The organism is Micromonospora jinlongensis (genome assembly GCF_013410645.1).
GTDB lineage: Bacteria > Actinomycetota > Actinomycetes > Mycobacteriales > Micromonosporaceae > Micromonospora > Micromonospora zamorensis.
This window is the reverse complement of sequence record NZ_JACCHK010000001.1, coordinates 749,729-803,930: the sequence shown is the minus strand read 5'-3', so window position 1 is coordinate 803,930 and position 54,202 is coordinate 749,729. Positions and strand designations below refer to the sequence as shown.

The following is a 54,202-nucleotide window of genomic DNA, read 5'->3' as shown; positions in this document are numbered from 1 at the left end:
ACCGTCTTCACCACGAACCCCGGAAGGACACGATCATGAACCTCAGCGACCAGCGTGTCGTCGTACTCGGCGGAACCTCGGGAATCGGGCTCGCCACCGCCACCCGGGCCGCCCGCGAGGGCGCCCAGGTCGTGGTCGCCTCCCGCAACCAGGGCAGCGTCCATCGCGCCCTGGCGACCCTGCCGACCGGCACCCAGGGGTACGTCGCCAACCTCACCGACCCCGGCGACGTGGCCCGGCTGTTCCAGGGCCTCGGGCCGTTCGACCACCTTGTCTACACCGCCGGTGAGCCGCTCGCGCTGATGTCCGTCGACGCCCTCGACCTCGGCGCCGCCCGTACCGCCTTCGACCTGCGCTACTTCGGGTCCCTGTCGGCGGTCAACGCGGCACTGCCGTACCTGCGCCCAGGCGGGTCGATCACCCTCACCACCGGCACCGCCAACCACCGGCCGAGCGCCGGCTGGTCGGTGGCGGCCAGCATCACCGGGGCGATCGACGCGCTGGTCCGCGCGCTCGCCGTCGAGCTCGCCCCGATCCGGGTCAACGCCGTCTCCGCCGGCGTGATCCGCTCGCCGCTCTGGGACCCACTCCCGGAGGAAACCCGAGAGCAGATGTACGCCCAGCTCAGTGAGTCGCTGCCGCTCGGTCGGGTGGGCGAGCCGGAGGAGGTCGCCGAGGCCTTCGTCTATCTGCTCCGGGCGACCTACGCCACCGGCACGGTGGTGACCGTCGACGGCGGCACCCTCGTCGCCTGAGCCGGGCCCGATTACGTCGATCATGGAGTTGTGGTGCCCGGAACACGGCAAAGGCTCGCCTTTGTCACCCACCACAACTCCATGATCGACAGAGGGCCTGGTCCTGTGGCAGGGTTTGGCGGTGAAGGACTTTGGTGTCCGCGCGGCCAGCTCAGCCGATCGCGCGTTCCTGGTCGACATGCTCGCGGCGGCCGTGAACTGGTTGCCGGAGCGCAACTGGCCTCGCGAGCAGATCCTGGCTGACCCGGCGCTGGCTCACTACGTCACCGGTTGGATGCGGCACGACGACTTCGGGATGGTCGCGACGGAGCCGGCGGGCCGGCCGGTCGGGGCGGCCTGGTTCCGGTACCTGACCGCCGCCGACCCGGGTTACGGGTACGTGAGCGACGACGTGCCGGAGCTGACCATCGGTGTGGTGGAGTCGTGGCGGGGCCGGGGCGTGGGCCGGGCCCTCCTGCGCGCCGTCCTGGACGCCGCGCGCGACCGTGGCATTCGCACGGTCTCGCTGAGCGTGGAGCGGGCGAACGTCGCCAGACGGCTGTATGTGGCTGAAGGGTTCCGCACTGTCGAGTCCTTCGAGAACGCGGACACGATGGTCGCCGAGATCCGGGCCTGATCACTCGGCGAGCACCCCGCCGGGCCCTCACCTGAGCTGTTCGGCCAGTCCGACGATGATGCCCTCGGGACCGCGCACGTAGCAGAGCCGAAAGATGTCCTCGTACCGCTCCAGCTCACCGACGAGGTCCGCGCCACGGGCACGCAGGCGGGCGACGACGTCCTCGATGTCGTCGACGGCGAACATGATGCGACGAAGACCGAGCGTGTTCGCCGGCGCGTCACTGGGCTCGGGGCTGATCGCCTTCGGGGTGTGGAACATCGCCAGCTCGACCTTGCTCTGACCGTCCGGGGTGCGCAGCATCGCGACCTCCTGTCGGACGTCGTCGACCCCGATGACACGCTCGACCCACCGTCCCTCGACCGGCCCTCTGCTCTCCAGCTCCATGCCCAGTTCGACGAAGAACGCAATAACAGCGTCGAGGTCTTCGACAACGATGAGGACGTTGTCCATCCGCTGGATCGCCATGCTGGATCTCCCTGGTCCGGTGCGGCCCCTGTGGCCGCATCCTCCCCCGGGACGGAGCCGCCCGACCGTTCTCGACACAGGTTTCGTCAGTCAGTTGCTGGCGCCGTGTCACCACGCCCGCTCCTCGGGTGTTCGCCCTGGTGGCGGCCCGCCCAGGGCGCTCGCTCAGTAGCCGGCGACGTGCGGGGCCAGCGCGATCGTCACGAAGCGAATCGTCCGGCCCAACAGGCAGGTCACCGCGAAGGCCGTGGAACGCATGGGTGTGCGGCCCAGGTAGACGCTGGCGGCCAGCAGCGGCGGGAATCCGGTGACGGCGCTGACCAGCAGCATCCCGGTGGCCTGGCGGGGGCGTTCCATCACCTCGACGAGTCGCGCGCCGGCCGCCTTCGGGCGGGCGAGCATGGTCGCCAGCCGGCCCGCGGGCTGGGGCGCGGCGGGTGTGCGCCTGGTGAGCCGGCGTTGCAGCCAGGACGAGTGGATCGCGCCGCGCGCGGCGAGGAAGATAAGGACCTTGCCGGCAGTCTGACCGGCCGCGGCAGCTACACCCAGCGCCACCGACGGCGCGCCGGTCGTCGTCACGGCCGCGATCAGGTACGGCTCGGCCGGGGTGAACGGCAGGAAGGCCGACAGGAGCCCGACGGCCGCAGCCACCAGGACGGCGATCATGGCCGGGTGTGCGGCGGGTCCACCGGCAATTTGGCGGCGCAGACCAACGAGACGACCTTCACCGCTGCGACTGCGAGGGCGAACGTGACGGCCACCGCCGTCGGGGCGACGATCGCCAGGATCACCACCGCGGCGGTGTTCAACGCCTTCGCCGGCGGCGACCAGTTCCACCGGTAGATGCGGCGGTCGACGCTGGCGAAGTAGTTCGGACTCAGCAGCGGCCAGCGCAGGAACATCAGGCTCAGCAGCTGGTCGATGACCATGAACTGGACGAGAAACACCGCGACCGGCAGGGCGGTGGCGGGCCGCAGCACGACCAGCGCGGCGGCACAGGCCGACGTGCAGGCACGGTCGGCGACGATGTCGAAGACCGCGCCGGTGCGCGTCTCCTGCCCCAGGGCCCGGGCGGCGGCGCCGTCCAGGATGTCGCCGATCCAGTAGATCAGGTACGCGGCGACGAGCAGGTGGACGCTGCGGTGGGTCAGCGCCGCCACGGCGAGCGCCACCGAGATGGCGGTCCGGACGGCGGTGATGGCGTTGGGGACGTTGACCAGCGTGACCGGCGGGCTGAGGCCGAGGGCTGTCATTCGGCGTCCTTGAGGATGCGGTGCATCTCCGCGGTGCGTCGGTTCAGATCGGCCAGCTGCGCGCCCATGTCGGCGAGCAGGCGTTGTGTTTCGGCGGCCTGCTCGGCGTACTGCCGCTGTAGTTCGCCGGAGACGGCGACCCGCTTGCGGACGCCGGCATACCAGATGGCCGCGATGACCACGGCGGCGATGACGATGAGGAAGACCGAGGCGGCGATGTCCATCTAACTGTTTCCTTTGGGTACGGCGTCGCCGTCTCCGGCGGTGCTCAGGGTCGTGGCGGCGACCGCCACCACGTCGGGCGTGAGGTGCAGCGAGAACGGGGTGGCCTCGTAGTACTTGAGTGCCTTGGCGTCCGGAGACAACTCCAGGTGCGCGGTGACCAGCCCGGCCTTTTCCAGCTTCTTGAGGTGCACCTGCAGCAGCGCGCGGCTGATGCCCAGGTCGCGGGCGAGTTGTGAGACGTAGGCGCGTTCACCGGCCAGCGCCGCGAGCACGCGCAATCGGTGCGGGCTGGCCAGCGTGGCGAGGACCTCGACCAGCCGGTCACCGCTCAGCTCCCATACCTCGCGTTGGCTCATGCCAACTATTTTTGGCATACGCAAGTCAGGGCGTCAACTCGGGGTGGGCGGGCTGCGTGGGAAGGGTATTTTTGACTCAAGCGTCCGAACCTAACGGGTACTTGCCCGGCGGCCACTCCCCGCAGGTGACGACAGGCGGCCTGGTTCGGCGATCGGAAGGCTGCATATGGCGAGTACGGAGCGCGCGGCGGTCGCCGCGGCCGCGTTAGATCGCATTGACGCGTGGCTTCAACAGCACGCACCCCGGGCCCGCGCGGCTCTACGACCGCCGGCGTCTGAGGCCGACCTCGTGGCGGCACAGGAGGCAGTCGGCCAGCCGCTGCCGCCGGACCTGCGCGCCTGGTGGTTGTACGCCGACGGGACGCATTCCGGCCTTCAGGCGGACGGCGGGTGGCTCATCCCGCCAGGCTTCGCGCCGTACCCCATCAATGAAGCGTTGGAGAGTCGGCGCTTGTGGATGGACGTCGCTCGGAAGGTCGCACCGCTCGACCGGTGGGACGACTTCGTGAATTCGGAGAACAGCCGCCTAGCCGCAACGGTTTGCGAGACCTGGCTGCCTGCCTGGTTGCCCGTCGCCACCAACCACGGCGGCGGGAATCTCTTCGTGGACCTGCGCGGCGGACCCAGGCACGGCTGCGTGATGGAATTCCATCGGGACACTGGCGCACTGGCCCAGCCACCATGGGCAGATGTGGCGGACATGCTTGACGACATTGCCGAGCGACTGGAGGAAGGCGAGGCGGAACTCGATGACTCAGGTCGGATCGACTGGCCGTGATGCCCGTCTCGGTCAGGGGTTGATCAGTCTCCAGTCGCCTTCGGAGATGACCTCAACCGTGCCATCGACCACCTTGATGGCGGTGTTGTCGTCGATGGCGTAAGTCGGGACCGGGATTCCGGACGCCCATTTCTGGATGTTGGACAGCTCGGTGTCCTCCATCTCCGGATGATTGAGGTGGGGGTACAGCGTGAAGTCCACCAGCCCCAGCGCCCGATCGGCGTCCTGCGCCATGTCACTGCCGTCAGGGACGAACTCAAGGTCGAATTCGGCGTCGCAGTTGTACGGGGTGACCGCGATGCTCCCGGCGCTGACCCCCACATAAACCGTGTCGTCCAACGACGGCAGGAGGTCGGCCAGGCCCGACTGGCGCAGCCAGTAGGTCAGGTACAGCACATCGCCGCCCCAGACGAGGAGGGCATCGGCCTCCCGGACCGCCGGGACCCAGTTCTCTTCTCGAATGGTCGGCAGCGCGGTGAGTTCCAACATCCCCAGGGACTTCCAGCCGAGCTGGGACAGCGGGATCGAAGCCTGACCGTGGACCGCCTTCCATGCCCTCTCAGCTCCACCGGGGAAGGGGTAGACCGCGGTGGGGATGAACAGGGCCGTGGATTCGGCGACCGGCTTGCCCAGCAGGTCGACGAGCGCGTCGGAGATGCTCGGGTTACAGATGCCCGACGACGTGAGAAGGAACTTCATGGAATCCGCTCTCCTGAAGCCACCACATGACGGCGATCATGTTGTCCATTAAGGCCAGCGTCCCGGCTCGCTGAGCCGAGCGACACACCGCTGGATCATCCGCTGACGGCCGTCCAACCGTCAACTGCCTACGCCCGCAGCACTCCGCGAGCTACACGGCACGAGAGCATGCCTCGGCGGCAACTCGGTCCTCGAGACACGGTCCGGGTCCGGCCAGGCGACGTCAGCGAAGTGGATGGGGAAAGGGGACTTCTCCCCTCAGCGCCTTCTCGGCCAACTCCGTCCGCTCCGCGTGAAGAATGTTGTCCTGCAGAGGGTGCCTGGGCGCGTTGACACATCGCTGGCCTGGCAAGACCTCACACACAGGGCATTCCAGGAAGAGCCCACTCGACGGCACCAGCTCGACGCCTTGGGCCAGCGCAGCCCTGCCGATCTTGACGATCGAGTGGTACAAGCCAGGATCCTGATGCCGGGCGGCGGCAGCAGCCACCTCCCGCATCCCTTCCCAGAACCGTTCGGCAGCCCTTGGCTCCTCCACGTTGATGCGCACGCCTGCGCCTGCCCGCAACCAGGCCGACGAAACCTCAGCATGGTCCCGGCTTGTTCACACCACAGCTCTCAGCCGCCCGTTACTTGGCGTTGAAGTAGCTGGCCTCCGGGTGGTGGACCACGATCGCGTCGGTGGCCTGCTCCGGCATCAGCTGGAACTCCTCGGACAGCTCGACCCCGATCCGCTCCGATCCGAGAAGGTCCACGATCTTCGCCCGGTCCTCCAGGTCAGGGCAGGCCGGGTAGCCGAACGCGTACCGGCAGCCCCGGTAGTCGTTTCGCAGCAGACCGGCCAGGTCCGTTGGGTCGTCGTGGCCCAGCGGACGGCCGTCGGGCAGGGTCATCTCGGCCCGGATGCGCCGGTGCCAGTACTCCGCGAGCGCCTCGGTGAGCTGCACGGACAGGCCGTGCACCTCCAGGTAGTCGCGGTACTCGTTGCGGGCGAACAGCTTCGCCGCGTACTCGCTGACCGGCTGGCCGACGGTGACCAGTTGCAACGCGACCACATCGAGCTGGTCGCCCTTGGGCTTGAAGAAGTCCGCTAGGCAGAGCCGCCGCTCCTGGCGCTGCCGGGGGAACGAGAACCGGGCGCGCTCCGCGTGCCCGTTCTCGTCGAGCACCACCAGGTCATTGCCTTCGGAGTACGCGGGGAAGTAGCCGTACACCACGGCTGCCTCCAGCACCTGGTCGGCGATCAACCGGTCCAGCCAGTAACGCAGACGCGGCCGGCCCTCGGTCTCCACCAGCTCGTCATAGGACGGACCGTTGCCGCCTCGGGCACCGTTCAGCCCCCACTGCCCACGGAAGGTGGCCCGCTCGTCGAGCAGCGCCGCGTAGTCGGCCATCGGCACGCCCTTGATCACCCGCGTGCCGAAGAACGGCGGGGTGGGCACGGCCACGTCCATGGCCACGTCGGAGCGGGTCGAGGAGTCGTGCAGCTCGGGCAGGGACTCGCTGACCATGGACCGTTGCCGTTCCCGGCGGGCCCGCCGCGCCGCGAGCGCCGCTTCCCGCTCCGGGTCGATCACCGGCGCGCCACCACGCTTGGCGGTCATCACCTTGTCCATCAGGGACAGCCCCTCGAAGGCGTCCCGGGCGTAGTGCACCTGCCCGGGGAACATCGACCGCAGGTCGTCCTCGACGTACGCGCGGGTCAGCGCCGCCCCACCCAGCAGGACGGGCCAGCGCTCCGCGACCCCGCGCGTGGCCATCTCGGCGAGATTTTCCTTCATGATGACAGTGCTCTTGACCAGCAGCCCGGACATGCCGATCGCGTCGGCGCGGTGCTGCTCGGCGGCGTCCAGGATGGCGCTGATCGGCTGCTTGATGCCGATGTTCACCACCTCGTAGCCGTTGTTGGACAGGATGATGTCGACCAGGTTCTTACCGATGTCGTGCACGTCGCCGCGCACGGTGGCGAGCACGATGCGGCCCTTGCCGCCGTCCTCCGCGGTCTCCATGTGTGGCTCCAGGTACGCCACGGCGGTCTTCATCACCTCGGCGGACTGGAGCACGAACGGCAGTTGCATCTGGCCGGAGCCGAACAGCTCCCCGACGACCTTCATGCCGTCCAGCAGGATGTCGTTGATGATCGACAGCGGGGTGCGGCCGCCGGCCATCGCCTCGTCCAGGTCGGCCTCCAGGCCGTTGCGCTCACCGTCGATGATCCGCCGCTTGAGCCGCTCGTCCAGCGGCAGCGCCGCCAACTCCTGCGCCCGGCTGGCCCGGGCGCTGGTCACGTCGACACCCTCGAAGAGCTCCAGGAACCGCTGCACCGGGTCGTACCCCTCGCGGCGCCGGTCGTACACCAGGTCCAGGGCGACCTCGCGCTGCTCGTCCGGGATCTTCGACATCGGCAGGATCTTGCTGGCGTGCACGATCGCCGACGTCAGGCCGGCCTGCACGCACTCGTGCAGGAACACCGAGTTGAGCACCTGCCGGGCCGCCGGGTTGAGGCCGAACGAGATGTTCGAGATGCCCAGCGTGAAGTTGACCCCCGGGTAGCGGCGGGCGATCTCCCGGATCGCCTCAATCGTCTCCAGGCCGTCGCGGCGGGTCTCCTCCTGGCCGGTGGCGATCGGGAAGGTCAGCGCGTCGATCAGGATGTCCGAGCGGTCCAGGCCCCACCGACCGGTCAGGTCGTCGATCAGCCGCGCCGCGACCCGGACCTTCCACTCCTGGGTACGCGCCTGCCCCTCCTCGTCGATGAGCAGCGCCACCACCGCGGCGCCGTGCTCGCGGACGATCGGCATCACCCGCGCGTACCGGGAGTCGGGGCCGTCGCCGTCCTCGAAGTTCACCGAGTTGACCACGCACCGGCCGCCGAGCATCTCCAGGCCGGCCTCGACGACTGCCGGCTCGGTGGAGTCCAGCATGATCGGCAGCGTCGACGCGGTGGCGAACCGACCAGCCAGCTCTCGCATGTCCTGGGTGCCGTCGCGGCCCACGTAGTCCACGCACAGGTCGAGCAGGTGCGAGCCGTCGCGGGCCTGACTGCGGGCGATCTCCACACAGGCCCGCCAGTCGCCGGCGAGCATCGCCTCCCGGAACGCCTTGGACCCGTTGGCGTTGGTCCGCTCCCCCACCATCAGCACCGACGCGTCCTGGGCGAACGGCACCGGGTGGTAGACCGAGGAGACACCCGCCTCGTGCCGGGGCTCGCGCGCCGGAGCGGTGGCGCCGTGCAGCCGCTCGGACAACACCCGGATGTGCTCCGGGGTGGTGCCGCAGCAGCCGCCGATCAGCCCTACCCCGTACTCGGTGATGAACCGCTCCAGGGCCTCGGCCAGCTCCACGGGAGTCAGCGGGAAGTACGCCCCATCGGCCGTCAGCACCGGCAGGCCGGCATTCGGCATCACCGACAACGGGACGCGGGAGTGCTGCGACAGGTAGCGCAGGTGCTCGCTCATCTCCGCCGGGCCGGTCGAGCAGTTGAGGCCGATGATGTCCACGCCGAGCGGCTCGATGGCCGCGAGGGCCGCGCCGATCTCGCTGCCCACCAGCATGGTGCCGGTGGTCTCCATCGCCACGTGACAGATGATCGGCACCTGCTGGCCCAGCTCGATCATCGCCCGCTTCGACCCGACCACCGCCGCCTTGACCTGGAGCAGATCCTGGGAGGTCTCGATGATCAGGGCGTCCGCGCCGCCGACGATCAGACCGGCGGCGTTCTCCTGGTACGCGTCGCGCAGGGTCGCGTAGTCGGCGTGCCCGAGGGTGGGCAGCTTCGTGCCCGGCCCGATCGAGCCCAGCACGAATCGGGGCCGCTGCGCGGTGCTCGCCGCGTCGGCGGCCTCCCGGGCGATGCGGGCGCCGGCCTCGGACAACTCCCGGATGCGATGCGGGATGTCGTACTCGCCGAGATTGGCCAGGTTGGCGCCGAAGGTGTTGGTCTCCACGCAGTCCGCGCCCGCGGCCAGGTAGGCGTCGTGCACCCCACGCACCACATCCGGCCGGGTGACGTTGAGGATCTCGTTGCACCCCTCGAGGCCGTCGAAGTCGTCGAGCGTGAGGTCAGCGGCATGCAACATCGTGCCCATCGCCCCGTCGGCGATGAGAATCCGGTCGGCCAGCACATCCATCAACGAAGTCCGCACCCGTTCAGGTTAGTGCCGTCCCTGCCACACCCAACGGCCCTCGGCACCCGATCCCATATTGTGTCAGCGGGATCACCCTGTCTGGTTCGTTCGTGTATGACCGGTCGTCGGTTCGGTGGACCGGCGCGGCCGACGGGCCGCATCCCTGCCCGGCACGTAGGCTGGCGGACGTGAAGGACAACAGGGACGCCGCTGTGCCACACGGTATGACGACCGGGCGCGATCCCGGCGCCGACCGCGACGAGCAGGGTGAGGTGACGGCGTGACCGAGTTCGACGGACTGCCGGTGCTGCGGTCCCCGGTGGCCATCGCCGCCTTCGAGGGCTGGAACGACGCCGCCGACGCGTCCACCGCGGCCGTCGAGCACCTGGAGCAGGTCTGGAACGCGCGGCAGATCGCCGAGCTGGACCCGGAGGACTTCTACGACTTCCAGGTCAGCCGGCCCACCATCACCATGGCCGACGGGGAGACCCGCCGGGTGGAGTGGCCGACGACCCGGTTCATGGTGGCCAGCCCGGAGGGCACCGACCGCGACGTGGTGCTGATCCGTGGTATCGAGCCGAGCATGCGCTGGCGGACCTTCTGCGAGCAGGTGCTGGAGATCTGCCACAGCCTCGAGGTGGAACGGGTGGTGCTGCTCGGCGCGCTGCTGGCCGATGTTCCCTACACTCGGCCGCTGCCGATCAGCGGCAGCGCCTCCGACGCGCAGGCCGCCGAGCGCTACCAGCTCACCCCCACCCGCTACGACGGGCCGACCGGCATCGTCGGTGTGCTGCACGACGCCTGCACCCGCGCCGAGGTGGACGCCGTGTCGTTCTGGGTGCACGTGCCGCACTACGCCAACAACCCGCCCTGCCCCAAGGCCACCCTCGCCCTGCTGCACCGGGTCGAGGAGGTCGTCGACCTGCCGGTGCCGATGGCCGACCTGGCCGAGGAGTCCGCCGAGTGGGAGCAGCGGGTGCGTAGCGCCGCCGAGCAGGACGCCGAGCTGGGCGAATACGTTCGTGAGCTGGAAGAACGGGTCGGCGACGAGGGCATCACCCCGTTGACCGGCGACGAGATCGCCCAGGAGTTCGAGAAGTACCTGCGCCGACGGGGCGGTTCAGCCGGCCCGACCGCCGGCTCCTGGTAGCACTGTTCGCTGCGGGCCCTCGGACCTCCTCTGGTCCGGGGGCCCGTTTTTGGCGTGTCCGGGGTGGCGCCGTCACACCCGCTAGGGCATCCTAGGAACCTAGATGTGATCAAGGAGGCGGGTGTGCAGATCAATCCCGGGGCCGCCGAGTTCCCGCACCGACAGATTGCCACGCAGCTCAAGGCCCAGGTCCGCCGCGGCGACTGGGGACCCGGCGAGCGACTGCCGTCCATCCCGGCCATCGCCGAGATGTTCGGCGTCGCCAAGCAGACCGTGCAACGCGCCGTCGACCAGCTGCGGGTCGAGGGCATCCTGATCACCAAACCCGGCTCCGGTACGTACGTCCGGGGCACCCGCCGCCGACTCAACCGACTCTCCCGAGGGCGGTACGGCGGCTTCCGCGGCTACCACACCGACCTGGCCGCCCGGTACCGCCAACAACTCGTCTCCGTCGGCCACTCCCCCGCCCCCGCTGAGGTCGCCGACGCGTTCGGGGTGCCCGACGGCACCAACCTGCTCTGCCGGCGACACCTCGTCCGCACCGACGACTCCCCCGTCGAGGTGGGCGCCTCCTGGTTCCTGCCCCGCGACACCGCCGGCACCTCGCTGGAGCGCACCGAGGCGTTCGGCCGCCCCCTCTACCAGGAGGCGGAGGAGGCCACCGGGCGGCGGTACGTCTCGGCCACCGACACGATCAGCGCCCGCCAGCCCAGCCGGGAGGAGGCCGAGACGCTCCAGATCCGGCCGGACACCCCGGTGCTGCACCTGCTGCACGTCGCGTACGACGCGCACCACAAGCCGATCGAGGTGGCCCAGGCCACCTGGCCCGGCCCGATGACCACCCTGACCGAGGAATACAAGATCCCCGCCCCGACCCCCGACCCGGAACCCGACCCCGGCCTGGTCCTGGGCTGACCCTGCCCTGCCCTGCCCTGCCCGCACCCATCCCGTCGATCATGAGGTTGACGGGTCCCGCAGAGATCGAACCGCCCGTCAACCTCATGATCGACGGGGGGTGTCGCGGTGATCGACTCGGGTTGCAGGAAATCGGCGCATCACACCGGCCCCGACACCGCGACTTCCTGAAAGCCGAGTCGATCACGCCCGCCACCGCACGGGCGGCACGGAGCGTCGCCGTCGAGGTGGTCGACGGGGGTGTCGCGGTGATCGACTCGGGTTGCAGGAAATCGGGGCATCACACCGGCCCGGACACCGCGACTTCCTGAAAGCCGAGTCGATCACGCCCGCCACCGCACGGGCGGCACGGAGCGTCGCCGCGGAAGTGGTCGACGGGGGTGTCGCGGTGATCGACTCGGGTTGCAGGAAATCGGGGCATCACACCAGCCCCGACACCGCGACTTCCTGAAAACCGAGTCGATCACGACCGCCACAGCGAGGCACGCGCGGCGCTACGGAGCGTGCCGTCCGCCGGGAGACGTGCTCAGAGGCGGATGCCCAGGAGGGCGTCCACCGTGTTCGCGAAGAGGGCGGGCGCTTCGGCGTCATCCGTGGCGCCGGCGAGGGTCGCCTCAGCCCAGCGGTCGGCGACCGCCAGGGCACCAGGGGTGTCGAGGTCGTCGGCCAGGCGCTCGCGTACGCCGGCCAGCAGCTCGGCCCCGGACGGCCCGGCCGGCGCGGCGGCGGCCCGCCGCCAGCGGTCCAGGCGCTCCTGGGCGGCCGTGAGCAGCTCGTCGGTCCAGGTGCGGTCGCTGCGGTAGTGCCCGGAGATCAACGCCAGCCGGATCGCCATCGGGTCGACCTTGTCGGCGCGCAGCCGGGACACGAAGACCAGGTTGCCGCGGGACTTGGACATCTTCTCGCCGTCCAGGCCGATCATCCCGGCGTGCACGTAGTGCTCGGCGAACGGCGCCTGGCCGGTGAGTCGCTCGGCGTGCGCGGCGGACGCCTCGTGGTGCGGGAACAGCAGGTCGTTGCCGCCACCCTGGACGTCGATCCGGTCACCGAGCAGGTTCAGCGCGATGACCGCGCACTCGATGTGCCATCCCGGCCGGCCCGGGCCCAGCTCCCCGCCCGGCCAGGACGGCTCCCCCTCGCGGGCGCCACGCCACAGCAGCGGGTCCAGTGGGTCGCGCTTGCCGGCGCGGTCGGGGTCACCACCGCGCTCCGGGAAGATCTCCAGCATCTGCTCCCGGGTCAGGTTCGACTCGTAGCCGAACCGACCTGTGGCGGAGATGTCGAAGTAGACGTCGCCGGTGCCGTCGTCGAGGCGGTACGCGGCGCCGTCCTTGACCAGCACCTCGACCTTGTCGGCGATGTCCGGGATGGACTCGACCGCCCCCACGTAGTGCTCCGGCGGGATGATCCGCAGAGCCTCCATGTCCTCGCGGAACAGCGCCGTCTCCCGCATCGCCAGGACCACCCAGTCCTCGCCGTCGCGGGTGGCCCGCTCCAGCAGCGGGTCGTCGATGTCGGTGACGTTCTGCACATAGCGCACCGGGCGGCCGGCGTCCCGCCACATCCGCTGCACCAGGTCGAACGTGATCATGGTGGCGGCGTGACCGAGGTGGGTGGCGTCGTACGGGGTGATGCCGCAGACGTACATGCTTCCCGCGTCGGCCGGTTCGCTGGGGTGGACACCCTGCCGCGCCGAGTCGTACAGCGCCAACGGCTCGCCCCTGCCCGGCAGCCGTGGCACCTCGTGTCCCGCCCAAGACTCCATGGGATCAGCCTAGCCAGCCCGACGACGAGGTCGGAGCGCCTCACGGGTGATCAAGATGACAACGCGTCACATGGGTGGCCAGGGGATCGCCGGCCAGTCCTCCGGTGGCTGTGGGAAGCGGCCGGTCTCGCGCAACCGGTCGATCCGGGAGGCCACCTCGGTCACCTCGCTGATGGTGAGGTGGTCGGCCAACTCCGCGCCGAGCGCGCCGGCGATCTGCCCGGCGAGCCCGTCGAGCATCTCCACGGCGTCCGTGGGCAGCTGCTTGCCGGCCCAACCCCAGAGCACCGTACGCAGCTTGTCCTCCACGTGGAAGCTCACCCCGTGGTCCACGCCGTAGATCCGGTCGTCGGCCCCGACCAGCACGTGAGCGCCCTTGCGGTCCGCGTTGTTGATCACCGCGTCGAGCACCGCGAGGCGGGCCAGCCGTGGGTCGTCGGCGTGCGCGAGGGCGTACGCGGCGCCGTCGTCGTCACGGGCCGCGGCGATCGGGAACCAGCGGGGTGGCAGCTCCCCGGCCGGCAGGAACCCGACCAGCGGCTCGGCGTCCTCCGGCTCGTCGATCCACAGCTGGCAGGAGCCGGGGCCGAACGGGCCGTCGCGCAGCACGGTGGGCGGCACCAGGTCCCAACCGGTCGCCCGAGAGACCAGGTACGCCGAGACCTCCCGGCCGGCCAGGGTGCCGTCGGGGAAGTCCCAGAGTGGGCGCTCGCCCCGGACCGGTTTGTAGACGCAGCGGGCGGTGACCCCCTCCAGGGTCAGGATGCCGCGCAGCGTCGTGTTGGACGCGTCGACCAGCCGACCTTCCAGGTCGAGCACGCCGTCACGCAGCAGCCGCAGCGCGGCGTCGCCGTCCTGGCGAGGCTGGAGGCCGGACGAGGTCACCGGTGGTAACCGTTGTGCCGCGGGCACAGGTGCCCGGCGGGGTCCAACGGTTGGCCGCAGAGCGGGCACGGCGGCCGGCCCGCGTTGACCACTCGCCGGGCCCGCTCGATGAACTGGCGGGTCGCCTGCGGGGTGAGCCGGACCCGGAGGCGGTCCAGATCCTCGTCCGGCTCGTCGTCCTCGTCGTCGTCTTCGTCCTCGTCGTCCTCGTCGCCCAGCTCGACCTCGGGCTCCACCTCGCCCGCGGCGATCGCCTCGATCACCACGGTCGCGGTGTCCACGTCGAAGGCCAGCCCGAGGGTCCCGACCCGGAACTCCTCGTCGACCGGAGTGTCCAGTGGCTCGTTGTCGCCGATCACCGGCGCCAGCTCGGGAAGGTCCACCCCGAAGCGACGCTGTGCCTCGGTGAGCAGCTCCTCCAGCTTCTCGGCGAGCAGGGACACCTGGACCTTCTCCAGCGCGACGCTGACCAGCCGGCCGCCGCCGCGAGCCTGCAGGAAGAACGTGCGCTCCCCCGGCGGCCCGACAGTCCCGGCGACGAACCGCTCCGGCGGTTCGAAGGCGTGCACCTGGTGGGTCATACCCACGACCCTATCCGGCCCGCCATGGCACCGCGCACCCCACCGACCCGAATCACCGTGCTCCCCGCCACGCCCGGCGCACCGGCCCGTGCACCCGGGCGTGGCGCACGCCGGCTCACCGGCCGGCCCCCGCGCCGCCGCCCACCGGGGCATCGGAGTCGGCAGCGCTCGTCGCGGCCCGCGCCGCCCGGCGGCGCTTGCGTGGTGGCGGCGCCAGTGCGGCCAGGTCGCCCCCGGTGTCGTTGAGTCGCAGCAGGAACGGCCGCAGCGGGGTGTACCGGATCGCCGTCACCGACGCCGGGTCGGCAACGATCCGCTGAAAAAGATCAAGGTGTACGCCGAGCGCGTCGGCCACGATCGCCTTGATCACGTCGCCGTGGCTGCACGCCAGCCAGACCGCCTCCGGGCCGTGCTCGGCCGTGATCCGCGCATCCCATTGGCGCACCGCCGCGACCGCCCGTGCGGCCATCGCCGCCATCGCCTCACCCTGCGGGAAGACCGCGGCGCTGGGGTGCTGCTGGACCACCGGCCAGAGCGACTCCTTCGCCAGCTTCTTGAGTGGCTGCCCCTCCCAGGCTCCGTAGCCGCACTCGATCAACCCCTCCTCCACGAGCGGGTCGGCGTCGGGCAGCGCGAGCTCCAGGGTCTGCCGGCACCGGATGAGCGGGCTGGTCACCACCGCGGCGAGCGGCACCGACCGCAGCCGCTCACCGACCGCGGCCGCCTGGGCCCGGCCCGTCTCGTCCAGCTCGACCGGCTGGCGGCCGGCCAGGCCGCCGTCGGCGTTCGCGGTCGTCCGGCCGTGTCGCAGAAGCAGAAGGGTCGCCACGGAGACCACCCTATGACCTGCGTCCGACCGGCAGCGTCGCCCTCCGGCCCGCCCGTGTCCGCGTCGCCCGGTGGGATCGGACGCGAAACGGATCGAGCCGCCGCTTTGGCGGTAAAATACCGGATGCCCGGGTTGTCCGGGCCCTCTGTCCGGAGGGTGTGAAACGCGATGGGCGACCCGACACCCGCGCGGCCCTCGACCACCTCGGACCCGCAGGACGTGTACGGGGAGTTCCGGCGCCCGCTCCTGGTCCTCGCCCTCACCACCGGCATCGCCGGCTTCGTGGACGCCTTCGCCTTCCTGCGCTACGGAGCGTTCGTGGCCAACCAGTCGGGCAACGCCGTTCTCCTGGGCATCGGCCTGGCCGGACGACATGCCGCCTGGCCCGAATCCGCGGCCTCACTGATCGCGTTCGCCGCCGGGACGGGCGTGGTCTCACAGGTACGCGCGGCACGGAGCCGGTGGTCGCCGTCCTTCCGGGGGCTCGCCTGCGCCGTGGTCACGCTGGCGCTCTGGGCGGTGCTCAACGTCCTGCTCCACCACGGCCGCCAGGGCGGGCTGCCGCGGATCGCGCTCGCGGCCGCGGGTGGCTTCGCCATGGGCGCGCTGGCGACCCTGTTCGTCCGCACGGCCGGGATCAGCACCGCCATCACCTACCAGTCGGGCACGGTGGCGAAGATCGGCGAACGCGTCGGGCGTTGGCTGGCCGGCCCGGACGTCCGCCGGAAACGGGCCCGGCAGGGCACCTTCCTCGGGCTCCTGGCACTGATCTGCTACGCCACGGGGGGCGGCCTCGGAACGGTGGCGCAGCAACAACCGCTCTGGGTGCCGGCCTGGGGAACGCTCGCCCTGTCCACAGTGTCGTTCCTTGTCCGTTCCCGCCGGTCGAAGAGGTGACCGGGGCCCGCCGACGTGCACCAGCTCAGCGGACGTCCGTCGCGAGCTGGACGTCCTGCACGAAGCACTCCGAGCGCTCGGCGCCGTAACGACCCAGCACGTCCAGCACGGCGGACACCGCCTCGCGTTCCACCACGACCTCGACCCGGGCGCGACCGACGAGGTCCTGGTCCTGCCAGTAGCCCCGGGGCAGCGAACGGGCGGTCGGTTCGGCGGTGGAGACCGTGGCGTCGAAGAGCACGATGGAGGTGGCTCCCGCACCGACCAGGGCGTCCCGTAGCTCCCGGGTGGTCGGCAGCAGCGTCGGGTTGACCGTCGCGGTGACCAGCCGGGCGTTCTGGACCGGCCGGGCGGGCCGTTCGGCGCCGCGTTCCCGTCCGGGTTCGCGCCGGCGCTGCGGTGCGCCCGTGCCGTTGAGGCCCGCCACGCCCCCCAGGTGGTACGCGTCGGCGTCCTGCTGGGCGTGGTCGAGGTTGTCCTGCTCGTCGGCGGGGGCACGGAGCCCGAGGACGGCCTGCACGGCGGCGGCGATCGCCCAACTGAGCACGAAGGAGAAGGCCACCACGGCGACCACGCCGACGATCTGGTGCCAGAGCAGGGATCCGCCGCCGCCGAAGAGGAGACCGTCCTTGCCGAGCGGGTTGACGCCGCTGTCGCCGAAGAAGCCGACCAGCAGCGAGCCGAGCATGCCGCCGACGAAGTGGACCGCGAGGACGTCCAGGGCGTCGTCGAGCCGGAGCAGATACTTCAACCGCAACGCGAAGTGGCAGACGATTCCGGCGATCGCTCCGATGGCGATGGCGGAGAGCGTGTTGACGTACCCGGCGGCGGGGGTGACCGTCGCGAGCCCCGCGACGGCGCCCGAGACGCCGCCCACGACGGTGCTGTGGCCGTCCTTCAGACGCTCCGCCACCAGCCAGACGAGCATGCCGGCGGCGGCCGCGAGATGGGTGTTGATCAGCGCCTGGGCGGCGAGCCCGTTGGCCTGGAGCCCGTCCCCGCCGTTGAAGCCGAACCATCCGAACCAGAGGATTCCCGCCCCGAGGATGCTCAGCGGGATGGAGTTGGGCGGGGAGGCGGTCTTCGGCCAGCCTCGGCGGCGTCCGACGACGAGCAGGGTGCCGAGCACCGCCGCTCCCGCGGAAGCGTGGACCACCATGCCACCGGCCCAGTCCTGGGTGCCGAACCGGGCCAGCCAGCCGTCGGGGTGCCAGAGCCAGTGCGCGATCGGCGCGTAGACCAATATGGACCAGATCGCCAGGAACGCCACCCAGCCGGCGAACCTCAGCCGGCCCGCGGTGGCGCCGGTGATGAGCGCGGGGGTGATCACCGCGAACATCATCTGGTACGCGACGAACGCCAGGGTCGGGATGGTCACCTGGCCGGTGACCACGTGCAGGTGGGGCGCGGGCGGGACCCGCAGATCGTTGAGCCCGAAGAGTTCGAGGTTGCCGAAGAGGCCGGTGCCGGCGTCGTCGCCGAAGGCGATGGTGTAGCCGACCAGCACCCAGGTCAGGCTGACGACCCCCAACGCGACCATGTTCTGCTGCAACATCGCGAGCACGTTGCGGGTGCGGACCATTCCACCGTAGAAGACGGCCAGGCCCGGGGTCATGAACAACACGAGGCCGGCGCAAACCAGCACCCAGGCGGTGTCGCCCGAGTTCACCGCGTCCTGAGCGAGCACGGAAGCTCACCTCTCCTCTCGGTACGGTCAGACGGAGTGCTTCACCGTCGAGACGACGGTCTCCTTGGCGCGTTCGTGGTTGGGCACCGGCGCGAAGTGCCGTTTGGGCAGCAGCAGCAACCAGGTGGCGATGTTGAAGGGGCCGGTGAGCACCGGGATGGCCAGCGGGGTGAGCACTGTCGCCAGGGCCATCTGGACGAAGAGCGTCAGGGCGATTCCGAAGAGGGTGTAGAGGGTCACCAGCGCTCCGGGACGGTGCAGCACCGCACCAACGGCGATCGCCGTCAACACCGCGTTGAAGCCGAACAGGCCCTTGTCCAGCGAGGCCGCGTCGGCGCCGAACCAGAGCGCCAGCACTGTCGCGCCGACCGCGCCGATCACCGCGAAGAGCGCCGACCAGCGGGAGTTGACCAGCAGCGCGACCAGGATGATCAGGCCGGTGACCCAACTGTTGATCAGATAGATCTGGGAGACCCCGCGCAGGAAGGTGGGGACCAGGTCCCAGTCGAAGCGGCCACCGGTCAACTGCCCCTCGCCGGGAAACATCGGCTTCAGGTTGGTCAGCACGGTGAACCGGTCGAACTGGTACGCGGCCAGCAGCAGCACCCAGGTGGTCAGCACGAACGGCATGGTGAACGCGGTCAGGCCCCAGGTCTTGAAAATCGCGTTCAGGGCCAGGGTGACAACCGTCGTGGCGATTGCTCCGAGCACCAGGTAGAGCCACATCAGCGGCCGGTCGTCGAGGAATGTCGGGACGGCGATCCCGGTCAGCAGCGGGCTGAAGCCGAACAGTCCCTTGCGCAACGAGGGCTCGTCCACCCGCAGGGCGACGGCCGTGGCGGTGCCGACGACGAGACCGAGGACCGCTCCCCCGAGGATCCGTGGTTGCCCGTTCTCGAATGCTCCCCAGGCGATCGCGACGAGGACGAGCAGCCCGGTGAGCGGGTTGTTCTGCAGGACGACCTGTGCCGGCCCGCGCAGGCAGGCGTCGACGAACCCGACCAGAGGGTTGTGGTCACTCAGCCTGTCCCAGCTGCGGGTCACGCTCGGCACGGCATTCTCCATGGGTGTGCGTCATCGCCAACTGAACGCCGGCGGGAAGGTCCGACCGGTCACCTCTTCGCGGGCGGCCACGCAGAAGGCACGGACCGCGGCACGGACCGGCTCCGTCTCCTGGCCGAGGACCTTGAAGATGAGGCCGGCGTCGTTCGGCAGTCGACTGACGGCGCTGGCCAGGGGCGTCTCCTCGTCCCAGACCGGCGTCGAGGTCCGTTCGTAGACGCGGGCGGCCCGCTCCGGGCTGGTGAGGAGCACGACGTTGCCGAAGATGTGGAAGCGATCCATGACGCCGAGCCGCGCCACCGGGAACTGCCCGGGAGTCACCACGAACTTCTCCACGAACAACTGCCGACCGTCGGGCCGCTCCGCGCGCAGGGAGGACGAGAAGAGGTCGTAGGCGAAGAGTTCCCCGTCGCGGTAGTACTTCCGGCCGGGCTGGAGGACCTCGCCGTAGAGCATGGTGGCGCTCTCCGGGAGCCGCACCTGGGTGTCGGTGACGAACCGGCTGCCCCGGTACGGGATCACGGGCTCCGGAAGGTATTCGAGGTAGGTGTCCTCGGCCAGGGTGAAACGCTGGATCTGCGAGCCGTAGTTCGCGTCCATCTCCTGGATCTTGGTGGCGGCCTGGGTGACCAGGTGCGCCTGGCTGCCCGGTGCCAGGTCGACGTCCATGTGCAGGCGGTCGCCCTGGAGCACACCGCCGGAGGTGGTGAGGATCATGACGCAGGGCAGCTGCGGCATCTCCTCGTCCCAGTAGAGCGCCCGCTGGACGAGCAGCGGTGACTGCCGGTAGAGGTCGTGCAGGATCGTCCGGTCACCACGGCGCTCGAACCCGAGCCGCAGGATGCCGACCTTGCCGTTGGACGCCGCGGGCAACTGCGCCGGTTGGTCCTGGTAGGCCTCCAGCTCCCGCGCGCTGTCCAGTGTGATCATGCGACCACTTCGGCGTCGAAGAGCGCGTTGCGGCGGATCAACGAGACGAGTTCGTCGATGCCCTCACCCGTCTTGCAGTTGGTGAACATGACCGGCTTGCCGTTGCGCGTCACGTCCGCGTCGCGGGCCATGAGCTCGAGGTCGGCATCCACGTAGGGGGCGAGGTCCGTCTTGTTGATCACGAGGATGTCGGACTTGGAGATCCCCGGGCCGTTCTTGCGCGGGATCTTGTCGCCGGCCGCCACGTCGATGACGTAGATGAAGTAGTCGACCAGGGCGGGGCTGAACGTCAGCGTAAGGTTATCGCCGCCGCTCTCGATCAGCACCACGTCGCTGTCCGGGAACCGGGACTCCATGTCCTCCACCGCGGCCAGGTTCATGCTCGGGTCCTCGCGCACGGCGGTGTGCGGGCAGGCCCCGGTCTCCACCCCGAGGATCCGTTCCTCGACGAGGACCCCGGTCAGGGCACGTCGGACGTGCTTCGCGTCCTCGGTGGTGACGACGTCGTTCGTGATCACCAGGACGCGCAGCCCGTTGTCCACGAAACGGGGCACGACAGCCTCGATGATCGCGGTCTTGCCGCTGCCCACCGGGCCGCCTACGCCGATACGACTTGCCGACTTCATGATGTGACCAGTCCTTCTGGGAGACGTGTTGAGGGTCAGAAACGTGTGGATCGCGGAGGTCAGCTCTCAGCTCATGAACATCCGCACGTGGATGTGCTGGTGCGCGCCGGCCAGGACGTCGATGTGCGGCCCGAAGGTCTGCATGTCGTCGAGGTCGGCGGTGCGCACGTCGCGGTAGTCGTCGGTGACCTTCTCGTTGACCGCGAACAGGATCGACTGCGCGTCGAGATGGTCGACGCGCATCAACCGGATGGCGGCGCTGAGCACCGTCGAGGCCGCGCCGTACTGGTGGGCCGCGAAGGCGTCCTCCTCGGGCACCCCGAGGTCGGCGAAGACCACCCCGAGCGCGACCGGGTAGGTGACCGGCGCGCCGGTCGCCGACTCGCCGAGCCGCTTCTTGAGCAGGGTCTCCCCGACGATCCGGGTCGCGGCCTCCGCCAGCTTGCGCCCCATGCGTACGGACATGGTCCGCATCTCTTCGTTGATCTTGCGCAGGTGCACGGCCTCGTCGGCGCGCCGGATCCGGTCGAGGTCGCCCCGGATGGCGGCACGGTGCCCGGCGAGCAGGGCGACACCGTCCCCGGTGGCGGCGAGCCGGGTGACCGTCCGGACGTAGTCCTGGAGGGTCTCCCGGTCGTGCACGACGCCGTGCTGGACGGCCATCTCCAGGCCGCTGGAGAAGGAGAAGGCGCCGACCGGGAAGACCGAGTCGCCGAACTGCAGCAGCTTCAGGGTTTCCGCCATGGTGCGCACCGTCCGGCCCCGCTCAGTTGAGGTCGGCGGGGAGATGGGAGTGCGGCGTCGAGTCCGCGCCGCCGAACAACCGCCGCGACTCGTGCGGCGCGAGGTACGCGATGACCTCGGTGCCGGGGACGAACTCGTGGGTGATCCCGGTGAAGGCGTGGGTGCGCATCACCGAGTCCATGACCTTGCGGTCCACCGTCAGTGGGACGTACATCTTCGTGCCCTTGACCACGGCCGGCCAGTGCTGGTTGCCGATGGCGTGACCGAGCTCGACGGCCGAGCGGATGAGCAGCTCAGCCGACTCGCCGCGCAGCTTGTCGAGGTGGACCACCATCACCTCGCCCAGCTGCACCCGGGCCACCACCGCCGTGGCGGTCAGGTCGTCCCAGGCCAGGACGTCGCCGTCGCGCAGCCGGACGCCACGCGCGAGCGCGACCGACAGCTCCGCCCCGGAGCTGGTCATCTTGCGGATGCGGCTCTTCTGGGCGTCCCACTGGTCGAGGACCAGGTCGTCGATGCGCGCTTCCTTCAGGCGGAGCGTCCAGTCGGGCTCGTTCATGTTGCCCAGCACCGTCTCGACGAGCACGGGCCTCTCCTTTCGGTCGGTGTGCCGGGACCAGGCACGTGCGAGGCGGTCCCGACGGGGTCAGCTGAAGAAGTAGAGCTGGCTCAGGGGCAGGTTCCGGGCCGGCGGCACCGTCGCGTGGACGCCGTCCATCTTCACGGCGAAGGTCTCCGGATCGACCTCGAGCTTGGGAAGCCGGTCGTTGCGGACCATGTCCCGCTTGGTGAGCCCTCGGGTCCGGTACACCGGCATGACCTGCCGTTGCAGGCCGAGCTGCTCGGCGATGCCGGCTTCGTGCGCGGCCCGGGACACGAAGGTCACGCAGGTCTGGGCGAGCTGGCTGCCGTACGCGGCGAACGAGGGCCGGTAGTAGACCGGCTGCGGTGTCGGCAGTGACGCGTTCGGGTCACCCATGATCGACCAGGCGATCATGCCGCCCTTGAGGACGAGCTTCGGCTTCGCGCCGAAGAACGCCGGCTCCCAGAGCACGAGGTCGGCCATCTTGCCGGGCGTCACCGAGCCCAGCACGTGCGAGATCCCCTGGGTGATGGCCGGGTTGATGGTCATCTTGGCGACGTACCGCAGCACCCGGAAGTTGTCGTTGGCGCTGGAGTCCTCGGCGAGCTTGCCGCGCGCGGTCTTCATCTGCCCGGCGAGCTGGATGGTCCGCAGCCAGGTCTCGCCCACCCGCCCCATGGCCTGCGAGTCGCTCTGCATCATCGAGATGACGCCCTCGTCGAGCAGGACGTCCTCGGCCGCGATCGTCTCGGTCCGGATCCGGCTCTCCACGAAGGCCACGTCCGAGGGGACCTGCGGGTTGAAGTTGTGACAGACCATGATCATGTCGTAGAGCTCGGACTGGCTGTTGATGCCGTACGGCACCGTCGGCGTGGTCGAGCTGGGCAGCACGTTCATCTGGCTGGCGACCTTGATGACGTCCGGCGCGTGCCCACCGCCGGCACCCTCGGTGTGGAAGGTGTGGATCGTCCGGCCCTCGAACGCCGCGATGCTGTCCTCGAGGTATCCGCTCTCGTTCAGGGTGTCGGTGTGGATGCTGACCTGCACGTCGAACTCGTCGGCAACGTCCAGACAGGCCCGGATCACCGCCGGCGGCGCACCCCAGTCCTCGTGGATCTTGAAGCTCGGCGCGCCGGCCATGATCTGTTCCACCAGCGGCGCACGTCCGGTGCTGTTGCCCTTCGCCATCAGACCGATGTTGATCGGGATGCTCTCGAAGGCCCGCATCATCGCGTGGATGTTCCACGGCCCCGGGGTGATGGTGACGCCGTTGGTGCTGTCGGTCGGGCCGGTGCCGCCGCCCCAGAGGGTGGTCACGCCGTTGCTCAGGGCGGCGTACGCCTGTAGCGGCGTCACCAGGTGCACGTGCGTGTCGATGCCCCCGGCGGTCAGGATGAGGTGTTCGCCGGAGATGGCCTCGGTGCCCGGACCGGTCACCAACTCGGGGGTGACCCCGTCCATGATGTTCGGGTTGCCGGCCTTGCCGATGCCAGCGATCTTGCCGTCCTTGACACCGACGTCGGCCTTGACCACGCCGAGGGTCGCGTCCACGATGGTCACGTTCGTGATGACCAGGTCAAGGCCACCCTGCGCGTTGGTGTACTGGTTGTTGACCCCCATGCCGTCGCGCAGGGTCTTGCCTCCGCCGTACATCACCTCGTCGCCGAGGACCCGGAGGTCCTTCTCGATCTCGATGTACAGGTCGGTGTCGCCGAGCCTGATCTGGTCGCCCGTCGTGGGGCCGTACATTCCGGAATATTCTTGCCGTGAAATCTGGCTCATCGAATCATCTCTCCTGCCCGAGGCTGGCAGCCCTGCGGGATAGCGGATCTACTTCTTCTTGTCCTTGGGGCTGTCCTGCTGCTCCGGGGCGAACTTGAACCCCCGGGTCCTGGCGTTGTGGATCGCCTCGGTGCGGTCCGGCCGGTAGCTGGGGGTCGACTCGCTGCCGCTCCACCCCTGCACCAGACCGTTGAATCCGTACACGCGCTGCTGCCCGCCGAAGGGGACGAGCTCGACCGTCTTCTTGTCGCCCGGCTCGAAGCGGATGGAGGTCGTCGCGGGGATGTTCAGCCGCCTGCCGAAGGCGGCCTCGCGATCGAAGGCGAGCATCCGGTTGGCCTCGAAGAAGTGGAAGTGTGAGCCGATCTGGATCGGTCGGTCGCCGGTGTTCTGGACGACGACCTCGGTGACGGGCCGCCCCGCGTTCAGCTCCAGCGGCTGGTCGCTCAGCACGTAGCCCCCGATGGGTCGCACGTGCTTCGAGTTGGGACCGGGATGTTGCTTGGCCATTTCCTGCTCCACCTTCCTGGAGATCGCCTCTGGGCTGGCTGCGCCTATCGGATTGGTGAGTGCACAGTGACCAGTCGCGAGCCGTCGGTGAAGACGGCCTCGACCTGGATCATGGGCAGCATGTCCGGCACGCCCGGCATGACGTCGTCGGCGCTGAGGGTGCTGCGGGCGTCGTTCATGACCTCTTCGACGGTCTTGCCCTCTCGGGCCCCTTCCAGAGCGGCGGCGCAGATCACCGCGACGGCCTCGGGGTGGTTGAGCTTGATCCCCCTGGCCTTGCGAGCGTTGGCGACGATGGCCATCGAGAGGATCGTCAGCTTGTCGAATTCCCTTGGTGTCAGATGCACGTCCTGCGTCCTTCGCGACTGTCGGTCGGGAGCCGCCACCCCGCCGAGCGGACTCGCCACAGGTGAGCACTCGCGCTCGACCCGAATGAACTTATTTGTCCAGTAGATCCGTTTTGGGCGGCTTCGGATCGACCGTACGCCCTGCCCCTGCGCCACGGGTCAGAAACCGGCAATCACGCCGTACCGGCCGACCGGTCATCGGCACGGTGGGGACGCCGAGCACGCGCGTCGGTCTGCCACATCTGCTGAATCTGTTCGAGGGTCCTGCCCTTGGTCTCCGGCAGGTACCGCCAGACGAACAGGAAGCCGAGCACACAGGTGCCGGCGAAGAGGGCGAACACCCCCGATCTCCCCAGGGCGTCGAGCATGCTCAGGAAGAACTGCGTGATCAGGTACTCGGTGCCCCAGTGGGTGGCGGAGGCGATCGCCACGCACCGTCCCCGGATGCGGCCCGGGAAGATCTCGTTGATGACCGTCCAGGCGGTCGGCCCGATCGACATCGCGTAGAACGCCACGAACATGACCACACCGATCAGCAGGAAGATGCCCGCGTCGGTGGGGTGGTGCCCGGTCGCTCCGGCCGTCCGCGCCGCCGGGGCCATCCTGGCGAAACTGATGCTGACCACCACGAGCGAGACCGCCATGCCGAGCAGCCCGACCAGCAGCAGCGGCCGGCGACCGAGCCGGTCCAGGAAGGCGACCGCGACCAGCGTGAAGAGTGAGTCGACCCCGCCGATCGCCCAGGTGGTCGCGGCCAGTTGCGCCTGCGGGGTGTGGAACCCGGCGGACGAGAAGATCTCGTCCGCGTAGTAGATGATCCCGTTGATCCCGGTCAGTTGCTGGAACAGCGCCATCCCGACGCCGAGCGCCAACGGGCGCCGCCACTGCGGCGACAGCACCTCCCGCCAACCCGCCTTGCCGGCCGAGAGGCTCTCCTCGATGGCGTGCAGCCGCTGGGGCACCTTCCGCTCCGGCACGGTCGCCCGCAGGGACGCCTCCGCCCGGCGCCTGTCCCCCCGTCCGAAGTACCAGACGGCCGAGTCGGGGATCACGGTGGTGACCAGGGCGAGGGCCACCCCCAGCAGCGCCGCCGCCACCAGCAGGTAACGCCAGGAGTTGCCGGCCTCGAACAGCTCGTCGGCCAGATAACCGATGAAGATGGCGAACGTGGTGGAGAACTGGTAGACCGCCAGGAGACTGCCGCGGATCCGTTCCGGCGCGGCCTCCGCCGCGTACATCGGCCCGGCGACCGAGGCCACCCCGATGCCCAGCCCCAGGATCAACCGCGCACCGAACATGACCCCGATCACCGGCGCGACCGCCTGCAGGATCGTTCCCACCGCGAACGTGGCTGCGGCGACCCACAGCGCCTTCCGGCGACCGATCCGGTCCGCGAGGTGACCGCCGAGCAACGCACCCACCAACGCTCCGGGGGTCACCCAGCTCGCCGCCACCTCGACGGCGAAGGTGTCCGCGTGGAAGGTCTGGCGAATGTCACGCAGCGCACCGCTGATGACGCCCTGGTCGTAGCCGAAGAACGCACCGGAGAGCACGACGATCGAGACGACCGCGACGAGGTTGCGTCTCGGTGGCCGCCCCCGGCCACGCTTCGGGTCAGCGCTGGCAGTCACGGTCGTCCCCTCCGACGCGAGCCACCGACAGATCCCACCCGGAAGACAGCCCGATATCAGGAGAATAGAAGCGCTAAGTCCTCATTGTGCGGAACAACGGAAACGGCCAACTCGTCCCGCCCCGGACACGAAACGGCCCCCGCCCCCTCGGCGAGGGGCGGGGGCCGGTGCGGGCGGATCAGGTGGCGCTGATCGTGCCGGTCATCAGCAGAGCCAGGACGAGGGTGCCCAGCGCGACCCGGTAGAGCACGAAGACATACAGGGTGTGGTGGGCGACGTAGCGCAACAGCCACGCGATGGCCGCGTAGCCGATAGCGAAGGCGATGACCGTCGCCACGATCATCTGAGCCACCGACGGCGTGGACGTGCCCGGGGCGGACGGCTCGAAGACGTCCCCGAGGCTGAACACACCGGACATCACCACCGCCGGGATGGCCAACAGGAACGAGTACCGTGCCGCAGCCTCCCGGGTCAGGTTGAGCAGCAGGCCGGCGGTGAGCGTGCCGCCGGAGCGGGACACCCCGGGCACCAGCGCCATGGCCTGGGCGAAGCCCATCACCACGCCGTCCTTCATCCGGAAGTTCTGCAGGGTACGGGTCTGCCGCCCCCAGTACTCGGCGAATGCCAACACAAAGGCGAACACGATCAGCGTGGTCGCCACCACCCACAGGTTGCGCCCAGCGGTCTTGATCTGGTCCTTGAACAGGAAGCCGAACAGCCCGATGGGGATCGAGCCGACGATCACGTACCAGCCCATCCGGTAGTCGAGGCTGGAACGCACCGACTTGTCCCTGATGCCGACCAGCCACGTCCGGGTGATCCGCCAGATGTCCTTGGCGAAGTAGATCAGCACGGCCGCCTCGGTGCCGAGCTGGGTGACCGCTGTGAACGACGCGCCGGCGTCACGGTCGAAGAAGATCGCCGAGGTGATCCGCAGATGCCCCGACGAGCTGACCGGAAGGAACTCGGTCAGTCCCTGGACGATGCCCAGGACGATGGCCTCGACCCAGGTCACTCGCCAACTCCGGAGAGGTCGAGTGCCTCGGCGACGGTCCGCAGGGTCTGCACACCGCTGTCCCGGTCGGCCACGAACAGGGACACCGACAGCGTGGTGACGCCGGCGGCGGCGTACTCCCGCATCCGCTCGGCGATGCGCTCCTTCGGGCCGAGCAGCGAGGTGCGGTCGATGAACTCCATCGGTACGGCGGCGGCGGCGTCGCGCTGCCGCTTGGCCAGGTACAGGTCCTGCACCTCGCGGGCGGCGTCGCCGTAACCCATCCGGGTGGCGAGCTGGTTGTAGAAGTTCTGCTGGCGGCTGCCCATGCCACCCACGTACAGCGCGGCGTACCAGCGCACCAGCTCGGCGCAGGAGGCCACGTCGTCACCGATCACCACGGGCACCGACGGCACCACGTCGAAACCGGCCAGCTCCTTGCCGACCTTGGCCCGCCCGGCGCGGACCGAGGCGAGCTGCTCCTCGGCGAACTCCGGGGCGTAGAACACGGCCAGCCAGCCGTCGGCGATCTCGCCGGCCAGCTCCAGGTTCTTCGGGCCGACCGCCGCCAGGTAGATCGGAATGTGCTCGCGGGGCGGGTGGAAGCCCAGCCGCAGGGCCTTTCCGGGGCCGTCCGGCAGCGGCAGCGTGTAGTGCTCGCCGTCGTACGCCACCTCCTTGCGGGCGATGGCCAGCTTGACGATGTCGACGAACTCGCGGGTCCGGGCGAGTGGCTTGGCGAACCGCACACCGTGCCAGCCCTCGGAGACCTGCGGGCCGGAGACGCCCAGGCCGAGGCGGAACCGACCGCCGGAGAGCGCGTCGATGGTGGCGGCGGTCATGGCGGTGGCCGCCGGCGTACGCGCGGGGATCTGCATCACCGCGGCGCCGACGTCGATCCGTTCGGTCTGGCCGGCCATCCAGGCGAGCATGCTGGGCGAGTCGGAGCCGTAGGCCTCCGCCGCCCACACCACCGAGTAACCCAGCCGGTCGGCCTCCTGGGCCAACGCCAGGTGGTCGGCCGGTGTGCTCCACGCCGTCTGGTATCCGAGACTGAGCCCGAGTCGCACTGGTCCTCCCCCATCCGTGGCACAGGTCGCACCAGGTTACGCAATGCCGATAACGGACTCGATCACCGGCTCGACACCTTTGGCCCCCCTCCGTCGGGGCAGCCCATGGCGGCGGAACCGGCAGAACCGGCAGAGATACGGGAGCGAGGATATCTCTGGCGGCAGGTTCGAAATAAGGTTCACCCATGCAACAGCGACCGCTCGGCCGAAGCGGGCTGGCGGTTTCCCGGCTCGCGCTCGGCACCATGACCTGGGGCCGGGACACCGACGCCGACGATGCGGCCGCCCAGCTGAAGAGTTACCTGGACGCGGGCGGCAACCTGATCGACACCGCCGACGTGTACGGCGACGGCGACGCCGAGTCGGTGATCGGCTCACTGCTGGGCTCCCTCGTGCCCCGCGAGGAGCTGCTGATCGCCACCAAGGCCGGGTTGCGCCCGGGCAGCGGCCGGCGCCGTGACGGCTCCCGGGGGCACCTGCTGCGGACGTTGGACGCGTCACTGCGGCGGCTGGGCACCGACCACGTCGACCTGTTCCAGGTGCACGGGTACGACCCGGACACCCCGCTGGAGGAGACCCTGGCCGCCCTGGACCACGCGGTGGCCAGCGGCAAGGTCCGCTACGTCGGGGTGTCGAACTTCTCCGGGTGGCAGACCGCGCGGGCCGCCGCATGGCAGACCGCCTGGCCGGGGCGGGCACCGGTGGTCGCGTCCCAGGTCGAATACTCGCTGCTGGAGCGGGGTGTGGAGCGGGAGGTGCTGCCCGCCTGCGACGCGCTCGGTCTCGGCGTGCTGCCCTGGTCGCCGCTGGGCCGGGGAGTGCTCACCGGTAAGTACCGGCACGGCCGTCCGGCGGATTCGCGGGCCGCGTCGCCGCACTTCGAGCGGTTCGTCGCCACGTACCTGGACCCCCGTTGCTCCAGCATCGTGGAGGCGGTGGCGACCGCGGCCGGCGGGCTGGGTGTGTCGCCGCTGGAGGTGGCGTTGGCCTGGATCCGGGACCGGCCCGGGGTGACCGCACCGATCCTCGGTGCCCGCACGGTGGGGCAGCTGCTCGGCGCGCTCCAGGTGGAACGGATCACCCTGCCCGAGGAGATCACCACAGCGCTGGACGACGTCTCGGCGGTGCCGGTGGGCTACCCCGAGCGCGACGGCTGACCCGCCAGCAGGGCCTGCCCGGGGCGACCCAGGCCACCAGATTGGCCCTGATCCACTCGGCTTCCTGAGAATCGGGGTGTCCGGAACGGCTCGATACCCCGATTTCAAAGAACGCGAGTCGATCACGAATTCGCCGTGAAGGCGACGCGTACCCGTTCGGCGCGGGCGCGCACAGGGCGGCACGAACCGCCCACGGCAGCGTCGTTGGTCACCCCGGAGGGGGTGGCGAATGGCCGCTGGGCTGGGCAGCATGGATGGCATGGACTACGAATACGCGCCGCTGCGGCTGCCGCCGAACGTCGACCGGTTGACCGCCGCGGCGCAGCTGGCGATCCAGGCGGAGTTCTCCGGGTGGGAGTTGGCCCGGGTGCGGCTGTACCGCGACGGCACGCGGCAGGTGGTGCTGCGTCGTCGGCGCGTCAACCAGCCGCAGCCGGGTCTGTCGTACTGAAGAGTCGGGCGGGAACGCCCGGGGCCCGAACGGGGCCCCGGGCGTGATCCGACCTAGTGCTGGTGCCCGGCGTGGTCGTGGTCGTCGTCGAGCTCCAGGAACGGGTGCTCGTCGAGCCGACCGACCAGCCGGTCGTCGGCCGCCGGCTGGAACGGGCCGACCGCGTCGTCGTCGTCGAACGACTCCAGGTCGACCGGGGTGCCCACCTCGCTGACCATGACCACCCCGTCGAGCGGTTCCAGCTCGGGGACGTCCAGCGCGCCGAGCGAGCCGTCGCCGCTCTGCAGCAGCTCCAGCACCGCCTCGCCGACGCCCTCCACCGGTGCCGGCTCGTCGTCCTCGGGAGTGCCCTCGCGCCGGGCCGCCTCGGCCACCCGCAACAGCGCGGCCACGCTCGGCACCCGGTAGTCGCGACGCTGGCGCACCGAGATCACCCGCGGGTGCGGGTCGCTGGCCTCGGCCCCGTCGACGCCGCCGAAACGCTCGTCGGCCTCGTCCGGGTCGATCGAGTCGACATCCCACGGCGTCACCTCACCGAAGGCGTCGAGCAACCGCTCGTCGTACGCGAAGGAGGCGTTGTTCAACGCCACGTACGCCTGCCAGACGTCGTCGTCGTCGACGCGGCCCTGAGCGGCGCGTACGGCGGCCAGGTGGTGGCGGGCCGCTTCGATCACGCGCTCGAGAGCGGCGTCCAGCTCACCGTGCTGGTCGGTCATGTGGGGCAGTCCCTTCACGATGGGGAGATTGCGCGCCGGCGGCAACTGCCGGACACGGCTAGCAGGTGCGGAGGAACCGGTCGAGCACCCGCACGCCGAACTGTAGTCCGTCCACCGGAACCCGCTCGTCGATGCCGTGGAACAACGCCGAGAAGTTCAGGTCGGCGGGCAGCCGGAGCGGGGCGAACCCGAAGCAGCGGATGCCGAGCTGCGAGAACGCCTTGGCGTCGGTGCCCCCGGAGAGCATGTACGGAACCGGCCGTGCTCCCGGGTCCTCCGCGCGCAGGGCCGCCGACATGGCCTCGACCAGGTCACCGTCGAAGGTGGTCTCCAGGGCCGGCTGCCGCTGGACGTACTCGATCGCGATGTCCGGGCCGACCAGCTCGCGCAGCTGCCGCTCCAGCAGCTCGGACTGGCCGGGCAGGCTGCGGCAGTCGATGGTGGCGGTGGCCCGGCCGGGGATGACGTTGTCCTTGTAGCCGGCGCTCAACCGGGTCGGGTTGGCGGTGTTGCGGATCGTCGCGCCGATGATGTTGGCGATCGGGCCGAGCTTGGCGATGGCCGTCTCCGGGTCGTCCGGATCCAGCTCGATGCCGAGCAGGTCGGAGACCTCGGTCAGGAACGCCCGTACGGTGTCGGTGACGACCACCGGGAAGCGGTGCCGCCCGATCCGGGCGACCGCCTCGGCGAGCGCGGTGACCGCGTTGTCGTCGTGCATCATCGAGCCGTGCCCGGGGCGGCCCTTGGCGTGCAGCCGCAGCCAGTCGATGCCCTTCTCGGCGGTCTCGATGAGATAGAGCCGCTGGTTGTCGTTGACCGAGTAGGAGAAGCCGCCGACCTCGCCGATCGCCTCGGTGCACCCGTCGAAGAGGCCACGGTGGTTGTCCACCAGGAAACGCGCGCCGTAGTCGCTGCCCGCCTCCTCGTCGGCGGTGTACGCGAGCACGATGTCGCGCGGGGGTCGTACGCCGGTGCGCTGCCAGTGCCGCACCACGGCGAGCACCATCGCGTCGAAGTCCTTCATGTCGATGGCGCCCCGGCCCCACAGGTAGCCGTCGCGCTGCTCGCCGGAGAAGGGGTGCACCGACCACTCGTCGGCGTCGGCGGGCACCACGTCCAGGTGGCCGTGCACCAGCAGCGCGCCCCGGCTCGGGTCGGCGCCCGGGATGCGGGCCACCACGTTCGCCCGGCCCGGCGCGGACTCGTGCAGGACGGACTCCACGCCCACCTCGGCGAGCTTCTCCGCCACGTACTCGGCCGCGCGGCGCTCACCGACGCTGGTGTCGTTGTCCCCGGTGTTGGTGGTGTCGATGCGCAGCAGGTCGCGGCAGAGGTCCACGACCTCTGCGGTGGGGTCGGGTCGGGCGGAGGCGGCATCGCTCGTCATCGCCTCTTCATACCAGCCCGGGCCGGTCGACAGGCCGGCGCACCGGCGCGGACCGGCCGGCGCGGCGGCGAAGCCGGGGCACACACCCGTCGCGCGCGGGCCGACACATCGACGGGTCGGTTTCGCCGTGAGCGCGTTCGGGTACCGCCGCCTGCGACCGTACGTCCCTGCCGGAGCTTCCGCCCGCCAGTCGAGGAGGGCACCATGTCCACCGTTCCCCTGCCGCCGTTGCCGCCCGCACCCGAGGGCGGCTTCCGGCCCGGTGGTCGCAGCATCGCCGACATCGTGGACCGGGAGCACCGGCAACTGCTCGCGCTGCTGGACCAGCTGACCGGCCCGGACGCCACGCCGCAGGAAGGGCTGCCGGTGCTCAGCGCCGCGCTGTCGCGGCACCTGTCCGCCGAGGAGCAGTACCTGCTGCCGGCGGTGCGTGCCGCGCTGCCGACCGCGACCGAGCGCGTGGACGCCGAGATCGCGGCCGACGCCGGTCTGTTGAACGCCCTGAAGGGGCTGACGGACGAGGCGTTGACCGAGGTCGCCGAGCGGGTCCGTCAGCACGTCGAGGGGGTGGGCGGGCTCGTCACGGAGCTGCGCGCGGTCGCGACGGACGAGGAGCTGATCCGCCTGGGCAACCGGCTGGAGATCGCCGAGGAGGCCGCACCGACCCGGCCGCACCCGGGCACTCCGGCCACCCCTCCGTGGAACCGGATCGTGGAGCCGGCGGTCGGCGTGGTGGACAAGGTGCTCGACGTGGTGACGCGGCGGCCGACGTACCTGGCGGACCTGCCGGAGCCACCCCGCGACTGAGGCAAGGCCACGCTCGCCAATGCATTCATTATCACCGATCCGCTCGGGCTATTCCGCCAGCTGACCCGTGGTCCTACCGTCACCCTATGAACCTGGAGCTGCGTCACCTGCGGGTGGTCTGCGCGATCGCTGAGACGGGGAGTGTGACGAAGGCGGCGTCGGCGCTCGGCCTGGCCCAGCCGGCGCTCACCGCCCAGCTCCAGCGCATCGAACGGACCCTGGGCGGCCCGCTGTTCGACCGGGACCGGCGCGGTGCCCGGCCCACCGCGCTGGGCGAGCTGGTGCTGGCCCGGGCTCGGGTCCTGCTGCCGGCGATGAAGGGGCTTCAGGACGAGGCGGCCCGGCTGGCCGGCGCTGGCGGGGCGCCGCCGTGCTACCGGTTCGGCGGGGTCAACAGCCCGATCCTGGGCCGGCTGGTGCACCGGTTGGCCGCCGAGCACCCGCCCGCCCAGATCACCACGTTCGCCTCCTGGTCGGTGGACGAGTTGGCGCAGTTGGTGGCCGGCGGCCGACTGGACTTCGCGCTCACCGGTGTGTGCGGCGACGCCATCCCGTCGGCCGGGTTCGGGTTGAGCTGGCAGGAGGTGGCCATCGACCCGGTGCTGGTGCTGCTGCCGGAGTCGCACCCTCTCGCCGAACGCGACGAGGTGTGCCTGGCCGACCTGCGCCACGAGCAGTGGGTGGCCGCGCCGGGCGACGGCTGCTTCGGCGACTGCTTCGCCGCCGCCTGCGCCCGCGCCGGCTTCACCCCCCGCAAGGTGTACGAGACCGACATCCGCGGCTGCGTCGACCTGGTGGACGCCGGTGTGGCGGTGGCGTTGTGCCAGGCGACGTTCCGCCCGGTGGCCGGGCTGGTGACCCGCCGGATCGCCGGCACACCGCTGCGCTGGCGGCTCCTGCTCGGCTGGCACCCGGACTCCCCCGCCGCCCAGGGCGCGGACCTGGTGTTGGAGACGGCCAAGGCGGCGTACGTCGACTCGCTGGCCCCGCATCCGGAATACCTGTCCTGGCTGCTGAGCAATCCCGGGTTCGGGGTGCGGCAACCCAGCGGGATCCGACCGGTCTGAGCCGGTATTCCCGGCCGGTGGCGGTGCGAACCGCCGTTGGCCGGGTATCTGGCGGACATGACCGACCTCTACCCGCCCGCCGACGACCGCGAACTGCTGCGCCAGGCGGCCGCCGCGCACACCGCCGCCACCCGCGAGGTGGAGGCGTTCCTGCGCCGCCTACCGGCGGTGCCCGACCCGGCCGACGTCACCGAGTACGCCAACCTGCTCACCCGGGAGGACCAGACCCGCGGTGACCGGGACGCCGCCGCCGACGCGGCCGGCCTGACCATCGCCAGCCTGGAATCCGACAAGGGCCAGTAGCAGGACGCCGAACGGTGCCGTCCCCGCCCGGGACGGCACCGTCGTGCGTTCGCTCAGCGTTCGACGAGCGGGTCGTGACCCAGGTCGAGCAACGAGTGCCGCCAGTTGTCGTCGGCGTTGCCACGCGACGGCTTGGCGTCCATCAGCTCACGGATGCGCTCGACCGCCTCCCGCATCACCTCGATGTCCTCCGGGGTGAGGTCCACCTTGCGCTTGTTCAGCACCTTGAGGATCTCCCGGCCCGGCTGGGGCAGGTCGAGGTTCGGGTTCGGGCTGAACGACTCCTCCCCGGAACCCCGGGTCAGCAGCCAGGTGCGCAGCTGCTCCGACGGGACGTTGACCTCGGCGTGGAAGTCCTCCCAGAGCACTTCCACCTCGGGGTCGAGCCGCGCTTCGCGTACCATCAGGTCTCCTCTCGCCGCGGCGGCCCGGACGTCTCCGGGTCGTCCTGGTCGGTTTTCGGATGCAGGCCCTCGGCGGCCAGCCGCGTTCGGCGGGGGTTCGCGGTGGGCGGCGCCAGGATCGGGTCGGGATGGTCCTCCTCGTCCCGGGGCTTCGCAGGCTCGTGCGGGTCCTCGTGCTCGTCTCGTCGCGCCGGCCCGCTCATCGCGGGTGGGTGGTCGTGGCGGGTGTGTACCCCCGCTCGCCTGCGGTCACGTCGAAGGTGAGCGCGCCGTCGCGGACGTCCACCGTCACCTTCTGCCCCGGTGAGATCGCCGACTCCAGCAGCATCCGGGACAGGTGGTTGTCCACCTCCCGCTGGATCACCCGGCGCAGCGGTCGGGCGCCGAACTCCGGCTGGTAGCCGTGCTCGGCGAGCCAGTCGATGCCGGCGGTGGTGAACTCCACCTGGAGGTCCTGGGCGTGCATGCGGCGGCGGGTCTCCTCCAGCAACAGCGCGGTGATGTCGCGCAGCTGCTCGGCCTCCAGCCGGCGGAAGATGATGACCTCGTCGATGCGGTTGAGGAACTCCGGGCGGAAGTTCTCCTGCAGGCGGCGCATCAGCCGCTCCCGCAGTTCGTTGCTCTCCTGCTCGCTGCCCACGTCCCCGCTGCCGAAGCCGACCGAGCGCTGCGCGCCGGTGATCAGCTCCGAGCCGAGGTTGCTCGTCATGATCAGTACGGTGTTCTTGAAGTTCACCGTGCGACCCTGGCTGTCGGTCAACCGCCCGTCGTCGAGCACCTGGAGCAGGATGTTGAACACGTCCGGGTGGGCCTTCTCGATCTCGTCGAGCAGCACCACCGCGTACGGGCGGCGACGCACCGCCTCGGTGAGCTGACCGGCCTCCTCGTAGCCGACGTATCCGGGTGGCGCGCCGACCAGCCGGCTGACCGTGTGTCGTTCCTGGAACTCGCTCATGTCCACCCGGACCATCCGGTCGGCCTCGCCGAACAGCGCCTCGGCCAGGGCGCGGGCCAGCTCGGTCTTGCCGACGCCGGTCGGGCCGAGGAACAGGAAGCTGCCCATCGGCCGCTCCGGGTCGGCCAGCCCGGCCCGGGAACGACGGACGGCCTCGGCGACCGCGGTGACCGCGTCGTCCTGACCGACCACCTTCTGGTGCAGAAACCCCTCCAGTCGCAGCAACCGGTCCCGTTCCTCCTCGGTGAGCTGGCTGACCGGGATGCCGGTGGCCCGGGAGACCACCTCGGCGATCTCCTTTGGACTCACCTCGGGCACCTGCGAGGACGACCCGTCGTCGCCGTTCGCCCGACGGATCCCCTCCTCCAGCTCGGAGATCCGGTCGCGCAACGCGGAGGCCCGCTCGTACTGCTCGTCGGTGACGGCCTGCTCCTTGTCCCGGCGTACCTCGTCGAGCTCCTGCTCCAGTTCCCGCACGTCGGAGGCGGGCGTGCGGGTGCGCAGCCGCACCCGCGCGCCGGCCTGGTCGATGAGGTCGATCGCCTTGTCCGGCAGGAACCGGTCGGTGACGTACCGGTCGGACAGCTCGGCGGCCGCGACCAGCGCCTCGTCGGTGAAGCGCACCTGGTGGTGCGCCTCGTACCGGTCGCGCAGACCACGCAGGATGGCGATGGTGTCGTCGACGCTGGGCTCGGGCACCAGCACGGGCTGGAAGCGCCGGGCCAGCGCCGCGTCCTTCTCGATGCTCTTGCGGTACTCGTCCAGCGTCGTCGCGCCGATCACCCGCAGCTCGCCGCGGGCCAGCGCGGGTTTGAGCATGTTGGACGCGTCCATCCCACCCTCGCTGCCGGCGCCACCCGCCCCGACCAGGGTGTGGATCTCGTCCATGAAGATGATCAGCTCGTCCCGGTGCGCCCGGATCTCGTCGATCACCTTCTTCAGCCGCTCCTCGAAGTCGCCCCGGTAGCGGGTGCCGGCGACCAGACCGGCCAGGTCGAGTTGGACGACCCGCTTGCCGAGCAGGGTCTGCGGGACGTCACCGTCGCAGATCCGCTCGGCCAGCCCCTCGACGATGGCGGTCTTTCCCACACCGGCCTCGCCGATCAGCACCGGGTTGTTCTTGGTACGCCGGGACAGGATCTCCACAGCCTGCTCGATCTCGTCGGCCCGTCCGATCACCGGGTCGATCTGATCGTTGCGGGCCAGGTCGGTGAGGTCCTGCCCGTACTGGTCCAGGGTGGGGGTGCCGCGATCCGGCTTCGGGCCGTTCATCGGCCCGCGCTCGGCGTTGGCCGCCTGCAACGACTCGGGTTGGATCCGGCCGGCGGCCAGCATCCGCCCGGCCGGCGACTCCGGGTTGAGCGGCAACGCCATCAGGATGTGCTCAGGGCCGATGTAGTTGGCGCCCATCGCCCGGGACAGCTGATGGGCGTCGAGCAACGCCCGCTTGGCGGCGGGGGTCAACGACAGGTTCGGCGGCACCTCCCCGCGCGGCGCGCCGTCGCCCTTCCCACCGAGCGCGTTGAGCAGGGTGTCCGGGTCGGCGCCGGCCCGGCGTACGAGGTCCCGCAGGGGTTCGCGTTGCAGCGCCGCCCAGAGCAGGTGGTCGGTGTCCAGGTCGCTGCTCTGGCGCTGGGCGGCCCGCCGGGCGGCGTCGGCCAGCATCTCCCGGGCGTCGGCCGTCATCAGTCGGGTGATGTCGACCCGGTGCGGTGGCCGGCGTCCTCCCTCGCCCCGGCCGAAGTACCTGGCCAGGAATTCGTCCCACGGGTCGGAGCCGATGTCACCGGGTCCCATCATGTCTGTCCTCCGCAGTCGGGCGCGGCACGGTCGGCAGGGGCTACCCGGCGCGCGCCCCGACAAACGCCGCAGGTGGTGGAGCACCGGCATTCCGGGAGTGGCGTCCGGCCGGGGCCGGCCGTTGGTGGCAGGCTGACGGGATGACTGAGACCCCGCTGCTGATCGTGGACGGCGCCAACGTTGTCGGCTCCCGCCCGAACGGGTGGTGGCGTGACCGTGCCGGCGCCGCGGCCCGGCTACGCGACTCGCTCGCCCCGGTGGCGACCGTCGGGCTGCCGGCCCGGCTGCCAGCCCCGGTCGAGGTGGTGCTGGTGGTCGAGGGGGCGGCGCGGGACGTGCCGGGCACCGAGGGCGTGCGGGTGGTCTCCGCCGCCGGCTCCGGCGACGACACAGTGGTCGAGCTGGTGGCCGACGCGCCCGAGCGTCGCCGGCTGGTGGTCACCGCGGACCGTGAGCTGCGCGGGCGGGTGACGGCGCTGGGCGCCGAGGTGTACGGCCCGCGTTGGCTCCGCGAGACCCCGACCAGCAACTGAAAAATTCTCGCACTGGGACTCCCACAGAACGGACTCCCGGCACTTCCGGGCGTGTTCCGGACAGGCGGGCAGGAACACCGACAGGGCGGATGTTCTTTCGTGGCCCCCGATAGGCTCTAATGGAGATCTCCCCGCCCCCAGGAGGTTCCGCCGTGGCGAGCGTCGCCGAGTTGAAGGCTGCCATTGATGTCGCCCTCCAACAGATCGGGGACGGGCAGACAGCCGTGCAGGCGGCCGGCGAGAAACTGTCCGAGGCGCAGCAGACCCTCGCCGGCGCGCTGGAGGGCAGCGGGCACGAGACGGTGGAGGCGGCCCAGTCGTCGCTGACACAGGCCAGCCAGGAGCTGGAGGAGTGTCTCGCCGCGACACTGGTCGCGGTGGAGCAGGCGCAGCTCTACGTCGCCACCCTGTAGGCCACCATGTCCATCATCGAGGACGTCGGTGGGCAGGTCCGTGCCGCCAGCGAGGAGTTCCCGGTGGCCCTGCTCGGGCAGGCGCTGGAGAAGTTCGGCCTGGCCGCGGAGCGACTGCGCTGGGTACGACAGGAGTCGGCCAACCCGATGGGGGTGCCGGAGCTGTCCGCCGCGACCGAGCACGCCGAGAGCGCCGGCTACGCGTTGCGGGTGGCACAGGAGCAGCTCTCGGCGTACCTGACCGCGATCGGGTTGGGCGCGGACGGAGCCCCGGCGCCCCGCCCTGAGCAACGTGCCCCCCGACACGACACGCCACCGGCCGCCGGGCCCACCGCTGTCGCGCCGGAGCCGACCGAGCAGGTGCGAATGAGCCGCTGGTGGTCAGTGCGGGTGGCCGAGCTGACCGGCGGGCGCGAGGGCACCGACGACGAACCCGACGAGCGGGTGGACGACTCCCAGGAGTTGCTGCGCCGAGTGGTGGGCGGCGTCCGCTCCGGCGACCGGGACCGGCTCCGCAAGGAGCTGCGCCGGGCCCCCGCCGACGTGGGGCTGGGCATGGCGGCGCTGGCGCCGCCCCTGCTGCGCGAGCTGGCCGGTGAGCTGCTGGGGCACCCGCCCCGCGCCACCGACCTCGGGCGGCTGCGCGGTGAGCTGGACGGGCGGGTACGCGACCTGCTGCCCGGGCTGCCGCCGCCGGTGCTGGAGACACTGCTGACCCGGGTGTGCCGGATGCCGCCACCGCGCGCCTCCGGGGAGCCGCCGCACGCGGCCGACTCCGCGGTCACCGCCGGGGTGGCGACCGGGCTGCTGCTCGCCAGACTCGGCCGGGACCTCCCCGCAGGCGGCGCGAAAGAGCCGGTGGGCGCGGGCCAGCCGAACGGCGCGGAGCAACGAGGCGGTGCGGGGCAACCGGCACGGGTCGGGCGGCCGGCGGGCGCGGGGCCGTCAGCCGGGGTCGGCGGGCGGCCGGCGGGCTCTGGTGCGCGCGTCGGCGGTGCTGTTCAGCGGCCGGGTGCGCAGCGCTCCGGTGGCCTGCCGCCGCGCACGGATGGTCTGCCGCCGCGCACGGATGGTCTGCCGCCGCGCACGGATGGTCTGCCGCCGCGCACGGATGGCCTGCCGACGCGCTCCGGTGGTGTGCCGCCGCGCTCCGGTAGCCCGTGGCGGGACGCACCGGCTCGACGGAGCTTCGATGGCTGACCGGCGCGGCCAGTTGGCCAGCCGGGTCCGGGACACCCTCGCCGAGGCGTTGGGTGCGACCCGTACCCGCCTGTCCGCCGCCCAGGCCGAGCTGACCGCCGGGCGCGAACGGCTGGCCCGGGTCCAGCGGGCGGCTGCGGCCGTACCGGCCCGGGTGGGTGCCCAACGGGACCGCCGCGTCGCCGAGATCGACGCCCGCTACTCGGCCCGGATCGCCGAGCTGGCCCGGCGCGCCGCCGACGCGGCCCGGCAGGAGGCGCCAGGCTGCGCGGGGGCCGACTGGACGGGATGGGCACCGACGCCCGCCCGCCGTGCCGAGCCACCCGGCGCGCTGCGGGTCGGCACGGTCCGGATCGACGGCGTCGACCCGGTGCCCGCGCTGGTGCCGCTGCTCGACGCCGGGCACGTACACCTCTCCGGGGACGATCGCGCCGGCTGCGACGCCGTGGTGTCCGCGTTGCTGCTGCGGGCCGCCGGCCGCGCCGACCCGGGCGCGGTACGCCTGGTCGGGTACGACCCGGAACAGCTCGGCGGTGGCCTGGCCGGGTTCGCGCCGCTGGGCACGGCGGGGCTGCTCACCTTCGTCGGCCCCGGCGGGCTGGGCCCCCTGCTGGACGACCTGGTGGAGCAGATCCGCCGGATCAACGAGACGGTGCTCGCCGGCGAGTACGCGTCGTTGCGCGAGCTGGCCGCGGCGACCGGCCGACGACCCGAGCCGTGGCGGGTGGCGGTGCTGCTCGGTGGCGACGAGCTCAACCGACACGAGCGCGGGCAACTGGACCGGGTGGTACGCGCCGGCGCGGCCTGCGGGGTGCACCTGGTGGTCCACGGTGTGCCGTTGCCGGAGGACCCGACGGTGACCCGGGTGGTGGCCGGGGTGTCCGGCGCACGCATCGGCGGGTCGGCCGGGCTGCCCGTCCGCCTCGATCCACCGCCACCGGCGACGCTGGTCACCGAAACGTGCCGGGAGATCGCCGCCCGGGTGAACGCGGGCCCACCGCCGACCCCGTTCGCGGACCTGCTGCCCCCGCCGGAGCTGATGTGGCGGGAGGACTCCGCCGACGGGCTGACCGCGCCGATCGGCGAGGGGCCGCAGGGCCGACCGGTGCGGCTGACGCTGGGCGACTATCCACCGCACGCGCTGATCGGCGGACCGTCCGGCACCGGCAAGACCAACCTGATCTTCGCGTGGATCGGCGCCCTCGCCGCCCGCTACTCCCCCGCCGAGCTGGAGTTCTATCTGCTGGACTTCAAGGAGGGCGTGTCCTTCGCGCGGTTCGCGCAGGGCCGGCGCGACCCGAGCTGGCTGCCGCACATGCGCCTGGTCGGGATCAACGTCAACACCGACCGGGAGTTCGGCCTGGCGCTGCTGCGGTTCCTCGCCGAGGAGCTGCGCCGACGTGCCGACGCGGCCAAGAAGCACGAGGTGACCAAGCTGGCCGAGCTGCGGGCCGTCGACCCGACCGGGCACTGGCCACGGATCGTCGCGGTGGTCGACGAGTTCCAGATGCTGCTCGCCGGTCGGGACGTGGTCGCCCGGGAGTCGGCCGACCTTCTGGAGGACCTGGCCCGACGCGGCCGGTCCCAGGGCATCCACCTGGTGCTCGCCTCGCAGGACGTGCGGGGCATCGAGGCCCTGTGGGGCCGCCCCGCGCTGGTCGCCCAGTTCACCCTGCGCATCGCGTTGCCCAAGGCGCTGCGGATCCTCGCCGAACGCAACGACGCGGCACAGTCGCTGCCTCGCTGGCACGCGGTCGTCAACGCCGAGTCGGGCATGGTGGAGGGCAACGAGGTCGCCCGGATCCCGTCGGCCAGCGACTGGGAGACGTGGAGTGGGTTGCAGCACCGGCTGTGGCGGATGCGCCCGGCCGACGCGGCACCGGCCCGGCTCTTCGACGGCGACGCGATTCCGCGGCTGGCGGACGCCCCGGACTTCCGTACGCTCGCCGCGCCCGCGGACGGGAGCGTGCCGCGCAGCCCGGTCGCCCTGCTCGGCGAGATCATCGACGTGCAGTCCCGCTCGGCGGCGCTGCGACTGCCGCGCGCCCCCGGGCGCAACCTCGCCGTGCTCGGCACCCGGGTGGACGAGGCGTGCGCGGTGCTGGACGCGGCGGCCCGCTCACTGGCCCGCCAGCACCCGCCGGGCACCGCCCGGTTCTCCATCGCCTGCCTCGACCCCGACGCTGACCCGATCGCCCGTGCGCTCTACGACGACCTGGCCGACGACGCCGCCTGGTACGACGAGGAGACCGTCGGTGAGCTGATGGCCGAGACAGCCGACGGGCTGACCGGCCCGGGGAGCCCGCACTACCTGCTGCTGTTCGCGGTCGACGCGGCAGCCGGCGCGCTGGCCGCCCGAGCCGGCCGGCGCACCGGGCTGGAGCAACTGCGCCGGATCCTGCACGACGGACCGGAACGACGGACGCACGTGCTGGCCTGGTGGCGGGGGGTGGCACGGATGCGCGCCGACCTCGGCGGGCCGGCCGCGCGTACCGACCAGATCGGCGCGTGGGTGGCGCTGGACACCCACGGCGGCGAGCTGGGCTCCTCGCTCTACCCGGGCACCGGCGGCCCGGACTGGTATCCCCGCCCCTGGCGAGGCCTCTTCTTCGACCGGGCGGTGCACCGCACCGGACAGGTGATCATCCCTTATGGTCCGTCGCGATGAACGAACCGGTGACCAGCGAGACGTACACGGCGCAGCTCCGACGGCTGGCCGACCTGACCGCGCGAGTGGGTGAGCAGCGCGCCGAGGCGCACACCTGGTACGAGCGGCAGTGCGCCGCTGCCGAGCGGGCCGTCGCCGACGCCGCCGAGCAACTCCAGTACGCCGAGGAGGAGCTGGTCGCCGCCCGCGAGCAGCAGGAACGCGTCGACGCGGAGGTGGCCCACCTGTGGCAGCAGGTCCGCTCGCGCCTCGGCGCCCGCCGCCTCGGTGGCCCGCCCGCACCCGCGAACGGCACCACGGCCACCGATCCGGTACTGCTGCTCGGCAAGGCCCGTGACCTGCTCGACCGCGCCGGGCAGCCGGGTGAGCTGCCGGGCTCGGTCAACCCGCTGCTGGCGCTCTGCGGGGTGGCCGGCGCCGTGCTGGCGTACGCGCTGGGGGTTGGGGCGCGGGCGTTGGGCGTCGGGTACGGCGGCGATCTCGCGGTCGGGATGCCGGTGCTGGCGCTGGTGGTGACCCTGTTCGGGCCGTTGATCGGCCTGGTGCCGGCGCGGGTGCTGGCCGACCGCCGGCACGCGATGCTCGGTCCTCGGCCGATCACCGTGGTCCTCGGCGCCGGGGTGGTCACCACGGTGCTGCTGCTGGTCCTCGGCCGCTGACTGGCCGGCCGGTGGCCGGTGGCCGCCGTCGTTCCCCATGCCGTGGGGGACGAGTGATCGACTCGACTTTCTGAAAACCGGGCCATCCCCCGCGGTGATCAACTCGGTTTTCCGGAAACCGGGCCATCCTCGCGGCCCGGACACCCCGACTTCACGAAAACCGAGTCGATCACCCGCTGGCACCGACCGGCAGGGCCGACAGCGCAAGACCGGCAGGCCACGCCGGCCGGCGGGACACGCGGGCCGGCGGGACACGCGGGCCGGCGGGACACGCGGGCCGGCGGGACACGCGGGGAGGTCAGGCCGGGACCAGGACCGCCTCGCGCAGCAGTCGACGGGTCAGCGTGACCCGGTCGGCGTCGTCGGGCAACCCGGGCAGGTCACCAACTCGGGTCACTGCGCCGCTGAGCAGGACACGAGCCGCCGCCTCGCAGTCACCAGGCAGGGTGATCGTCCGGTCGAACAGCCGCAACGCCACCGTGTCCGACCCGTGCGGCACCAACTGCCAGCGCAGCCCCGGTCGCACTGTGACCCGGGAGTCGGCGTCCAGAGCGGCCACCGCGTCGGCCTGGGCCAGCGGCCGGATCGGCGCCGGGCGGGCGGCCGGCCAGGCGCGTTGGCGCAGTCGTGCGGCGACCGCACCGGGGTCGGCGCGCAGGAGCCAGTCCCGCAGTGCCTCCACCGTCTCGGTCAGCTCCGGCTCGATGGCGTCCGGGTCGGCGACGTCGGTGCCGAACGGCAGGCTGGCCCGCAGCCGTTGGTCCTCGGCGGCCAGCGCCAACAGCTCCTCGACCAGGGCGTAGCGGGTGAGCGCGCGGATGCCCACGGTCAGGTGCAGCGAGCTGGCGTCCTGCGCCTGCGCGCTGTGCAGCCAGCCTCGGGGCAGGTAGAGGGCGTCGCCGGGGGCGAGCACCACGTCCAGCGCGGCGGGGCCCTGCGCGGTGGCGCCGACCTCGTCGGCGCGGCCACCCCACGGCTGCTTCTCCAGAGGGTCGGGCAGCACCGGCGGGTGGATCCGCCAGTGTTTGCGGCCGTCGACCTGGAGGACGAACACGTCGTGGGTGTCGTAGTGGGTGGCGAACCCCTGGCTGCCCGCCGGGGTGAGGTAGGCGTTGATCTGTAACGGTTGGTTGAGCGCGAGGCCCAGGTCACGGGCGAAGTCGACCAGTGGTGGCCAGATCCGGTGCAGACCCTGCAACACCAGGGTGGCGCCGGAGGCGTACTGCTCCAGGACCCGCTCGTCGAGCACCTGGTCGCCGATCTCGGCGCCCGCGCCGCCACCGCCGGTCCAGCGCGCCGCCGGCACCAACTGGCCGTCCTTGGCGACGCGCAGAAAGGGGGTACGCAGACCGCGTCGGCTGAGCAGCTCGTCGGCGTCGGCGGGGCTGAGCAGGTCGGTGAAGCCGGTCGCGTTGGGTAGCTCGGCGGCGCGGGACAGCAGTGGGGTGTGTCCCCAGTGCGCGGCGGCGAACTTGGCCGGCTCGACCGAGACGCAGCGGGCCAGCGCCTCGGCGGCGTTCGCGGACGGAACCGCCGGGCGGCCGTGGCCGCCCGGCGGGTCGAGGTGCGTCATGATGTGCTGCCGCTACCGGGCGCTGCCGTCAGCGCCACCGTCCTGCTGACCCGGGGTGGCACCGCCATCGGCGGGACCCTCCGCGCTGCCATCGGCGCCACCGTCGTGCTGACCCGGGGTGGCACCGCCATCGGCGGGACCCTCCGCGCTGCCATCGGCGCCACCGTCGTGCTGACCCGGGGTGGCACCACCGTCGGCGGGACCCTCCGCGCCACCGTCGGCGCCACCGTCGTGCTGACCGGGGGTCGCGCCACCGTCGGCCGGGCCCTCCGCGCCGCCGCCGCCCATGGTCTGCATGTCGTCATCGTTGAGTGCCATCGGTACTCCCTTGGGTGTGCCGCCCCGCCGTGCGCCGGGGTCCGTCGTGCTGCGGGTGGTACCCCACGCGCGATCTTCTCTAACCCTCACCGTAGACGCCTAACCGGGGCGACACGGGCAGTTCGCGAGCGGCGGCGGAGAGTGCCAGGATGGGGTGGTGATCCTGGTGGGCACGTCCGGCTGGCAGTACCGGGACTGGCGGGGCCGCTTCTACCCGCAACAGCTGCCGCAGCGGCTCTGGCTGGAGCACTTCGCGGCCGGGTTCGCCACGGTCGAGGTCAACAACGCCTTCTACCGGCTGCCGGAGCGGGAGACCTTCGCCGCCTGGCGGGCGCGCACACCGGCGGACTTCTGCGTGGCGGTGAAGATGAGCCGCTACCTCACCCACATCAAGCGGCTGCGCGATCCGGCCGAGCCGGTGGCCCGGTTTCTCGGTCGCGCCACCGCGCTCGGTGACCGTCTCGGCCCGGTGCTGCTGCAACTTCCGCCGAACCTCCGGGCGGACGTCGACGCGCTCGACGCGACCCTGCGGCTGTTCCCGGCGGAGGTGCGGGTGGCCGTCGAGCCCCGGCACCCCTCCTGGTGGACCGACGCCACCCGGGCGGTGCTGGAACGGCGTCGGGCGGCGCTGGTCTGGGCCGACCGGCTGGGACGCCCGGTCGCTCCGCGCTGGCGCACCACGGACTTCGGCTATCTGCGGCTGCACGAGGGGCGGGCACGGCCCTGGCCCCGCTACGGCCGCGCCGCGCTCACCTCGTGGGTGCGGCGGCTGACCGACGCCTTCGGCGAGGACGAGCCAGCGTACGTCTATTTCAACAACGACCCGGGCGGCGCCGCCGTCGTGGACGCTGTCGCGTTCGCCGCGCTGGCCCGTGCGACCGGGCACCCGGTGTCGCGGGTGCCGACGCCGGCCGAGGCGGACACCTCCGGCGGCTGAGCCCGCCCGAGAAGTTCGTCGGGCGGGCTCACTAGCGTCAGGCCGTCACGGCATCATCATCGCGAGGTCCTTGGGCATGGTGTCCTTCACGTCCTGCCACTCGCCCTGGGTGACGTGTCGGCGCAGGGTGTCCAGCACCACCTGCGTCACCCGTTCCGGGCCGCCCTCCGCGTCGTACGGGAAGCCCTGACGGACCTCGTAGAGGAAGTCGTCCCGGTTGAGCTTGATCGGCACGTCGGACGGCACCCAGCCGTCGAAGTAGATCCCCCGCACCAGCACCGGCAACTGCTGGGCGAACTCGACGCTCTCGTCCACCGGCAGCCGGTCGCGCAGCAGGTGCAGCACCGTGCGCAGAGCCGCGTACGACTGGTTGCGCCGCTCCTTCGGCCAGCCGTAGGCGTTCTCGATGTCCTTGAGAATCAGGTTCGTCTTGTCCAGCGAGGACTCGAACGCTGAGATCATCGAGTCAGCCATCGGTCGACCCCCGTTCCGTGCTGTCCCACCGTCGGTCGTCGGCGCGGCGCGGCGGCCCCGATGGGCCGCGGCGGGCCCGCACCGGGCTGCCCTGCGGCGCGCGGCGGGCGTTGTCCGCCGTACCGACCACGTGCAGGACGGCACCGCGCCGTCGATCCGTCACCACTCGAACCGTCATCCCCGTCACCTCCGTGTCGTCTGCGGCGTCGACCACCCTCGGGCGGTCGTGCCCACCATCCCCACCCTGCCGGCGGTGCGGGTGACCCGGCCCCACCCGGATCGGGTGAGATCGGGTGAGGTCAGGTGGCGTCGAGGAGGCCCGCGAGGGTCTTCGCGTTGGTCTGCGCGTAGTCGCGGTAGCAGTTGTTCATCAACACGTGCGTCTGGCCGGCCTCGTCGGCGAGCTCGCGCAGCTTTGGCGCCCAGTCGGCCAGTTCCCGCTTGGAGTAGTGGTAGCCGAACTTCTCGTGGATGTCCTTGCTGGTCCACTTGTCGCTGTGGCCGTGGAAGCGCACCACCGCGAGGTCCGCGGTGGCGGCCAGGATCGGGGGCAGCGACGAGCGGTGGCCCTGCGGCATGTCCACGCCGACGTACGGCAGTTTGTGCTCGCGCAGGAAGGCCAGGGTCTCGTCGGCGTTGTCGCCGTCGAACCAGGACGCGTGCCGGAACTCGTAGACCGGGCGCAGTGGCGCGCAGCGCTTCGCCACCTCCAGCAGGTACTGCTTGTTGGCCCGCTTGATGGTGAACCAGGGCGGGAACTGGAACAGCAGCGCACCCAGCTTGCCCGCCTCGACCAGCGGGTCCAGGGCGGACAGGAAGCGCGTCCAGACCTCCTCGTACGACTGCGCGGGCAGGTCGTCGGGGTAGACGTTCTTCTTGTCGGTCTCCGGACGCAGGTCCTTGTAGAGGGCGCTCACCCGGGTGGGATGCCCGGTCAGCAGACTGAACGCCTTGATGTTGAAGGTGAAGCCGGCCGGCGTGCGCTCGGCCCACAGCTTCGCGGTCGCCTCGGCGGGCGGCGAGTAATAGGTGGCATCCACCTCGACCAGCGGGAACTGCCGCGCGTAGTAGGCCAGCCGCTTCTCCGGGGTGTCCGCCGTCTGCGGGTACCAACCCGAGTCCAGCAAGGTGCGGTCGGTCCAGGACGCGGTGCCCACGAGGATGTCACCCATGGTTCAAGTCCATCGCGTCACGGACCGACCGGCAACCGCTGACGTCGCTCAGGCCGCCCGCCGTTCGCGGGTCTGCTTGCAGGTGACACAGGTGGTGGCGGACGGGAAGATCTCCAGTCGCTCCACCGGGATCGCCGCCGAGCAGCCCTCGCACCACCCGTAGGTGCCCTCGGCGAGCCGGCCGAGCGCGTGCTCGTACTGGGCACGGCGGTCGAGGATGGTGCGCAACAGGGACTGCGCGGTGTCCCGCTCGGCGGTCTTGGTGCCGCTGTCGGCCTGGTCGTCGCCGGCGGTGTCGCCGACCTCCACCAGCCGCAGCACCTGGCTCTGGAGCACGGCCTGGTCGTACTCGGCGGTCAGCTCGTCGTAGCGCGCCTGCAGGGAGAGCCGGATCTGGTCGATCTCCGTCTGGGAACGGGCCGTACCGACCGTGTCGTGGACGAGCATCGCTGCCTGCCTTTCCTGGGCCTGTGGCTCACGGTGAACCGGGTGCCGGCGGCGTGAAGCCCCGGTCACGGTCGCATTCGGTGCGCAGGCGATCACCTGCGCTCTGTGAGCCGGGCGATTACCCACGGGATCGGCCGGGCAAACCGGCGAATTCCCGGGGCTTGTCAGCCGTCTCCGGCGGGCTCCACGAGCGCGGGGTGGCGGGGGTCGTCGGCTCGTACCACCACGTCGGCGAAGCTCGTCGGGACGACCTCCTCGGCGTACCGGTCGAAGGCGGGCAGCGCCCACTCCTGGGCCGGTTCGGTGCGTCGACGCAACGCCGCCGGGGACAGCTCCAGGTGGACAGTGACGTCGAAGGGCAGGCCGCCGCCGAGCAGCAGCGGGCCGCTGACGAGGACGACGCCTCCGGGTGGCAGGTCGACGTAGTGGGCACGGCTGGCCCGGTCGGCGTCGGCGTCCCAGAGTGACGGGAGCACCCGCCCGGTGCCGCCCGGGCCGGCCGGGTCGAGCACCTCCCGGCGCAGGCCGGCCTCGTCGACCCAGTTCTCGTAGAAGGAGTCCGGGTTGGTGCGGCCCAGCTCGTAGCGCAGGGACGCGGGGCGGAGGAAGTCGGTGGCGCGTACGTGCAGCACCGGACGGCCCCGGGCGCGCAGCGGGTCGACGAGCGCGGCGGCCAGCTCGTCCGGGCCGGCGGCGGGAGCACCGTCCACCGCCACCCGCAGCCGGGCGGGCCCGGTGGTCGCGGCGTCGGCCAGCCGGCCGGTCAGCTCGGTGACGAGCAGGTCGGGCGAGATGGGACGGATGCGCACCGGACCATCCTGCCCCGCGTCGGGTGGGCGGGTGACGCCGGTCAGCCGCTGCGGTCGATGGTGACCCGGGCGTCGTCGGCCAGCCGGTAGCCCACGCCGTAGACGGTGGTGACCAGGGGTACGTCCACGCCGACCTTGCCGCGCAGCCGACGCACGTGCACGTCGACGGTGCGTACGCCCGCGTGCTCGTAGCCCCAGACGGCGTTGAGCAGTTGCAGCCGGGTGAACACCCGGCGCGGGTGGGCGACCAGGTGCAGCAGCAGGTCGAACTCCAGCCGGGTCAGCGGCAGCGGCTCGTCGTCGCGCAGCACCGAGCGGGACGAGGCGAGGATGTGCAGGGCGGGGATGGTCGGGCTGAGCGCCCGGGTCGGCGACCGGTTGGCGGGCGCCTGGTCGGGGCGGCGTTCGGTCGGCACGGACCCGATGATCACGCCCTCGCCGCGCTCCAGCATCTCTCGGGCGGCTTCGAGCAGCCGGCGCGCCGCTGGGGTCAGCGACTCCTCACAGGCCAGCGGGATGGACAGCGTCACGGTGAGCACGGGCGTCGCGGTGTTCGCCGGGCGACGCTGACCGCCGGGCGGTCGACCGGGCACCGCGGGTTGCGACGTATGCCATCCGGCGCGCGACGAGGCAGGGCTGACCGACATGGTCCTCCTTGGGCTGATCCGGGTATCTCCCCACGGCCCGGGACGCCGCTTCATCGATGCTTCCCGGCACCCGGGCGAGAATCAAGAGGCGGCTGCGTTGCATGAATGTGACAATTGACGAACACATCGGAGCCAGACGCTCGCTCTGCGTACGAAGCCTGATGATTACAGCAGAGTCGCCGAGATGCCCCGATACGGGGGTCCCCGCCCGGTTCGCCGAGGTGGTCGCAGGCCACCGGACCAGGGCCTATCGGCTGTGGTCCACGCTGATCCGCGCCTCGTCGGCCAGCCGGTAACCGACCCCGTAGACGGTCGTCACCACCTCCGAGCCATCCAGCTTGGCGCGCAGCCGTCGAACGTGCACGTCCACGGTCCGGGCCACCGCGTGCTCGTACCCCCACACGCTGGACAGCAGTTGGAGGCGGGTGAAGACCCGGCGTGGCCGCTCGGCCAGGAACAGCAGCAGCTCGTACTCGATGCGGGTCAGCGGGACGACCTGGTCGCCCTGGCGGACCATCCGCGAGCCGGCCAGGATGCGGACGTGGGCGGCGTCGGCGGACGGTGCGCCGGCGGCGGGGCTCGGGGCCGGTCGCGGCGCGGGCACCACGTCCTCGACGGTACGCAGCTGACCCTCCCCCGACTCGGCCAGCTCGCCGAGCAGCTGCACCAACCGGGCCAGCCGAGGGCTCAGCGGCCCCGGGACGAGGTCGAGGGTGATGGTGAGGGTCGGACCGGTGCGCGGGCGGGCCGGGCGGGTGCCCGGGTGGCGGCGCGTGGGGATGGCGACGACGGACATGGTGCCTCCTGAGTGGCGGTACGCCCGCCACGCCGGGTGCGGCGTGACGGTCAGCGGCGCGCCCAACCGGTCTTGACGGGGGACGCGAGTGGGGAGGTGTGCAGGGGGGTCGGGCCGAGGGCTGGCAGGCCGGCGATCCGCCAGGCCGCGAAGCCGCCGACCACGTCGGTGGCCCGGTGCAGGCCGACATCCTGCAGGGCGGCGGCGGCCAGCGACGAGGTGTAGCCCTCCTGGCAGAGGATCATCACCGGTACGTCGTAGTCGACCGCCTGCGGCAGTCGGGCCGGGCAGCGAGGGTCGAAGCGCCACTCCAGCACGTTGCGCTCGACAGTGAGCGAGCCCGGCACCACGCCGTGCGCGGCCCGCTGCGCGGCCGGTCGGATGTCGACCAGCAGCGCTCCGGCCCGGTACGCCAGGTGCGCCCGCTCCGGGTCCAACCGGTGGAGCCGGGCACGCGCGGCGGCCAGTATCTCGTCGATGCCCCGGGAGCCCGGCGGCGGCACGGGGGCCGGACAGTGCTCGGCGGTTACCTGCATTATCGGTTCCTTCCGGTGACAGGGGGTGGATCGTGGCTGGCCGCGGTCACCAGGACCGGCCGGCTTCGGCGACCTCGGCGACCCGCAGCCGCCCGTCCACGAGGTGGTAGCGGGTCATCCGCAGCAACGCCGGCCGGTAGACGTGCACGCTGACCGCCGGCGCTGGACCCTGGTTGGTCACCTGGTGCACGTGTCGGGGGCCGAAGCGGCGACCGGCGCCGGCGGGCAGCAGTCGTGGGCGCAACCGGCCGGCGGCGACCGTCTCCTCGGTGAGCGTGCCGCTGACGACCCGGAACGCTCCGGCCGAACCACCGTGGTCGTGCAGGTCGGTGCCCTGCCCGGGCAGCCAGCTCAGTGCCCACACCTCGTGGTCGTCGCCGATGTCGAGGCGCGCGTACCAGCGTTCGGCCGGGTCGAAACGCAGCGCGACCGGCCAACCGGCCGGGTCGGCCCACCGGGCGGCGACGGTGAGCAGATCGGGCTCCGGGCGGCGGTGCGTCATGGCGGTTCCTCGCGGGTCGTTCGGCGGGGTGCCCTCGTACTCTAGACTGCAAAGCCTATAGGTTTAGTAGGTAATTTCACTTGCTGGGACGCAGGTCGGACCTGGTGTCGATCAGCGCAGCACCGGAGGGTCCACCCGGTAGCCGGGCAGCGAGGGCCACCGCACGGTCAGCACCACCGACGCGCGCTCCGCGAACCAGGAGTGGTCCAGCCCCCGACCCCACACCACGTAGTCGCCCGGCACGGCCAGCCGTACCGTCCGGTCCGGCAGCTCCACCCGGAAGCACCCCTCAACGAGTACGAGCAGAGTGGTGCGCCGCTCCCCGGTCGCCCACTGGGACCGGGCCTGCCCGGGCGGGTGCACTCCCCACTTCACCTCGACGTCGGCGCTGTGCCGGATCTCCCCCGGTGGCGCGAAGTGCCCGAGCAGCCAACCGGCGTTGGTGGCACCGTCGACACCCGCGTTGCCCACGTACACCGTCTCCGCCATCGGACCCCTCCCCAGCACACCGGCCGAGCAACGTATCAGGACCGCTGCGACTAACCTGGACCGGTGACCGACCACCTCGACGCCGAAACGCTGGCGTTCGCGCACCGGATGTTCGACCTGGCCCGGGCCGGCTCCACCGAGGAGCTGGCCGCACAGCTCGACGCCGGCCTGCCCGCCAACCTCACCAACGACAAGGGCGACACGCTGCTGATCCTGGCCGCGTACCACGCCCACCCGGACACGGTGGCCGCCCTGCTCAGTCGCGGCGCCGACCACTCCCGGGCCAACGACCGGGGTCAGACCGCGCTGGCCGCCGCGGTGTTCCGCAGCAGCACCGAAGCGGTCCGCGCGCTCCTCGCCGCCGGCGCCGACCCGGCACACGGCAACCCCTCGGCACTGGAGACCGCGCAGTTCTTCGACCTGCCGGAGATGACGGAGCTGCTGCGCGCCGGCTGACACTGGCGCCGACGTGCCGGTATACAGGGTCGGTGGAAGATCCCCTGCCCGAGCAGATGCGGGCCGCCAGCACCACGCTGCTGGCCGCGCTCGACCCCGCCGCCCGCGACAGCGCCGTGCACCCGTTCGACGACGAGTCGACCCGACGCTGGCTGGAGTACCGGCCTCGACCCCGACCCGGCGTCTGCCTCGCCGAGCTCGACGTCGCCGGCCGCAAGGCCGCGCACCGGCTGCTGGCCACCGCGCTCAGCCCTTCGGCGTACGCGCAGGCGATGGCGATCATCGCGCTGGAGGAGGTGCTGGACCGGGCCGAGGGCTGGCATCGAGGGCGGCACAGCGGTGACTACTGGGTGGCCGTGTTCGGTGACCCGGAGCGCGACGACCGCTGGGCGTGGCGGCTCGAAGGGCACCACCTGTCGGTGAACATGACAGTGGTGGACGGTCAGGTCTCCCCCGCGCCGATCTTCTTCGGCGCCAACCCGGCGGCGGTCCGCTACGCCGGCCGCCCGGTCTCCCGCCCACTGGGCATCGAGGAGGACCTGGGCCGGGCACTGCTCGACGCGATCGGGCCGGCCGAGCGGGCCGCAGCGATCATCGCCGACGAGGCGCCCGGGGACATCATCAGCGCCACCCGCGGGCGGGTCGACGCCCCGCTGGAGCCGCTCGGCGTGCCGTCCGACCGGCTGGGGCCGACCGGCCGCGCACTGCTCGACCAGGTGGTCGCGCTCTACCTGGACCGACTGCCTCCCGAGCTGGCCATCCGCGAGGCGCGCCGACTGGACGCCGGCCGGCTGCACTTCGCCTGGGCCGGCCCGACCCAGCCCGGGCAGCGGCACTACTACCGGGTGCAGGGCGACGACCTGCTGATCGAGTACGACAACACCAGCGCCGACGGCAACCACGCCCACACCGTGCTGCGCCGCCCCGCCAGCGACTTCGGCGCCGACGTCCTGGCGACCCACCACGAGACCCACCACTAGTCCGCCCTGCCCTGCCCTGCCCTGCCCTGCCCTGCCCTGCCCTGCCCTGCCCCCGCCCCCGCCCCCGCCCCCGCCCGGTCGATCATGGAGTTGTGGTGGGCGGCTTGGGCCGGTGCGCCAGTTGTGCGGGGCACCCACAAGTGCATGATCGCCGTGGTCAGGGCCGGGTCGCCTCGATGAGGAAGCGTTGGGCGTGGGCGGTGAAGGGGCCCTCGGCGGTGATGCGCTCGTGCAGGGCCAGAAGTTGTCCGCGGTAGCGGTCCACGGTGAACCCGGGCACCGTCCAGATCACCTTGCGCAGGAACCAGACCACCGCACCGATGTCGGAGAAGGTCGCCCGCAGGGTGGCCCGACGCAGGTCGACCACCCGCAGACCAGCGTCTTCGGCGGCGGCCGCCGCGTGTTCGGGATGCCGGTGGGCCGGCGGCGGCAGCGGACCGAGGATCGCCTCACTCAGCTCCCGCATGGTGCCCGCCCCGATCTGCTGGGACAGGAACGTCCCACCCGGCCGCAGCACCCGAGCCGTCTGCGCCCAGTCGGTCCGTACCGGATGCCGGCTGACCACCAGGTCGAACGAGGCGTCGCGGAAGGGCAGCGGCCCGTCCGGGTCAACCGCCACCACCGTCGCGCCCACCCGACGCAGGGTGCGCCGGGCGACCTCCACGTTGGGCGGCCAGCCCTCGGTGGCCGCCAGCAGCTTCGGCGGATGCGGCACCTCGGCGAGCACCTCACCGCCACCGGTGTCCACGTCCAGAGCGGCGGTGGCGCGCGCCATCCGATCGGCGACCAGCCGGGCGTACGCCCAGGGCGGACGCTCCTCGGTGGCCCGGCCGGCCAGCCAGTCGAAGCCCCAACCGTCGATCGGCGCGGCGGCTGCCTCCGCGATCAAGTCCTCGGCGTTCCGCAGATCGGTCATGGCGGTCAGCCTCACCGGCCGGTCACCCGACCGGCAACTCATTTGCGCCTGCCACCGCCACGACCCGCCGGACCGGTCGGGTCAGGCCGACCGTCCGGCCGGACCGGCCACCGCCTGTCCAATCGGGTCACGGGTCGCACGAACCAGGCGGGGTCGGGGTCATGGACCGGCCGCGTGGAGCCCGCCGCGTGGAGCCCGCCGCGTGGGGCCCGCAGTGCCGTGCCGGCAGTGCGCGTCAGGGGCGCGGGCGGACGATCTCGACGGTGCCATTGGCGAGAGCGTCGAGGCCGCCGGTTTCGGTGCGGCCGCTGTCGAACTGGCGTATCAGCCGGGCGCCCAGGTGCACGCCGATGCCACCGGCGGCC

62 protein-coding genes (1 of these 62 only partly in view) are annotated in these 54,202 nt (G+C 71.5%); 19 read left to right on the top strand and 43 right to left on the bottom strand.

Annotated features, from left to right (window positions below; translation table 11 throughout):
- Nucleotides 1–35 precede the first annotated feature (35 nt).
- Nucleotides 36–755 (top strand): SDR family oxidoreductase, encoded by a 720-nt coding sequence (locus HNR22_RS03105; RefSeq protein ID WP_179778983.1) that lies wholly within the window; start codon nt 36–38, stop codon nt 753–755.
- A gap of 121 nt (nt 756–876) precedes the next feature.
- Nucleotides 877–1,371 (top strand): GNAT family N-acetyltransferase, encoded by a 495-nt coding sequence (locus tag HNR22_RS03100; RefSeq protein ID WP_343059657.1) that lies wholly within the window; start codon nt 877–879, stop codon nt 1,369–1,371.
- 27 nt (nt 1,372–1,398) lie between these two features.
- Here the strand turns inward: HNR22_RS03100 and HNR22_RS03095 are convergent, their stop codons facing one another.
- From HNR22_RS03095 to HNR22_RS03075, 5 genes are all read right to left on the bottom strand, one after another.
- Nucleotides 1,399–1,839 carry a VOC family protein gene (locus HNR22_RS03095; RefSeq protein ID WP_179778982.1) on the bottom strand — a complete coding sequence of 147 codons (441 nt, stop codon included), beginning with the start codon at nt 1,837–1,839 and terminating at the stop codon, nt 1,399–1,401.
- 165 nt (nt 1,840–2,004) lie between these two features.
- A complete protein-coding gene (locus tag HNR22_RS03090; RefSeq protein WP_179778981.1) occupies nt 2,005–2,505 on the bottom strand; it encodes a hypothetical protein in 501 nt (166 codons plus the stop codon).
- On the bottom strand, nt 2,502–3,092 hold the full coding sequence (locus tag HNR22_RS03085) for a CDP-alcohol phosphatidyltransferase family protein (protein WP_179778980.1): 591 nt from the start codon (nt 3,090–3,092) through the stop codon (nt 2,502–2,504). Before HNR22_RS03085 ends, HNR22_RS03090 begins: the two co-directional genes overlap by 4 nt.
- On the bottom strand, nt 3,089–3,316 hold the full coding sequence (locus HNR22_RS03080; protein ID WP_088948075.1) for a hypothetical protein: 228 nt from the start codon (nt 3,314–3,316) through the stop codon (nt 3,089–3,091). Before HNR22_RS03080 ends, HNR22_RS03085 begins: the two co-directional genes overlap by 4 nt.
- The gene (locus HNR22_RS03075) at nt 3,317–3,673 is read right to left on the bottom strand and encodes an ArsR/SmtB family transcription factor (RefSeq protein WP_179778979.1); all 357 of its coding nucleotides are present in this window, start codon (nt 3,671–3,673) and stop codon (nt 3,317–3,319) included.
- Nucleotides 3,674–3,839: 166 nt separating this feature from the next.
- On the opposite strand from HNR22_RS03075, the gene HNR22_RS03070 reads away from it, so the two are divergent.
- Nucleotides 3,840–4,451, top strand: a complete 612-nt coding sequence (locus HNR22_RS03070) for an SMI1/KNR4 family protein (RefSeq protein WP_246380644.1) — start codon at nt 3,840–3,842, stop codon at nt 4,449–4,451.
- A 12-nt stretch (nt 4,452–4,463) separates the two neighbouring features.
- On the opposite strand, the gene HNR22_RS03065 is transcribed toward HNR22_RS03070, so the two are convergent.
- The 3 genes from HNR22_RS03065 to metH form a co-directional block, all read right to left on the bottom strand.
- Complete coding sequence (locus HNR22_RS03065; protein WP_179778977.1) at nt 4,464–5,150, bottom strand: Type 1 glutamine amidotransferase-like domain-containing protein; 687 nt, start codon at nt 5,148–5,150, stop codon at nt 4,464–4,466.
- Nucleotides 5,151–5,373: 223 nt separating this feature from the next.
- Nucleotides 5,374–5,700, bottom strand: coding sequence for a zinc finger domain-containing protein (locus HNR22_RS03060; protein WP_179778976.1), 327 nt, complete (start codon nt 5,698–5,700; stop codon nt 5,374–5,376).
- 79 nt (nt 5,701–5,779) lie between these two features.
- The gene (gene metH / locus HNR22_RS03055; RefSeq protein ID WP_218907027.1) at nt 5,780–9,280 is read right to left on the bottom strand and encodes a methionine synthase; all 3,501 of its coding nucleotides are present in this window, start codon (nt 9,278–9,280) and stop codon (nt 5,780–5,782) included.
- Between the two features lie 277 nt (nt 9,281–9,557).
- On the opposite strand from metH, the gene HNR22_RS03050 reads away from it, so the two are divergent.
- Nucleotides 9,558–10,427, top strand: coding sequence for a PAC2 family protein (locus HNR22_RS03050; protein ID WP_030332815.1), 870 nt, complete (start codon nt 9,558–9,560; stop codon nt 10,425–10,427).
- Between the two features lie 123 nt (nt 10,428–10,550).
- On the top strand, nt 10,551–11,342 hold the full coding sequence (locus tag HNR22_RS03045) for a UTRA domain-containing protein (RefSeq protein ID WP_179778974.1): 792 nt from the start codon (nt 10,551–10,553) through the stop codon (nt 11,340–11,342).
- 526 nt (nt 11,343–11,868) lie between these two features.
- Here the strand turns inward: HNR22_RS03045 and mshC are convergent.
- From mshC to HNR22_RS03025, 4 genes are all read right to left on the bottom strand, one after another.
- Complete coding sequence (gene mshC, locus HNR22_RS03040) at nt 11,869–13,107, bottom strand: cysteine--1-D-myo-inosityl 2-amino-2-deoxy-alpha-D-glucopyranoside ligase (RefSeq protein ID WP_179778973.1); 1,239 nt, start codon at nt 13,105–13,107, stop codon at nt 11,869–11,871.
- Between the two features lie 66 nt (nt 13,108–13,173).
- Nucleotides 13,174–13,992 carry an SCO1664 family protein gene (locus HNR22_RS03035; protein WP_179778972.1) on the bottom strand — a complete coding sequence of 273 codons (819 nt, stop codon included), beginning with the start codon at nt 13,990–13,992 and terminating at the stop codon, nt 13,174–13,176.
- Nucleotides 13,989–14,573: a DUF3090 domain-containing protein gene (locus HNR22_RS03030; protein ID WP_179778971.1), complete on the bottom strand. Its 585-nt coding sequence runs from the start codon at nt 14,571–14,573 to the stop codon at nt 13,989–13,991. Before HNR22_RS03030 ends, HNR22_RS03035 begins: the two co-directional genes overlap by 4 nt.
- A gap of 115 nt (nt 14,574–14,688) precedes the next feature.
- The gene (locus HNR22_RS03025) at nt 14,689–15,411 is read right to left on the bottom strand and encodes an MSMEG_4193 family putative phosphomutase (RefSeq protein WP_179778970.1); all 723 of its coding nucleotides are present in this window, start codon (nt 15,409–15,411) and stop codon (nt 14,689–14,691) included.
- Nucleotides 15,412–15,570: 159 nt separating this feature from the next.
- Here HNR22_RS03025 and HNR22_RS03020 point away from each other — a divergent pair, with 159 nt between their 5' ends.
- Nucleotides 15,571–16,299, top strand: coding sequence for a YoaK family protein (locus HNR22_RS03020; protein ID WP_179778969.1), 729 nt, complete (start codon nt 15,571–15,573; stop codon nt 16,297–16,299).
- Between the two features lie 25 nt (nt 16,300–16,324).
- Here HNR22_RS03020 and HNR22_RS03015 read toward each other — a convergent pair whose 3' ends face one another.
- From HNR22_RS03015 to HNR22_RS02960, 12 genes are all read right to left on the bottom strand, one after another.
- Nucleotides 16,325–17,986, bottom strand: coding sequence for an ammonium transporter (locus HNR22_RS03015; protein ID WP_343059656.1), 1,662 nt, complete (start codon nt 17,984–17,986; stop codon nt 16,325–16,327).
- Between the two features lie 27 nt (nt 17,987–18,013).
- Nucleotides 18,014–19,039 (bottom strand): urea transporter, encoded by a 1,026-nt coding sequence (yut, locus tag HNR22_RS03010; protein ID WP_343059655.1) that lies wholly within the window; start codon nt 19,037–19,039, stop codon nt 18,014–18,016.
- A gap of 21 nt (nt 19,040–19,060) precedes the next feature.
- A complete protein-coding gene (locus HNR22_RS03005) occupies nt 19,061–19,978 on the bottom strand; it encodes an urease accessory protein UreD (protein ID WP_179778967.1) in 918 nt (305 codons plus the stop codon).
- Nucleotides 19,975–20,604 carry an urease accessory protein UreG gene (gene ureG, locus HNR22_RS03000; protein WP_088948062.1) on the bottom strand — a complete coding sequence of 210 codons (630 nt, stop codon included), beginning with the start codon at nt 20,602–20,604 and terminating at the stop codon, nt 19,975–19,977. The genes HNR22_RS03005 and ureG overlap by 4 nt, the downstream gene beginning before the upstream one ends.
- A gap of 66 nt (nt 20,605–20,670) precedes the next feature.
- The gene (locus HNR22_RS02995) at nt 20,671–21,348 is read right to left on the bottom strand and encodes an urease accessory protein UreF (RefSeq protein ID WP_218906143.1); all 678 of its coding nucleotides are present in this window, start codon (nt 21,346–21,348) and stop codon (nt 20,671–20,673) included.
- Between the two features lie 22 nt (nt 21,349–21,370).
- Complete coding sequence (locus HNR22_RS02990) at nt 21,371–21,934, bottom strand: urease accessory protein UreE (RefSeq protein ID WP_124854669.1); 564 nt, start codon at nt 21,932–21,934, stop codon at nt 21,371–21,373.
- Nucleotides 21,935–21,994: 60 nt separating this feature from the next.
- Nucleotides 21,995–23,713: an urease subunit alpha gene (locus tag HNR22_RS02985; RefSeq protein ID WP_179778965.1), complete on the bottom strand. Its 1,719-nt coding sequence runs from the start codon at nt 23,711–23,713 to the stop codon at nt 21,995–21,997.
- A gap of 48 nt (nt 23,714–23,761) precedes the next feature.
- Nucleotides 23,762–24,223 carry an urease subunit beta gene (locus HNR22_RS02980; RefSeq protein ID WP_179778964.1) on the bottom strand — a complete coding sequence of 154 codons (462 nt, stop codon included), beginning with the start codon at nt 24,221–24,223 and terminating at the stop codon, nt 23,762–23,764.
- Between the two features lie 44 nt (nt 24,224–24,267).
- Nucleotides 24,268–24,570, bottom strand: coding sequence for an urease subunit gamma (locus HNR22_RS02975; protein WP_179778963.1), 303 nt, complete (start codon nt 24,568–24,570; stop codon nt 24,268–24,270).
- Between the two features lie 173 nt (nt 24,571–24,743).
- Nucleotides 24,744–26,201 carry a sugar porter family MFS transporter gene (locus HNR22_RS02970; protein ID WP_179778962.1) on the bottom strand — a complete coding sequence of 486 codons (1,458 nt, stop codon included), beginning with the start codon at nt 26,199–26,201 and terminating at the stop codon, nt 24,744–24,746.
- 178 nt (nt 26,202–26,379) lie between these two features.
- The gene (locus HNR22_RS02965; protein WP_179778961.1) at nt 26,380–27,216 is read right to left on the bottom strand and encodes an undecaprenyl-diphosphate phosphatase; all 837 of its coding nucleotides are present in this window, start codon (nt 27,214–27,216) and stop codon (nt 26,380–26,382) included.
- Entirely contained in the window at nt 27,213–28,265 is a 1,053-nt protein-coding gene (locus HNR22_RS02960; RefSeq protein ID WP_179778960.1) for an LLM class F420-dependent oxidoreductase, read from the bottom strand. Before HNR22_RS02960 ends, HNR22_RS02965 begins: the two co-directional genes overlap by 4 nt.
- A 185-nt stretch (nt 28,266–28,450) precedes the next feature.
- Between HNR22_RS02960 and HNR22_RS02955 the strand changes: the two genes are divergently transcribed.
- Both HNR22_RS02955 and HNR22_RS02950 read left to right on the top strand, forming a co-directional pair.
- A complete protein-coding gene (locus HNR22_RS02955) occupies nt 28,451–29,422 on the top strand; it encodes an aldo/keto reductase (RefSeq protein ID WP_088948054.1) in 972 nt (323 codons plus the stop codon).
- 259 nt (nt 29,423–29,681) lie between these two features.
- Entirely contained in the window at nt 29,682–29,873 is a 192-nt protein-coding gene (locus tag HNR22_RS02950; RefSeq protein ID WP_013734349.1) for a DUF5703 family protein, read from the top strand.
- 53 nt (nt 29,874–29,926) lie between these two features.
- On the opposite strand, the gene HNR22_RS02945 is transcribed toward HNR22_RS02950, so the two are convergent.
- Nucleotides 29,927–30,589: a hypothetical protein gene (locus HNR22_RS02945; RefSeq protein ID WP_141909300.1), complete on the bottom strand. Its 663-nt coding sequence runs from the start codon at nt 30,587–30,589 to the stop codon at nt 29,927–29,929.
- Between the two features lie 58 nt (nt 30,590–30,647).
- Complete coding sequence (locus HNR22_RS02940) at nt 30,648–31,976, bottom strand: M20/M25/M40 family metallo-hydrolase (protein ID WP_179778959.1); 1,329 nt, start codon at nt 31,974–31,976, stop codon at nt 30,648–30,650.
- Nucleotides 31,977–32,180: 204 nt separating this feature from the next.
- Here HNR22_RS02940 and HNR22_RS02935 point away from each other — a divergent pair, with 204 nt between their 5' ends.
- The 3 genes from HNR22_RS02935 (at nt 32,181) to HNR22_RS02925 (ending at nt 34,153) form a co-directional block, all read left to right on the top strand.
- Entirely contained in the window at nt 32,181–32,783 is a 603-nt protein-coding gene (locus HNR22_RS02935; protein WP_179778958.1) for a hemerythrin domain-containing protein, read from the top strand.
- 86 nt (nt 32,784–32,869) lie between these two features.
- Nucleotides 32,870–33,850: a LysR family transcriptional regulator gene (locus HNR22_RS02930; RefSeq protein WP_179778957.1), complete on the top strand. Its 981-nt coding sequence runs from the start codon at nt 32,870–32,872 to the stop codon at nt 33,848–33,850.
- Nucleotides 33,851–33,907: 57 nt separating this feature from the next.
- Nucleotides 33,908–34,153 (top strand): hypothetical protein, encoded by a 246-nt coding sequence (locus HNR22_RS02925; RefSeq protein WP_053655798.1) that lies wholly within the window; start codon nt 33,908–33,910, stop codon nt 34,151–34,153.
- Between the two features lie 53 nt (nt 34,154–34,206).
- Here the strand turns inward: HNR22_RS02925 and HNR22_RS02920 are convergent, their stop codons facing one another.
- Genes HNR22_RS02920 through HNR22_RS02910 form a run of 3 tightly spaced genes read right to left on the bottom strand, consistent with a single transcriptional unit; the run spans nt 34,207 to nt 37,312 of the window.
- Nucleotides 34,207–34,557, bottom strand: a complete 351-nt coding sequence (locus HNR22_RS02920) for a DUF3140 domain-containing protein (protein WP_141909299.1) — start codon at nt 34,555–34,557, stop codon at nt 34,207–34,209.
- Nucleotides 34,557–34,760 carry a hypothetical protein gene (locus HNR22_RS02915; RefSeq protein WP_179778956.1) on the bottom strand — a complete coding sequence of 68 codons (204 nt, stop codon included), beginning with the start codon at nt 34,758–34,760 and terminating at the stop codon, nt 34,557–34,559. Before HNR22_RS02915 ends, HNR22_RS02920 begins: the two co-directional genes overlap by 1 nt.
- On the bottom strand, nt 34,757–37,312 hold the full coding sequence (locus HNR22_RS02910; RefSeq protein WP_179778955.1) for an ATP-dependent Clp protease ATP-binding subunit: 2,556 nt from the start codon (nt 37,310–37,312) through the stop codon (nt 34,757–34,759). Before HNR22_RS02910 ends, HNR22_RS02915 begins: the two co-directional genes overlap by 4 nt.
- 140 nt (nt 37,313–37,452) lie before the next feature.
- Between HNR22_RS02910 and HNR22_RS02905 the strand changes: the two genes are divergently transcribed.
- The 5 genes from HNR22_RS02905 (at nt 37,453) to HNR22_RS02885 (ending at nt 42,785) form a co-directional block, all read left to right on the top strand.
- Nucleotides 37,453–37,845, top strand: coding sequence for a PIN domain-containing protein (locus HNR22_RS02905; protein WP_179778954.1), 393 nt, complete (start codon nt 37,453–37,455; stop codon nt 37,843–37,845).
- A gap of 152 nt (nt 37,846–37,997) precedes the next feature.
- Nucleotides 37,998–38,258: a hypothetical protein gene (locus HNR22_RS02900; protein ID WP_088948039.1), complete on the top strand. Its 261-nt coding sequence runs from the start codon at nt 37,998–38,000 to the stop codon at nt 38,256–38,258.
- 6 nt (nt 38,259–38,264) lie between these two features.
- A complete protein-coding gene (locus HNR22_RS02895) occupies nt 38,265–39,458 on the top strand; it encodes a hypothetical protein (RefSeq protein ID WP_179778953.1) in 1,194 nt (397 codons plus the stop codon).
- Nucleotides 39,451–42,126 carry an FtsK/SpoIIIE domain-containing protein gene (locus tag HNR22_RS02890; RefSeq protein WP_179778952.1) on the top strand — a complete coding sequence of 892 codons (2,676 nt, stop codon included), beginning with the start codon at nt 39,451–39,453 and terminating at the stop codon, nt 42,124–42,126. Before HNR22_RS02895 ends, HNR22_RS02890 begins: the two co-directional genes overlap by 8 nt.
- A complete protein-coding gene (locus tag HNR22_RS02885; RefSeq protein ID WP_179778951.1) occupies nt 42,123–42,785 on the top strand; it encodes a hypothetical protein in 663 nt (220 codons plus the stop codon). The genes HNR22_RS02890 and HNR22_RS02885 overlap by 4 nt, the downstream gene beginning before the upstream one ends.
- Before the next feature lie 298 nt (nt 42,786–43,083).
- Here HNR22_RS02885 and HNR22_RS02880 read toward each other — a convergent pair whose 3' ends face one another.
- Nucleotides 43,084–44,358, bottom strand: a complete 1,275-nt coding sequence (locus HNR22_RS02880) for a cupin domain-containing protein (protein WP_179778950.1) — start codon at nt 44,356–44,358, stop codon at nt 43,084–43,086.
- Between the two features lie 12 nt (nt 44,359–44,370).
- A complete protein-coding gene (locus HNR22_RS02875; protein WP_179778949.1) occupies nt 44,371–44,676 on the bottom strand; it encodes a hypothetical protein in 306 nt (101 codons plus the stop codon).
- Between the two features lie 157 nt (nt 44,677–44,833).
- Here HNR22_RS02875 and HNR22_RS02870 point away from each other — a divergent pair, with 157 nt between their 5' ends.
- A complete protein-coding gene (locus tag HNR22_RS02870) occupies nt 44,834–45,613 on the top strand; it encodes a DUF72 domain-containing protein (RefSeq protein WP_343059653.1) in 780 nt (259 codons plus the stop codon).
- A 45-nt stretch (nt 45,614–45,658) separates the two neighbouring features.
- On the opposite strand, the gene HNR22_RS02865 is transcribed toward HNR22_RS02870, so the two are convergent.
- The 10 genes from HNR22_RS02865 to HNR22_RS02820 all read right to left on the bottom strand — a co-directional run bounded on the left by HNR22_RS02865 (nt 45,659) and on the right by HNR22_RS02820 (nt 51,485).
- The gene (locus HNR22_RS02865; RefSeq protein ID WP_179778947.1) at nt 45,659–46,087 is read right to left on the bottom strand and encodes a DUF2267 domain-containing protein; all 429 of its coding nucleotides are present in this window, start codon (nt 46,085–46,087) and stop codon (nt 45,659–45,661) included.
- Nucleotides 46,080–46,265, bottom strand: a complete 186-nt coding sequence (locus HNR22_RS02860; RefSeq protein WP_088951726.1) for a hypothetical protein — start codon at nt 46,263–46,265, stop codon at nt 46,080–46,082. The genes HNR22_RS02865 and HNR22_RS02860 overlap by 8 nt, the downstream gene beginning before the upstream one ends.
- A 121-nt stretch (nt 46,266–46,386) precedes the next feature.
- On the bottom strand, nt 46,387–47,259 hold the full coding sequence (locus tag HNR22_RS02855; protein WP_179778946.1) for a DUF72 domain-containing protein: 873 nt from the start codon (nt 47,257–47,259) through the stop codon (nt 46,387–46,389).
- A gap of 48 nt (nt 47,260–47,307) precedes the next feature.
- Nucleotides 47,308–47,706 (bottom strand): TraR/DksA family transcriptional regulator, encoded by a 399-nt coding sequence (locus HNR22_RS02850; RefSeq protein ID WP_179778945.1) that lies wholly within the window; start codon nt 47,704–47,706, stop codon nt 47,308–47,310.
- A 164-nt stretch (nt 47,707–47,870) separates the two neighbouring features.
- Nucleotides 47,871–48,515 carry a nucleoside/nucleotide kinase family protein gene (locus HNR22_RS02845; protein ID WP_179778944.1) on the bottom strand — a complete coding sequence of 215 codons (645 nt, stop codon included), beginning with the start codon at nt 48,513–48,515 and terminating at the stop codon, nt 47,871–47,873.
- A gap of 41 nt (nt 48,516–48,556) precedes the next feature.
- A complete protein-coding gene (locus HNR22_RS02840; RefSeq protein ID WP_179778943.1) occupies nt 48,557–49,162 on the bottom strand; it encodes a winged helix-turn-helix domain-containing protein in 606 nt (201 codons plus the stop codon).
- A 247-nt stretch (nt 49,163–49,409) separates the two neighbouring features.
- On the bottom strand, nt 49,410–49,958 hold the full coding sequence (locus HNR22_RS02835; RefSeq protein WP_179778942.1) for a winged helix-turn-helix domain-containing protein: 549 nt from the start codon (nt 49,956–49,958) through the stop codon (nt 49,410–49,412).
- 50 nt (nt 49,959–50,008) lie between these two features.
- Entirely contained in the window at nt 50,009–50,494 is a 486-nt protein-coding gene (locus HNR22_RS02830) for a rhodanese-like domain-containing protein (RefSeq protein WP_088948027.1), read from the bottom strand.
- A 46-nt stretch (nt 50,495–50,540) separates the two neighbouring features.
- The gene (locus HNR22_RS02825) at nt 50,541–50,996 is read right to left on the bottom strand and encodes a cysteine dioxygenase (protein WP_179778941.1); all 456 of its coding nucleotides are present in this window, start codon (nt 50,994–50,996) and stop codon (nt 50,541–50,543) included.
- A gap of 111 nt (nt 50,997–51,107) precedes the next feature.
- Nucleotides 51,108–51,485, bottom strand: a complete 378-nt coding sequence (locus HNR22_RS02820) for a signal peptidase I (protein ID WP_179778940.1) — start codon at nt 51,483–51,485, stop codon at nt 51,108–51,110.
- 63 nt (nt 51,486–51,548) lie between these two features.
- Here HNR22_RS02820 and HNR22_RS02815 point away from each other — a divergent pair, with 63 nt between their 5' ends.
- Nucleotides 51,549–51,941 (top strand): ankyrin repeat domain-containing protein, encoded by a 393-nt coding sequence (locus HNR22_RS02815; protein ID WP_179778937.1) that lies wholly within the window; start codon nt 51,549–51,551, stop codon nt 51,939–51,941.
- Nucleotides 51,942–51,973: 32 nt separating this feature from the next.
- Nucleotides 51,974–52,921, top strand: a complete 948-nt coding sequence (locus HNR22_RS02810) for a DUF3500 domain-containing protein (protein ID WP_179778935.1) — start codon at nt 51,974–51,976, stop codon at nt 52,919–52,921.
- Between the two features lie 157 nt (nt 52,922–53,078).
- Here HNR22_RS02810 and HNR22_RS02805 read toward each other — a convergent pair whose 3' ends face one another.
- On the bottom strand, nt 53,079–53,837 hold the full coding sequence (locus HNR22_RS02805) for a class I SAM-dependent methyltransferase (protein ID WP_179778933.1): 759 nt from the start codon (nt 53,835–53,837) through the stop codon (nt 53,079–53,081).
- A gap of 235 nt (nt 53,838–54,072) precedes the next feature.
- Nucleotides 54,073–54,202, bottom strand: the 3' portion of a protein-coding gene (locus HNR22_RS02800; RefSeq protein ID WP_179778931.1) for a DUF2231 domain-containing protein. 362 nt of this gene lie beyond the right edge of the window; 130 of the gene's 492 nt are visible here — the last part of the coding sequence; its start codon lies off the right edge, out of view; its stop codon occupies nt 54,073–54,075.

Excerpts from the sequence above, each read along its gene's own strand:
- mshC (WP_179778973.1), bottom strand. The coding sequence starts at position 13,107 with ATGGAGTCTTGGGCGGGACACGAGGTGCCACGGCTGCCGGGCAGGGGC.
- HNR22_RS02985 (WP_179778965.1), bottom strand. The coding sequence starts at position 23,713 with ATGAGCCAGATTTCACGGCAAGAATATTCCGGAATGTACGGCCCCACG.
- HNR22_RS03090 (WP_179778981.1), bottom strand. The coding sequence starts at position 2,505 with ATGATCGCCGTCCTGGTGGCTGCGGCCGTCGGGCTCCTGTCGGCCTTC.
- HNR22_RS02840 (WP_179778943.1), bottom strand. The coding sequence starts at position 49,162 with ATGTCGGTCAGCCCTGCCTCGTCGCGCGCCGGATGGCATACGTCGCAA.
- HNR22_RS02820 (WP_179778940.1), bottom strand. The coding sequence starts at position 51,485 with ATGGCGGAGACGGTGTACGTGGGCAACGCGGGTGTCGACGGTGCCACC.
- HNR22_RS02925 (WP_053655798.1), top strand. The coding sequence starts at position 33,908 with ATGACCGACCTCTACCCGCCCGCCGACGACCGCGAACTGCTGCGCCAG.
- HNR22_RS02910 (WP_179778955.1), bottom strand. The coding sequence starts at position 37,312 with ATGATGGGACCCGGTGACATCGGCTCCGACCCGTGGGACGAATTCCTG.
- HNR22_RS02875 (WP_179778949.1), bottom strand. The coding sequence starts at position 44,676 with ATGGCACTCAACGATGACGACATGCAGACCATGGGCGGCGGCGGCGCG.
- HNR22_RS02905 (WP_179778954.1), top strand. The coding sequence starts at position 37,453 with ATGACTGAGACCCCGCTGCTGATCGTGGACGGCGCCAACGTTGTCGGC.
- metH (WP_218907027.1), bottom strand. The coding sequence starts at position 9,280 with ATGGATGTGCTGGCCGACCGGATTCTCATCGCCGACGGGGCGATGGGC.
- HNR22_RS02890 (WP_179778952.1), top strand. The coding sequence starts at position 39,451 with ATGGCTGACCGGCGCGGCCAGTTGGCCAGCCGGGTCCGGGACACCCTC.
- HNR22_RS02850 (WP_179778945.1), bottom strand. The coding sequence starts at position 47,706 with ATGCTCGTCCACGACACGGTCGGTACGGCCCGTTCCCAGACGGAGATC.
- HNR22_RS03075 (WP_179778979.1), bottom strand. The coding sequence starts at position 3,673 with ATGAGCCAACGCGAGGTATGGGAGCTGAGCGGTGACCGGCTGGTCGAG.
- HNR22_RS02865 (WP_179778947.1), bottom strand. The coding sequence starts at position 46,087 with ATGGCTGACTCGATGATCTCAGCGTTCGAGTCCTCGCTGGACAAGACG.
- HNR22_RS03080 (WP_088948075.1), bottom strand. The coding sequence starts at position 3,316 with ATGGACATCGCCGCCTCGGTCTTCCTCATCGTCATCGCCGCCGTGGTC.
- HNR22_RS03065 (WP_179778977.1), bottom strand. The coding sequence starts at position 5,150 with ATGAAGTTCCTTCTCACGTCGTCGGGCATCTGTAACCCGAGCATCTCC.
- HNR22_RS02955 (WP_088948054.1), top strand. The coding sequence starts at position 28,451 with ATGCAACAGCGACCGCTCGGCCGAAGCGGGCTGGCGGTTTCCCGGCTC.
- HNR22_RS03020 (WP_179778969.1), top strand. The coding sequence starts at position 15,571 with ATGGGCGACCCGACACCCGCGCGGCCCTCGACCACCTCGGACCCGCAG.
- ureG (WP_088948062.1), bottom strand. The coding sequence starts at position 20,604 with ATGAAGTCGGCAAGTCGTATCGGCGTAGGCGGCCCGGTGGGCAGCGGC.
- HNR22_RS02930 (WP_179778957.1), top strand. The coding sequence starts at position 32,870 with ATGAACCTGGAGCTGCGTCACCTGCGGGTGGTCTGCGCGATCGCTGAG.
- HNR22_RS02895 (WP_179778953.1), top strand. The coding sequence starts at position 38,265 with ATGTCCATCATCGAGGACGTCGGTGGGCAGGTCCGTGCCGCCAGCGAG.
- HNR22_RS02945 (WP_141909300.1), bottom strand. The coding sequence starts at position 30,589 with ATGACCGACCAGCACGGTGAGCTGGACGCCGCTCTCGAGCGCGTGATC.
- HNR22_RS03005 (WP_179778967.1), bottom strand. The coding sequence starts at position 19,978 with ATGATCACACTGGACAGCGCGCGGGAGCTGGAGGCCTACCAGGACCAA.
- HNR22_RS02860 (WP_088951726.1), bottom strand. The coding sequence starts at position 46,265 with ATGACGGTTCGAGTGGTGACGGATCGACGGCGCGGTGCCGTCCTGCAC.
- HNR22_RS02885 (WP_179778951.1), top strand. The coding sequence starts at position 42,123 with ATGAACGAACCGGTGACCAGCGAGACGTACACGGCGCAGCTCCGACGG.
- HNR22_RS02855 (WP_179778946.1), bottom strand. The coding sequence starts at position 47,259 with ATGGGTGACATCCTCGTGGGCACCGCGTCCTGGACCGACCGCACCTTG.
- HNR22_RS02935 (WP_179778958.1), top strand. The coding sequence starts at position 32,181 with ATGTCCACCGTTCCCCTGCCGCCGTTGCCGCCCGCACCCGAGGGCGGC.
- HNR22_RS02980 (WP_179778964.1), bottom strand. The coding sequence starts at position 24,223 with ATGGCCAAGCAACATCCCGGTCCCAACTCGAAGCACGTGCGACCCATC.
- HNR22_RS02830 (WP_088948027.1), bottom strand. The coding sequence starts at position 50,494 with ATGCAGGTAACCGCCGAGCACTGTCCGGCCCCCGTGCCGCCGCCGGGC.
- HNR22_RS02805 (WP_179778933.1), bottom strand. The coding sequence starts at position 53,837 with ATGACCGATCTGCGGAACGCCGAGGACTTGATCGCGGAGGCAGCCGCC.
- HNR22_RS02835 (WP_179778942.1), bottom strand. The coding sequence starts at position 49,958 with ATGTCCGTCGTCGCCATCCCCACGCGCCGCCACCCGGGCACCCGCCCG.
- HNR22_RS03085 (WP_179778980.1), bottom strand. The coding sequence starts at position 3,092 with ATGACAGCCCTCGGCCTCAGCCCGCCGGTCACGCTGGTCAACGTCCCC.
- HNR22_RS02950 (WP_013734349.1), top strand. The coding sequence starts at position 29,682 with ATGGACTACGAATACGCGCCGCTGCGGCTGCCGCCGAACGTCGACCGG.
- HNR22_RS02915 (WP_179778956.1), bottom strand. The coding sequence starts at position 34,760 with ATGAGCGGGCCGGCGCGACGAGACGAGCACGAGGACCCGCACGAGCCT.
- HNR22_RS02880 (WP_179778950.1), bottom strand. The coding sequence starts at position 44,358 with ATGACGCACCTCGACCCGCCGGGCGGCCACGGCCGCCCGGCGGTTCCG.
- HNR22_RS03070 (WP_246380644.1), top strand. The coding sequence starts at position 3,840 with ATGGCGAGTACGGAGCGCGCGGCGGTCGCCGCGGCCGCGTTAGATCGC.
- HNR22_RS03095 (WP_179778982.1), bottom strand. The coding sequence starts at position 1,839 with ATGGCGATCCAGCGGATGGACAACGTCCTCATCGTTGTCGAAGACCTC.
- HNR22_RS02940 (WP_179778959.1), bottom strand. The coding sequence starts at position 31,976 with ATGACGAGCGATGCCGCCTCCGCCCGACCCGACCCCACCGCAGAGGTC.
- HNR22_RS03105 (WP_179778983.1), top strand. The coding sequence starts at position 36 with ATGAACCTCAGCGACCAGCGTGTCGTCGTACTCGGCGGAACCTCGGGA.
- HNR22_RS03030 (WP_179778971.1), bottom strand. The coding sequence starts at position 14,573 with ATGACCCACCAGGTGCACGCCTTCGAACCGCCGGAGCGGTTCGTCGCC.
- HNR22_RS02995 (WP_218906143.1), bottom strand. The coding sequence starts at position 21,348 with ATGGCGGAAACCCTGAAGCTGCTGCAGTTCGGCGACTCGGTCTTCCCG.
- HNR22_RS02920 (WP_141909299.1), bottom strand. The coding sequence starts at position 34,557 with ATGGTACGCGAAGCGCGGCTCGACCCCGAGGTGGAAGTGCTCTGGGAG.
- HNR22_RS02825 (WP_179778941.1), bottom strand. The coding sequence starts at position 50,996 with ATGACGCACCGCCGCCCGGAGCCCGATCTGCTCACCGTCGCCGCCCGG.